Raw genomic sequence first — 57,671 nt, 5'->3', positions numbered from 1 at the left:
TCTTATGCGATGAACTGCCACTGCTCAGATTGCCGCCGCACCACCGGCGCCGCCTTCAAGCCGTTCGCCGGTATCGAGCAGGGCAAGCTCCGCATCGTCAGCGGCGAGAACCAGCGCACCATCTACGGCGACGACACCACCCATGACGCCCACTGCGCCCGCTGCGGCTCGCTGCTTTATTCCCGGGTGCGCGAGGGAAAATGGGTCCATGTCGCCATGGGAACCCTGGTCGATGCCCCCTCGATCCGACCGAGCGCCCACATTTTCGTGGGCTCGAAGGCGCCTTGGCACGAGATTACGGATAATCTGCCGCAATATCGGGGCCACGTGGGAGATGCCTGAGGGAACCTGCTGTGCACTCGTGTCTCGGCGAACCGCGGCCGGACTGGCGCGACAAACAAAAGGGGCCTTTCGGCCTGCCGCTGGCACCACCTTCGTGACCTCCGTCACAAGCGTCCGCGACGGACCCTGCTAAAGCCGTCCCAAAGGGGCTCGAACGGCCCTGAACTCGGAAGTCGTGTCATGCGCAAATTGCTCAGACTTTGCCCCCTTCTCCTCGCCGTCGCGCTGCTATTCGGCACCGGGCCCGCTTTCGCCGGAAAGCGCGTCGCGCTGGTGATCGCCAACTCCGCCTACCAGCATGCGCCGTCGCTGACGAACCCCGTCAATGACGGTTCGGTGATGGCCCGGACGCTGAAGGAGGCCGGCTTCGACATCGTCGATTCCCGGCACGACCTGACGGCGCAGGAAACCCGACGCGTGCTGCGCGAATTTGCCGACGGGACCCGCGATGCCGATATCGCCGTGGTCTATTATGCCGGCCACGGCATCGAGGTCGAAGGCTCGAACTATCTGATCCCTGTCGACGCCAAGCTGGAGCGTGACACCGACGTCTTTGACGAGGCGCTCTCCCTCGACCGCGTCCTGGTTGCGGTCGAACCGGCCAAGCAGCTTCGCCTGGTGATCCTGGATGCCTGCCGTGACAATCCGTTCGGCAAGACCATGAAGCGCACGGTCGCGTCGCGCGGCATCGGCCGCGGCCTCGCCCAGGTCGAGCCGACCAGCCCCAACACGCTGATCGCCTATTCGGCCAAGGCCGGCTTCACGGCGCAGGATGGCGACGGTGCGAACAGCCCCTTCACCGTGGCGCTGTCCAAGCATCTGACGACGCCGGGCCTCGACGTCCGCCGCGCCTTCGGCTTCGTGCGCGACGACGTGCTCAAGTCGACAGGTAACAAGCAGGAGCCGTTCGTCTATGGCTCGCTCGGCGGCGAGGACGTGCCGCTGGTGCCGGTCAAGGTGACGGCTGCGGCTCCCGCCGCGCCCGCGCCGAACCCGCAAGCCGACATCCGCCGCGATTACGAACTCGCGCTCCAGGTCGGCAACAGGCCGGCATGGGAGGCGTTCCTTGCCCAGCATTCCGACGGCTTCTATGCGAGCCTTGCCAAGCTTCAGCTCGAAAAAATCGGCGCCGAGCAGGCTCATGCGGCGGCCACCGAGAAGGCGAAGCAGGCCGAGGCCGAGCGCGATCGTCTTGCCGCACTTGGCGCGCAGAAGGATACGCAGGCCAAGGCAGTCGCCGATGCGAAGGCCGCCGAGCAGGTACAGCTTGCGGCGCAAAAGGCCAAGGAGCAGGCGCAGCAGCAGGCGGCCGCCGCCGAGCAGCAGCGCGTCAATCTCGCCGCCGCGGCGCCGAGTGCGGCGCCAGCCACCACGGCGAGCCCCGCCGGCACAAACGTCGCGTCGCTGACGCCGCCCTCCGCGCCGGCCGATCTCAGCCGCTCGGTGCAGACCGAGCTCGGCCGGGTCGGTTGCTTCTCCGGCGCCGCCGACGGCAACTGGACGACGTCCGCGCAGCGCTCGTTGTCGCAGTTCAACCGTTATGCCGGCACCAAGCTCGACGTGAAGGTGGCGAGCACCGACGCGCTCGACACGCTCAAGTCGAAACAGTCGCGCGTCTGTCCGCTGGTTTGCGAGCACGGCTTCAAGGCCGACGGCGACAAGTGCACCAAGATCGTCTGCCGTGATGGCTATGCGCTCAACGACGACAACGAGTGCGAGAAGCAGCGTGCCGCCAAGCCTGCGACCGCCAAGCCTGCGACCGCCAAGCGTGACGATGGCGACGAGCGTCCCGCGCGGCAGCGTCGTCAAGCCGGCGGTGAGGCTGCCGGAGCGGCCGGCGGCTTTGGTGGCGCTGCGGGCATCGCTGCTGCCGCTGGCGCCAGCCGCCGCTCGAGCGGCGGACAGCTATTCTGCAATAGCGCCGGCTGCCGTCCGGTCAACCGCGGCTGCCATCTCGAATATCGCGGCGGCGGCGGCCCCGGCAACGATGCCAATGCCGAGGTGTGTAATTAACTCCCAATGTCGTCCTGGCGAAAGCCAGGACCCATTACCCCAGGGAGAAGTTGCGGCGCCGAGGAGCCAACCACCAGTCTTCGCAAAACCACGGCCGGTGGCAATGGGTCCTGGCTTTCGCCAGGACGACGACTACGTCGAGATCGCGCTCGCCGCGATGTTGACCGTCAGCGCCAGCAAGGCCGTATTGTAGATGAATGAGACGATGCCGTGCGCGGTCGCGGTGCGGCGGATGGTCTTGTCGGAGATGCCGACGTCGGAGACCTGCGCGGTCATGCCGATCACGAACGAGAAATAGACGAAGTCCCAATAATCCGCGTGGTCTTCCTTGTCGCCGCTGGGAAACTGAAGGCCGCCCGGCGTGGCGTGCCGGTAATAATCATGCGCGTAATGCAGGGCGAAGATCGTGTGCACGGCGGCCCACGACAACACGATGGTGGTGATTGCGATGCTCAGCTCCAGGACGCCGCGATGCGGCGTTCCAAGCTCGGAGACGATCGCGGCGATGCTGGCGAAGGCGCCGATCGCCGTCACCAGCAGGATCACGAAGCGGCCATCGTCCTGCATCGCTGCGGCGCGGCGGATGTGCTGGTGGTCGTTGCATAGCATCATCGCGTAGACCAGCACCAGATAAACGGCGATCAACGCATCCCAGCCGAACAGAAGCCGCGTGACCAGCCGGTGCGAACCCGGGATGAGCAGGCAGACGAGAATACCAACAGCAAGCGACATGAACGTCCGCGGACGCGCATAAATCAGCCGCATCGGCCGCGACATCTTGCGAAAGCGGGCGAGGGCGGGGTCTTCCTTGCTGCCGCCCGCCATCGCGCTATCAGCTCTTCCGTTCGGCCACGAACCGCGCAGCCGCTTGCAGCACGGCGGCCCGTTCGCCGAAGATCGACACGGCGCTGTCGGCGCGCGCGAGCAGGTCGCGCACGCGCTGCTTGGCGCCTTCGATGCCGAGCTGGGTGACGAAGGTGGTCTTGCCGAGCGCTGCATCAGCGCCGGCAGGCTTGCCGAGCGCGGCGGCATCGCCTTCGACGTCGAGCAGGTCGTCGGCGATCTGGAAGGCTTCGCCGAGCGCGCGGCCGTAATCGTCGAGCGCCCGATATTCCTTTTGTGAGGCCTGGCCGAGGATCGCGCCGGCGATGCAGCCGTAGCGCAGCAGCGCGCCGGTCTTCATCTGCTGAATGCGGGCGACGTCGATCGGCTCGTTGCCGCCAAAGCGGCCTTCGCCGGCGAGGTCGAGAATCTGGCCGCCGACCATGCCGCCGATGCCGGCGCAGCGCGCCAGTGCGCGCGTCAGCAGGAGCCGCACATTGGCGTCGCGATGGATCTCGTCGCGGGTGATGATGTCGAAGGCGAGCGTCAACAGGCCGTCGCCCGCGAGGATCGCGGTCGCGTCGTCGGTCTTTTTGTGCAGGGTCGCGCGGCCGCGGCGCAGGTCCGAATTGTCCATCGCCGGCAGATCGTCGTGGATCAGCGAATAGCAGTGGATGCATTCGAGCGCCGCACCGGCGAGCAGTGCGGCTTCGCGCGACACGCCGAACACGGCCGCGCTTTCGACCACCAGGAACGGCCGCAAGCGCTTGCCGCCATTGAGGCTCGAATAGCGCATTGCGTCCATCAGTCGCTTGGGACGGGCGATCTCATCGTGCAGGATGTCGTCCGACAGCAGGCGCCCGAGCAGGGCCTCGGTGTCATCAGCGGTCTTGTCCAGACGTTTGGCGAAATCGGACGGGGACGTGCCGGTCATCAAGAAGGGCTCCAGAACTAAAATTCGGCGGGACAATCCTTTATGCGCCCGCCTCAGTCAATCGTTTGGAAGGCCTAAAAAGTGCTGGAAAAGGCCCGAATTATCACAGACTTAATGCCGGGCTCGTGGCCGCGTTTCGTTCTGCGCCGGAAAGGTTGATTTGCGCGTCGTCAAAACCCTTCTCCTGGTGCTCGTGGTCGCGGCTCTCGCGCCCTATGTCATCGCGCCGTTCTACCGTGCCGGCCATCCCGTTTCGGCGCTGATGGTCTGGCGCTCGCTTCGGGGTGCGCCGATGCAGCGGGAATGGATCGATCTGGCGGCGATGTCGCCCTCGCTGCCACGCTCGGTGGTGGCAGCCGAGGACGCCCATTTCTGCAAGCATCACGGCATCGACTGGGGTGCGCTGCGTGAGGCGATCGACGATGCGAAGGAGGACGGCACCCCGTTCCGGGGCGCTTCCACCATCACCCAGCAGGTGGCGAAAAACTTGTTCCTCTGGCAGGGGCGGGACTTCGTCCGCAAGGCGCTGGAATTCCCGTTGGCGCTGTGGATCGATCTCGTCCTGCCGAAGGCACGGATCCTGGAGATTTACCTCAACATCGCCGAACTGGGACCACAGGGCCAGTTTGGGGCCGAGGCGGCCAGCGCCTATGCTTTCGGCAAGTCGGCGGCGAACCTCTCCCCCCGGGATGCGGCGCTTCTGGCCTCGATCCTGCCGAATCCGGTCAAACGCAGCGCCAGGACGCCGGGACCGGGTGTCCGGCGGCTGGCCGGGACCTATGTGGCGAGGGCGCAGGCCAGCTCGCTTTCGACCTGCTGGCGGGAGAATCGCTGATTTCGGGTCCTTTTCGGGCGCATTTTCCGGCCCCAGAGCCCTAGATTTAAGGCAGGCCTTCCTCTATAAGCCCGGCCTTGACCGGCATTCAGCTCGCCTCGGTTTGCGGGTGCTGAGCCGTCCCTCCGCGGACGATGCCCTGATGACACCAATCCCTAGAGGATACTGAAATGGCCGTTCCGAGAAGAAAAACCTCGCCGTCGCGCCGTGGCATGCGCCGCTCGGCTGACGCCATCAAGAAGCCGACCTATGTGGAAGACAAGGATTCCGGCGAGCTCCGTCGTCCGCACCATCTCGACCTCAAGACCGGCATGTACAAGGGCCGTCAGGTCCTGAAGAAGAAAGAGTCCTGAGTTCGGGACCTTTCTTTGGGCAGGACGATCGGGCCTGCCTGATTTCGGCCAACCCATGAGATATGACAGTGACGGCGGCGGAGCTAATGCTTCGCCGCCGCATTGTCCTGTCTGGATATCTTGATCGAGAAGGCATTTCGCCGATGGTCGGTTTCCCGCTGCTCCTGATCCCGCTCGCGGTCTACAACATCATCGCTTTCCTGATGCCGAGCGTGTCCTTTACGGACGTGCTGTTCAAGGTGCCGATGATCACGGGCGAGGCCTGGCCGGTCACGCTCGCCGACGTGATGCTCGCGCTAGGTGTCGTGCTGCTGCTGCTCGAAGTGGTCAAGGGCGCGCGGCCCGGCTCGAAATTCCTGATGGATCATTTGCTGTCGCTGATCGTGTTCGGCGCGGCTGCGGCCGAATTCGTGATGTGGCCGAAATTCGGCAACTCCACCTATTTCCTTCTGGTGCTGCTCGCGATGGCCGATTTCCTCGGCGGCATCGCCCAGCGTACCCGCCGCCGCGTGGCTTATGTCGCCGAGACCGCACCAGCGCCGCGCAAGGCCAGGCGCCAGGCCGAGACGCCGGCAGATGAAGGGACGTTCGAGCCCAAGTTCGAGCCAGTGCCCGCTCCGCAACCAGCTCCGGCGGAGCCGCCCGCGCCTACGGCACAATCGGTCGCCGAATCCGTGCTGATGGATCACCCGGCGCCGAAGCCTGTGAGTACGCCTTCGCCGGAAATTCCCTCGCCGCATTTGCAGCCGGGCAACGGCACCCAGCCGTCTCCCGACGCGCCGCGCTGATTCAAGCCACCTGCCGCGTGCGCGCGGTGACGCTCGGAAGCGGGCGCTTGCTGCCATAGGCGACCTGCGCATCCTCGGAAGACACGCGGCGGAGTCGGCTCGCCTGGGGCAGATGCTCGGCATTGGCGATGAGCTGGGCGACGAAGCTGGGATCGGGGCGCGGCAGCGGTGCCTTGTGGACCCACTGCAGAATCGGCATCAGCGGCACCAGAGCCGAGCCCGTGCTGTTGTCCGAGGCGTTCGATCGATCGGTACTCAACATCGCAATCACCGTTGACCCGGCGAAGATCGTCTCGTTTCGAGACGCTGGCGCCGGTGCGTGTCATGTACTCGCAAGGCCTATGCCGGGCGGGCCGGTTTGGTTCCTGCGCGTGAGGAAACGTGGTTTCCAAATTGTTTATCAACTTTGCCTAGGGTCAATGGCGAATCTGGCTTTATCCTGTGCCGACTCAGGACTCCCCGCTGTCCCGAAACGAGGCGATTTTGACCCCCGCATTGCCGCAAGCCTCCGACATCCTGGCTGCCCTCGGCCAGGCCGTGTTCGCCTGGGACATCGCCAGCGATGCCATCGTCTGGGGTGAGCAGGTCGGCGCCATCTTTCCCGGGATTCCCGCCGAACGGCTGGCCACCGGCGCCGAATTCGCCCGGCTGATCGAGCCCGCGCAATCGCTGCGGACCGCCGCGCTGGCGCAGACCTCAGCCGTGCATGGCGCCGACGGCACGCCCTACCGGGTCGAGTACGGCGTACGCATGAGCGCCGCCGATCCCGTGGTCTGGATCGAGGAGACCGGCCGCTGGTTCGCCGGCCCCGACGGCCGCCCGGTGCGTGCGATCGGCTCCGTCCGCATCAACAATGAACGCCATGCCCGCGACGAGGAACTGACTAAGCTGGCCCGGCTCGATCCGCTGACCGGCGAGCTCAATCGCTCGCATCTGATCGCCGCGCTGGCCGAGGCTATCGAGGAGGCGACCCGTTTCCGCTCGACCGCGGCCTTCATGCTGGTCGGCATCGATCATCTCGCGCGTGTGAACGAGGCCTTCGGCTTCGACGTTGCCGACGCCGTGATCCTCGACGTCGCCACGCGCATTCGCGCGCGCTTGCGCGGTGGCGACGTGCTCGGCCGCTTCTCCGGCAACAAGTTCGGCCTGATCCTGAAGAATTGCACCGTCGACGACATGAACGTCGCCGCCGAGCGCTTCCTCGCCGGCATCCGCGACGAGGTGGTGCCGACCAAATCCGGGCCGGTGTCGGTCACCGCCTCGATCGGTGCGGTCAGCGTGCCGCGCTATGCCCGCAACACCGATGAAGCCGTCAATCGCGCCCACGAGACCCTGGACACGGCGAAACAACGCCGCGTTGGCTCGTTCGCAACCTGGCGCCCGGATGCCGCGCGCGACGCCCAGCGCCGCGTCAACATCCGCGTCACCGACGAGATTGTCACCGCACTGAATGAGCGCCGCATCAAGCTCGCTTATGAGCCGGTGGTCGCTGCCCTCTCGCGCGAGTGCGCCTTTCACGAATGCCTCGTGCGAATGGACCAGGGCGACGGCCAGGTGCTGCTTGCGCCCGACATCGTGCCGGTCGCGGAACGGCTCGGCCTGATCCGCCTGGTCGATCACCGCGTGCTCGAGCTCGTGGTCGCCGAGCTCGCGGCCGCGCCCGACATCTGCCTCAGCCTCAACATCTCCCCGGACACCACCATGGATCCGGATTGGTGGGCCGGAATCGAATCGCTCATGCGTGCCCATCCCGGCGTCGCCGAGCGGCTGATCGTCGAGATCACCGAAACCGTCGCGATCCAGGACATCGACGACGTGCGCGGCTTCGTCACCCGGCTGAAGAATTTCGGCAGTCGCATCGCCATCGATGATTTCGGCGCCGGCTACACCTCGTTCCGCAATCTGCGCAAGCTCGGCGTCGACATCGTGAAGATCGACGGCGCGTTCGTGCAGAACATCACTCGTTCGGCCGACGACCGCGCCTTCGTGCAGACCCTGATCGACCTCGCCCGCCGCCTCGACATCAAGACGGTGGCCGAATGGGTGCAGGACGAAGAAGCTGCGAACATGCTGCGCGACTGGGGCTGCGACTACATCCAGGGCCGCCTGATCGGGCTCGCCTCAGCCGATCGCCCCTGGGGCGCGCCGCCGGACAGCGTGCTGCCCGCGGCAGGATAGGAGTCTGAGCCGGATCCCTACGCCACGCGCCGAACGGTGTTCAGGCGCTCGATGACTCGCACGACCGCCGCGGCCGGTGAGGGCTTGCCGAAATAATATCCCTGAACGGCGGTGCAGCCGCATTCGCGGACGAAGTCGAGTTGTTCAATCGTCTCGACACCCTCCGCCGTGGTCTCGACGTTGAGCACCGAGCCGAGGCTGGCGATGGTGCGGACGATCGCCATACTCTCAGGGCTTTCACTGAGCGTGCCGACGAAGGAGCGGTCGATCTTGATGCGATCGAACGGAAACTTGCGCAAATAGCTCAGCGAAGAATAGCCGATGCCGAAATCGTCCAGGCTGACGCGCACGCCCAACGCGCGCAGCTGGTGCAGGATCTCGATCGTCGCCTCGCTGTCGTCGAGCAGTGCCGTCTCGGTGACCTCGAGCTCGAGCCGATGCGGCGGCAGGCCGGCCTCCGCAAGCGCGCTCGTCACCATCGTCACCAGCCCGCGCGAGCGGAATTGCACCGGCGACAAATTCACCGCGACGGCGAGATCGGGCCAGGTCGCTGCGGTCGCGCAGGCCGTGCGCAGCACCCATTCGCCGATCGGAACGATCAGCCCGGTCTCTTCCGCGATCGGAATGAATTCGGCCGGCGAGACGAGGCCGCGCGAAGGATGTTTCCAGCGCAGCAGCGCCTCGAAGCCGGTAAGTTCGGTGGTGTCGAGCCGCACCTGCGGCTGGAATGCGAGGTGGAATTCACGGGCCTCCAGCGCGCCGCGCAGATCGTGCTCGAGCGCGTGCCGGCTGCGAGCCTCTTTCTCCATTTCGGGCTCGAACAGCTGATAGGCGCCGCGCCCCTTGGCCTTGGCCTGGTACAGCGCGAGGTCGGCGCATTTCATCAGCTCGTCGGCGTCGAGCCCATGATCGGGCGCGATTGCGATGCCGACCGAGACGCCGACATGCATCGACTGGTGCTCCAGCGGCGGCGGGTGACCGATGATCTCCACCAGGCGGCGTGCGAGCCTTTCCGCCGATTGCGGCTGCGGTCCGCGCTGGAGAACCGCGAACTCGTCGCCACCGAGCCGCGCGACGGTGTCGTGCTCGCCGACATTCTCCTGCAGCTGCGCCGCGACCCAGCGCAACAGCCGGTCGCCGGCCGCGTGGCCGAGGCGGTCGTTGACGGTCTTGAAATTGTCGAGGTCGAAGCACAGCACGGCCATCGCGCCGCCGGCGATCGCGACCTGGTTCAGCCCCTCGCCCATCTTCTCGCGGAATAGCGTGCGATTGGGCAGGTCGGTGAGCGAATCGTGCCGCGCCATGTGTGCCACGCGGGCCTGGGCCTTGTGGCGCTCGGTGACGTCCTCATAGGTAACGACCCAGCCGCCATGCTCCATTCGCTTGTGATTGAGCTTGATGATGCGGCCGTCGCCCAAATAGCGGTGCAGCGTGTGCTCGCCCTCGCGCAGCCTCTCGACATAGTCGGCATAGAGCCGCGCGGCGGTGGTCTTTGGATGGATGCCGAGCTCGCAGCTGTGCTCCATGATCTCGCGCATCGACACACCCGGCTTCACCAATTCGGGTGACAGTCCGTACATCTCGATGTAGCGCCGATTGCAGACGATGACGCGCAAGCTCGAATCGAGCATGCACAGGCCCTGGCTCATGTTGTTCAGGGCCGCGTCGAAGCGTCGATACTGTTCGCTCAACTCCTCGACTGCGTGCTCGCGTTCGGTGATGTCCTCGTAGGTGGCCACAAAACCACCTTCGGCCAGGGCGCAATAGCGCACCGAGATCGTAGTGTCGTTCGACATCCGCCGGCGTATCGGCGAGGAGTTGCGGTCTGCAATCCTTGCGCTGGCGGCTTCCAGGAGTTGTTGCGGACTATACTCGGACGAGAACGCGCCGTTTGCCATCGAGCGTTCGATCAGTTCGCCGAGATGCGTGCCTGGCTTGGCTTCCTCCGGCGACAGCCGATAGATCTTTCGGTAGGTGGTGTTGCAGACGCGCAGGCGCATGTCGCTGTCGTAGAAGGCGAGCCCGTGCGCCATGTTCTCCAGCGCCGCATCGAGCATGAAGTTCTGCTGCCTCAGCATCTCCTCGTATTGCAGCCGCTCGGTGACGTCTTCGTGCACCGTCACCCAGCCGCCGTCGGGCAGAAAACGGGAAACCACCTGCACCATCCGTCCGTCATAGCGCATCACCAGCAGGGTTTTCGTCGTCCTGGTGCGCACGTCCTCCAGCCTGGTGTCGTGGAATTCGTCGGCCGACATCCCCGGCAGGTTGCCGCGCGAAAGCCAATGATCGATGGTCGCGCCGTGCGTGACGCCCGGCTTCACGATGTCCGCGTCGAGATTGTAGAGCTTCAGGAAACGTTCGTTGCAGACGACGACACGGCTGTCGGCGTCGTACATGATCAGCCCGTGCGACATGTTGGCGAGCGCGTGCTGGCTGCGCTCAGTCTGCACGCGCAGCTCCGCCTCGACCCGGGCGAGGCGGCTGACGTCGTCGCATATCGTCATCCAGCCGCCGCCGGGAAACGGCTTCAGCTCGAGCGCCATGACGAGGCCGCTTGCAAGCGTCTGTTCAGTCCGGAACGGCTGGCCGGTTGCGATCCGCGCCATGCGCGCGGCATAAAGTGTGTCGACTTCGTCTGCGGGGATATTGCCAAGGGCCACGCTGTGGGCGAGCACGTCGCGGTAGGTCGTGCCGACCCGCACGATGTCGGCCGACATGTTGAACAGCGCAAGGTAGCGCTGATTGACCAGCACGATCCGGTTGCTGGCATCGTAGACGCAGACGCCTTGCTCCATGTGGTCGAGCGCAAGCTGGCTCAGCCCGACCAGGGCCTTCGGGCCTTGCTCGCGGCGTGCATCAAGCTCGTTGTCGCGCATCGACGTCATGGGGCGGCGGGGTCTCGGCGGGCAATAGACCTAACGCAAGGTAATTCGGTCGCCGAGGCTAGCGAAGAGGCGGGAAAATTCCCTTAAGCGCCGTAGTTTACGGAGGGTGACCAGCATCGCAGTGATGCGTGCGAATGTGGAGGGGCGTGCAGGCACGCGTCGCGCCGGTCGACCTGCGCAATTGCGCGTTAGGCCCGAATGACATCGAATGTCTGGCCCAAACGGCGCCTACGGCCCGTACAGCACGAGTTCCGTATCCGTGAGATCGGCGAGCTGCGGCCGGTGTGGGCCTTTGAAATATTTGCGGCCGCGACGCTCGGTATAGATGCCGACGAGGCCGGGAACCGGGCCGTTGGAATCGACGGCGACCGCGATCTTGCCGAGCCGCAGCAGCAGCCGGCCGATGCGGCCCGCGCATTCGGTGTATTCGGCCGCGTTGCGGCAGTAGATCACCTTCATCGCGGGTGGCGCAATGATGCCACGGCGGATGCGCACCGGTTGCAGGATGAAGGGGAACGCTCCTTTCGGCGTGCGGCAGACGAGGCTGAGGCAATTGTAGCGCGCATGCCGCGTCAAGAGATCGGTCTCGGCATCGGAAAGCCCGTCGATCGTCTTGGCGTGCTGCGAGATGACCTCGATCTTGCTCCAGCGTGGGACGCGCGCCAGCGCAGGGACGGAAAAGAATATGCCGCGGCAATAGGCGCGAAAGCCCTGCGTCTCGATGATCGGCCAGGTCCAGGGCGCCGGGCTGATGTTGAGATAGGTGACGTCCTTGTGACGTTGCGCGATCTTGGTCAGGAGCGGGGCGTAATTGCGGTAGGCCGGGTCGACGTACCAGCTCGACAAATTGCACTGGATGGCGGTCTCGTCGCCGTCCCTTCGCGCCGTATAGATCAGCAACAGCACGCCGACCGGCGTACCATCATTGTCGAGCATGTAGCCGAAGCGCGGGTAGCCGTCCGGTACGGGTCGGAAGGCTTGCCGGCGCAGGCCCTGGATCCAGTAGCTGCGCGAGCGGCCGACGAAGCCGCGCGTCAGCAAGTCCGCGACCGCATCGACGTCGGGCTCGGTGATCTCGCGGCATCGGACCTTGGTATGGATCACGCTCGTCTTTCCCGTGGAAATGACCGGCCTCGTTCCGTTAGCGCCAGCCTTCGCCGTGGGCATCGGCCGCGATCTGCGGCTGCAGGCCCATGATCTCCCGTACCTTGGCGGGCCAGGCGGAAGGGTCGGTGCCGTGGGTGTGGAACATGGCCACGGCCAGGCGGTCCATGCCGAAAGCGACGCAGCCGGTGTGGGCCGGCTCGCCATTGGCGTCCTGGATGTCCCAGGTCGTGCCGAAATGCTCGCGGTGATAATTGAAGCTCATGCAGGCGGTCGGCTGCTCTTCCGAGCGCAGCGGGATCAGCAGTTCGAACTTGAGCTGCTGCTGCTTCTGGCTCACCGCCTTCATCTGACCGACGCGGCCGAAGAACGGATCGCTCGCGTAATCGACGCGGAAGGTGAGACCGAGATCGGTCGCAATCGCCTGCGCCCGCACCATCCAGCGCTCGCGGAAATCGGCGACGTCATCGGGGCTGCCGATGCAGACATATTCCCGCATCCGGAACGATTGCAGCCGGTCGAGATGTTTTGACGGTTCACGGCGGAAGCAGTCGGCGGCGACGTCGAAGCGCAGGCCACCCTTCGGCAACTGGCCGCGGCTCGCCGCGATCGGATAGACGGGATAGCAGGCCGCCGGCGACAGCACGAGGTCTGCCGGCGAGAGCGAGCTGGTCCAGTCGCCGCCGGCATCGAAGCGGCTGACCGCGGCGTTGATCTCGCGCTCGGTGCCGTGCAGGCCGCAGACGCAACCGAGCAGGTTCGGAAAGCTCTTGAGGTAGCCGGATCTTTCCAGCTGAGACCGGCTCATCACCGGCGGGAAGCGCATCACCTCAGTGCCGGCCTCGCGATGGCTCGTGATCAGCGCGGCGAGCTTTTCGACGATGCCTTCATAAAGCGCGGTCCGGGCATAGACGCCGTCAGAGCCCATGGGGTGGAACAGCTTCTCGGCGAGATGGTCCAGCGGATCCGCGATCTGCGGCGCGGTCTCAGGCGAGTTGGGGAGAACAGCAATGTTCATGTTCGGCTTTCTGCTATCTGAAATTATTCTTATTGAACGAAGGCACGTCGGTCTCGAAAGCTCGTCAGTCCCGAAGGCTTGTCGGCACGCCGCTCATCAGGGTCGACGTCGCGGCATTGGCCAGAATGCGGTCGTTGTTGATCATGATCGGCGACGACAGCACGTCGCGCAGGTGGCGGCCCATGGTGAACTCACCGTCGTTGCGGTAGCCGGAAAGGCCTGCGGTGCGCATCGCATGCATCACGGTCTCGACCGCGAGCTCCGAGGCCTGCACCTTCAGAAGCGTAATCGAAGACTGGAAGTCGAGCGAGCCGAGCGCGCGTTCGTCGTGCTCGGCGCGAGCAAAGGCGTCGATATTGGCTGATATCAGCGCCCGCAGCTTGGCCAGCGACATCTTGGCGGCGGTGAAATGCGCGGCTGCCGGAGGCATCTGTCCGCCTGAGCTGCGGGCGGCCTTGCGAACGAAGGTCTGCGCACGGGTGACGGCGGCTGCACCGATACCAGCCCAGGCCGAGGACCAGCACAGATGTGCGAACGGCGTCATGGTCTGGGCGTGGATCTTGTCGTAGGATTCCGGGAAGACGCGGTCGGTCGGGCAGTCGACCTTCAGCTCGAAGCCGGTCGAGCAGGTGCCGCGCATGCCGAGCGTTTCCCAGCCCAGCGTCCGCTTCAGCGAATAATCGTCCCTGGCGAGCGCCAGCAGTACCTGGTCAGACGCAGAAGCGTCTGTGGCGCGGCGGGCGATGGTCACGAGGCCGTCGGCCTCGGCGCCGTAGGAGATCACGGTGGCGTCGCGCAGCAGCGAGACAGTGTCGCCGGCGACGTCGACGGCGGCGGCGCTAGCGCGGATGTTGCCGCCGTTCTGGCCTTCGGTGGTGGAGGAGGCGAGCAGCCACTGGTCGCGCGCGACCCGGCGCATCATGGTTTCCATCCAGGGAATGCCGTGACCGTGCCTGACGACGCAGGCGACCTTTGTCGTGTGCATCGCGTAGATCATCGCCGTGGAGGCGCAGGCGCGTCCGAGCGTGTAGCAGACGTCGGTGAGGTCGTGGATCGAGGCACCGAAGCCGCCGAACTCGACCGGGATCATGACGCCGAGCAGCTTCTGCTCACGCGCAACCTCGAAAGCCTTGTGGGGGAAGCGGGCATCGCGATCGACCCCGTCTGCGTCGGCAGCCGCCACGGTGGCGGTCCGGGCGGCGCGCTCAATGAGGGAGGGACCCTGCTCGAGAAAGCTCGTCTGCGTCTCGTCGACAGTGAGGACTGCTTCACGCACGTTCATACTCGTCCGCCTCCGGTTTGCCGTTCAGGATCGCCGGCATCATTCGCGATGCCGCAAGCGATCCTCCGACCATCTTTGCTTATGAGATGAGGCTACGGATTTAATTCAAATTCGTCGATGAAATAGAGGGTAAACAAAGGCCAATTCCGAACGAACAGTTAAGTTCGGGTTGTTTGCATCGCCCGGATTTCCGCGGTCGCGTTAGGGATCTGTAAGAAGCCGGAATTCCAGACAATCTGAGTCATCGTTTACTAAGAAACGCGAAGTAATGGTGGCGTCCATTGCGGGATCGGCCCGCCGTGCCCATCGTAGCCGGCAACCGGTCCGACCTTTGTCGACAAATGGGAATTTACCGATGCAGGCTTTCGATACCGAATTGCGCAATCGCATCATCAAGCTGGTGAAGGGCATCCTCGCCCAGAACTCGCTCTCCGCTGAGGTCGCGCCGCAGGCCAAGCTCGTCGACGTCGGCCTGACCTCGATGGACATGGTCAATCTGATGCTCGGCGTCGAAGCCGAGTTCGACTTCACGATTCCGCAGTCCGAGATCACACCGGAGAACTTCCAGTCCGTCGAGACGCTGGAGCGCATGGTCGCGACCCAGCTGCAGTCGGCGGCCGCGGCATAATCAGGAGTGCTGGCGCGCATCCTCCTGACGGCACTTCCTGATCCCATCCCCCGTTCCAAAACCGATGTAAAACTGGCATAGCTTCCTCTCGGGATTGCGATGGCGCAAACGGGGTGGAGCAGGCATGGCGCAGGCGGTATTGGGCATCATCGGCGGCTCCGGCATCTACGATCTGCCGGGGCTGGAGGACGCTCGCGAAGAGGTGATCAGGAGCCCCTGGGGCGAGCCGTCGGCGCCCCTGCGGCGCGGCTCCATTGCCGGCCTGCCGATCGTGTTCCTGCCGCGCCACGACAAGGGCCACCGGCTGTCGCCCTCCGATATCAATTATCGCGCCAATATCGACATCCTCAAGCGCGCCGGCGTCACCGACCTGATCTCGCTGTCGGCCTGCGGCTCGTTCAGGGAGGAGCTGCCGCCGGGAACCTTCGTTCTCGTCGACCAGTTCGTCGATCGTACCCACAAGCGCGAGAGCTCGTTCTTCGGGAGGGGATGCGTCGCGCATGTGTCGATGGCGCACCCGGTCTCGCCGCGGCTGCGCATCCATCTTGCCACGGCGGCCGAAGCCGAGGGCATCGCGTTTGCGCGAGGCGGCACCTATGTCTGCATGGAGGGGCCGCAATTCTCGACCTATGCGGAAAGCATGACCTACAAGACGCTGGGCTATTCCGTGATCGGCATGACCAACATGCCCGAGGCGAAACTCGCGCGTGAGGCCGAGCTTTGCTACGCCACCGTTGCGATGGTGACGGATTTCGATTGCTGGCATCCCGATCACGACGCCGTCACCGTGCAGGACATCATCCGCGTTCTGAGCTCGAACGCCGACAAGGCAAAAGCGCTGGTGGCGCGGCTGGCGAAAGACTTCCCGCGCGAGCATGAGCCGTGCCCGATCGGCTCGGACCGCGCGCTCGATACCGCGCTGATCACCGCGCCCGAGGCGCGCGATCCCGAGCTCCTGAAGAAGCTCGATGCGGTGGCCGGGCGCATCCTGCGAACGTGATACGAAAGGCAGAATGCCATGAAGGTCGACGGCAAGCATTTCCGCAGCATCTGGCGTGAGCGCGACGGCTGGTCGGTCGGCGCGATCGACCAGCGCCGGCTGCCGCATGAGTTCATCGTTGCGAAGCTGACCTCATGCGAGGACGCGGCCGTCGCCATCCGCGACATGCTGGTGCGCGGTGCGCCACTGATCGGCGCGACCGCAGCTTACGGCATGGCGCTGGCGATGCGCGAGGATGCTTCCGACGCCGGGCTGAAGCGCGCCTACGACACGCTCGTGGTGGCGCGGCCGACGGCGATCAATCTTAAATGGGCCCTGGACGAGATGCGCGCGAGCCTCGCGCCGATCGATCCGCTGGAGCGCGCCGAAGCTGCCTATGCGCGCGCCGACGAGATCGCCGAGCAGGACGTCGAGATCAACCGCGGCATCGCCGGCAATGGCCTGAAACTCATCGAGGCGATCGTCGCAAAAAAGAAGTCGGGCGAGACCGTCAATGTGCTGACCCATTGCAACGCCGGCTGGCTTGCGACCGTCGACTGGGGCACGGCGACAGCGCCGATCTATCTGGCGCATGAGCGCGGCATCAAGGTCCATGTCTGGGTCGACGAGACGCGTCCGCGCAACCAGGGCGCCTCGCTCACGGCCTGGGAGCTCGGCCATCACGGCGTGGCGCATACGGTGATTCCGGACAACACCGGCGGGCATCTGATGCAGCACGGCATGGTCGATCTCGCCATCGTCGGCACCGATCGCGTTGCTGCCAATGGCGACGTCTGCAACAAGATCGGCACATATTTGAAGGCGCTCGCCGCGCACGACAATAACGTGCCGTTCTATGTCGCGCTGCCGTCGCCGACGATCGACTTCGCCGTCGATGACGGCATCCGCGACATCCCGATCGAGCAGCGCAGCGGCACGGAAGTCACCGACATGACCGGCCGCACTGCAGACGGAAGACTTGAGACGGTGCGCATCGTGCCGGAGGGCTCGCCGGTCGCGAATTATGCCTTCGACGTCACCCCGGCGCGGCTCGTCACCGGCCTCATCACCGAGCGAGGCGTGTTGAAAGCCGATCGTGCGTCACTTGCCGCGGCGTTTCCGGAGCGGATCGCAGCCACGGCGGAGTAGCTTTCGTAGGGTGGGCAAAGGCGCATCGCGCCGTGCCCACCATATTCATTCCGGGCCACGCGAGCTTTGGTGGGCACGCTTCGCTTTGCCCACCCTACGGTTCACCGCCTAGCTCAGCTTCAATCCCGTCGCGGCCTCGAGCTCGGCGATCGCCTGGGCGCCGCTGGTCACCTTGATCGTCGTCATGCCCATCTCGCGTGCCGGCTTCAGATTGACGCCGAGATCGTCGAGATAGACGCAATTCTTCGGATCGACCTTCAGCATTTCGACCATCAGCTGATAGATGCGCGGGTCAGGCTTGCGCAGGCCGATCTTGGCGGACTCGATCACATGATCAAACAGCACCATCACCTCGGCGACATAGAGTGAGCGCCCGGTCATGCTGCCGATCGCATTGGCCGGCAGATTGTTGGTAATGCAGCCGGTCTTGAATTGCGCCTTGATGCGCTTCAGCGCTTCGACCATCTCGGGGCGCAGATCCCCCTGAAGCAGCGGGAGCACATCGCGGCCGCGCACCTCTGCGCCGAGCGCCAGTGATTCCGTCGCGAACAAATGATCGAACGTGTCGATGTCGACCTCGGCGCGCTCGAACTTGGCCCATGCGTTTTCCAGATGATTGGCGGCGTTGGTGCGCCGGATGATGTCGATGGGCAGGCCACGCTCTGTCTCGAACCGCGTGAACGCCTCAAACGGCGAACTCGTCAGCACGCCGCCAAAATCAAAGATCACAGCCTCGATCGTCAAGATCCCGCCCTCGTCAATTCCTTTCCAAGAGCGCTAGCATGCGCTATCGGCAAGGGCCAGTCCGAAGCCATCCCACCGCCGTCAGCGATGCCGATACCAAAGCGTGTTCCCATGAAAAAGCTTGTAACCATCATCGCAACCGCGCTGCTGCTCGCCACGCCCGCCTATGCCATCGTTGGCGGCGGCACGCCGCAGGCCGATGGCGTCGCGCGCGCCGTCGTCACGATCGTCGGCTCGCGCGGTAATTTCTGTACCGGCACCCTGGTTGCGCCAAAGCTGGTGCTCACCGTTGCCCACTGCGTGCAGCCCGGCGCGGACTACAAGATCGTCGATCGCGGCACCGACGGGCAGCCGCAGCTGCTGAATGTCCGCACCGTCGCGATCCATCCGAATTTCAACATGCAGGCGATGCAAGCGCATCGCGCTACCGCCGACCTGGCGCTTCTGCAATTGGAAATTCCACTCAAGGGAAAATCGACGGTGCCGGTCGGTGCGCCGAATATTCCGATCCAGGTCGGCAGCCGCTTCGTCATCGCCGGTATTGGCGTCACCGTGCGTGGCGACGGCAAGAGTGGCGGCGCGACGCGTGTTGCCGGCCTCGTCGCGACGGGGCAGCCCGGCACGCTCCAGATCAGGCTGGTCGACCCCGTAACCAACGGTGTTCGCGACGGAATTGGGGCTTGCACCGGTGATTCCGGCGGTCCCGTGTTCGAGGACAAGCCGACCGGAGCCGTGCTCGTCGGCGTCATCAGTTGGTCCACGGGGCCGAACGGAGCCGCCGGCTGCGGCGGGCTGACCGGCGTCACGCCGCTCACGCTCTATCGCGACTGGATCTTGCAGACCGCGCGGATCTGGGGTGCGGCGCTGTGATTTGACCGCGCCCTGATCTATGTCATCTTGAAGCGGAAGCGCGATGGGCAACCACGTCCGTCGCGGAGGAAACGCGCCGCCCAATCAAGGGCGGGCACAAAAACAAGCAAGGCATAGAAGCAACAATGAATGTCGCTGTTCGCAGTCACGCCACGGCCAAACAAGCTTCTGAACATTTCGACGTGCTGATCGTCGGTGCCGGTATCTCGGGTATCGGTAGCGCCTATCACATGACCAAGCAGCTTCCGGGTGCGAGCTTCGTCATCCTGGAAACGCAGGCGACGTTCGGCGGCACATGGACCACGCACCGCTATCCCGGAATTCGTTCGGACAGCGACCTCCACACCTTCGGTTATAGCTTCAAGCCCTGGGTCGGGCCGCCGATCGCGACCGCCGACGAAATCCTCGCCTACATGAAGGAGGTGATCGACGAAAACGATATCGCGCGGCATATCCGCTACAAGCACAAGATCAATTCGGCGAGCTGGTCGAGCGAACAGAACCTCTGGACCATCGAGGCGGTGACGATCGACACCGGCGAGCCGAAAACTTTCACGGCGAACTTCCTCTGGATGTGCCAAGGCTATTACCGCCATTCGGAAGGCTATACGCCGGAATGGAAGGGCACGGATCGCTTCAAGGGCCGAATCGTTCATCCGCAGACCTGGCCGATGATATCGACCTCGCGAACAAGAAGGTCGTCGTGATCGGCTCCGGCGCGACGGCGGCGACGCTGGTGCCGAATATCGCCGACAAATGCGCGCATGTCACAATGCTGCAGCGGTCGCCCACCTATTTCCGTCTCGGGCGCAACGCCATCGAGATCGCGGAGGAGCTGCGCCGGCTTCAGATCGACGAGGCCTGGATCCACGAGATCGTCCGCCGCAAGATCCTGTTCGAGCAGGACGCGTTCACCAAGCTTTGCTTGTCAAAACCCGAGCAGGTGAAGCAAGAGCTGATCGGGCAGATCAGCGCGGTGCTCGGTCCGGAGTACGATGTCGACACACATTTCACGCCGAGCTACCGGCCCTGGCGGCAGCGCATCGCCTTCGTGCCCGATGCCGATCTGTTCAAGGGCATCGCCAGCGGCAAGGCGTCTGTCGTCACCGACGAGATCGAATGTTTCGTCGAGAACGGTATCCAGCTCAAATCCGGCAAGCTGCTGGAAGCTGACATCATCGTCACCGCGACCGGCTTCAATCTCGCGGCGCTCGGCGACATCGCCTTCGAGATCGACGGCAAGCCGCTCGCTTTCGGCGACACCGTCACCTATCGCGGCATGATGTTCACGGGCGTGCCGAACATGGTCTGGGTGTTCGGCTATTTCCGCGCCAGCTGGACGCTGCGCGTCGACCTCGTCGCCGACTTCGTCTGCCGCCTGCTCGGTCACATGAAGTCCAAAGGCAAGAAGAAGGTCGAGGTCAAGTTGCGCGCCGAAGACCACAACATGCCGATCCTGCCCTGGATCGATCCGGAAAACTTCAACCCCGGCTACATGATGCGCAACATGGACCTGCTGCCCAAGCGCGGCGACAAACCGGAATGGCAGCACAGCCAGGATTACTGGACCGAAAAGGACGAGATCCCGAAGACGGATCTGGATGGCGGGGAGTTCGTGTACGGGTGAGGCGCGGCAGGCGACGCTACAAACTTCTCCGTCGTCCTGGCGAAAGCCAGGACCATCACCCCAGGGAGAAGTTGCGGCGCGAGCTTGTCATCAAGAGTCTTCGCCATACGACGTACCGTGGTAATGGGTCCTGGATCGGCGCTCCGCTTCGCTGCGCTTGTCCAGGACGACGGCGGTGGGGGGTCAGGAATTCCTTCTTGTTGCATTCGTTGCAATCGCCGCAGCCGCAGTCCGGTTCTCGACCCCAAGCTTGGAGTAGATCTGCTCGAGATGCTTGTCGACCGTGCGCGGGCTCAAGCCCAAGATCTGCGCGATGTCGCGGTTGGTCTTGCCCTTGCTGAGCCAGGCCAGCACCTCGCCTTCGCGGGTGGTGAGGCCAAGCTCGCTGGTGAATTCGGGTGGCGGCGCGGTGCCGGACTCCCTGGACAGCCGCAGCAGGAACTCGTTCGGCGCGGTCTCGCCCATGTAGTACAACCGGAGTTGAGGATTGTCGGGCAGGGACGCGGCCTGAGACTTCGAGCTGCCCTTGCCCTTGGCCTGCTCCAGCCATTGCAGCAATGATACCGGCAGGACGAAATCGTCGTCGGCCTGCGCGCCGTGGTGGTCCGCCAGCAGCTTCTGCGCCTGCGGGGTCGCCCACAATAATTTGCCCTGGCGGTTGACCGCGAACAGGAATCGGCCCGAGACGTCGAGCGCAGCGCGTGCGCTTTGCGTCAGCCGCGCATTGCCGAGATGAACGCGGATGCGCGCCAGCATCTCCTCGATCACGATCGGCTTCGTCACGTAGTCGACGCCGCCGGCCTCCAGCCCGCGCACGATGTGCTCGGTCTCGGCGAGCCCCGTCATGAAGATCACCGGGACATTGGCAAGGCCCGCATCACGCTTGAGGCGGCGGCAGGTCTCGAACCCGTCCATGCCCGGCATCACCGCGTCGAGCAGCACGATGTCAGGCGTGATCTGGTCGACGATGCGCATTGCGGCCGCGCCGTCGAGCGCCACCATCACCGTCATCCCGGCGCTGTCGAGCGCGTCGGTGAGCAGCCGCAGCGTCTCCGGGGAGTCGTCGACAACGAGCGCGACGTCGCGCTTTTTCGACTCAGTGCTCATACGCATGCAACGTCTTCAATGTGGCCATGTACTGGTCGAGATCGAAGCGGTCGATCAGCGACCGCATTTCCGCGACGAAGTCGGCATGTTCAGGGTGCTCGCTGCCGATCTCGTCCAGCTTCAACTGGATAGCCTTGACGTAGCCGATCTGACCAAGCCCGATCAGCGCCTCGATGTGTTGGACAGGCGGCCGCGAGCCGCTTTCGGGCCGCCACAGCGGCACGGCGATCTCCTCCGAGCCGTATTGCCATTCGATCTTCAGAAGCTGGCGGATGCTTTCCAAAAGCCTGGGAATGTCGATCGGCTTCATCAGATAACCATCGTGGAAAGGCTGTGCCAGCGGTGTGCCGTGGGCCTCGAGCGCGCTGGCAGACACCATCAGGATCCGCGCCTGATGGTGGCCGCTGGCGCGTAGCGTCTCCGCGACCGTCCAGCCATCCATGCCAGGCATGGAGATGTCGAGCAGGAACAGATCGGGCCGGCAGTGCTGGGCCAGTGCCAGGCAACCAGGTCCGTCGGGCGCGCTGAGCAGGATGAAGCCGAGTGGTGTCAATACCTCACGCAGGAGGTCGCGATGCACGGGATCGTCGTCGGTAATGAGGATGGTCTTGCGCGTGCCGTGATAGCCGGAGATCGGGGCCTCCACCGGCGCAATGCGCTGCGGATTGGTGACTTCCGAGAGCAGCATCTTGACCTTGAACGTGCTGCCGCTGCCGACCGTGCTCAAGACCTTGATGTCGCCGCCCATGACGCCGGCGAGCAGCCGGCTGATGGTCAAGCCCAGTCCGGTGCCGGTCTGTGGCTGCGAGACACCGAGCGCGCCGCGCTCGAACGGTGCGAAAATGCGTTCGAGATCGTCGCCCTGGATGCCGGGGCCGGTGTCGATCACCTCGAACTCCGCGACCGGGCTGCGATAGTGCACCACGAACTGCACACTGCCGGTCTGGGTGAATTTGATCGCGTTGGACAGCAGATTGATCAGCACTTGGCGCAGCCGCTTTTCGTCGGCATAGACCACGATCGGTAAATGCGCCGGACGCCTGAACACGAAGTCGATGCTCTTGGCGGCGGCCTGAAGGCGGAACATGCCGACGAGCTGGTCGAGGAATTCGGTCAAGCGCACCTCGTCGCGCGACAGGTACAGCCGCCCCGCCTCGATCTTGGAGATGTCCAGAATGCCGTCGATCAGGCCGGAGAGGTGATCGGCGCTGCGGCGGACGACGCGGACCTGGTCGCGCGGCTTGGTGTTGAGCGTGGTGTCCTGCTCCAGGAGTTGGGCATAGCCGCTGATCGCGTTGAGCGGCGAGCGCAGCTCGTGGCTCAGGCCGACCACGTAGCGGCTCTTGGCGAGGTTGGCGGATTCGGCGATTTCCTTGGCGCGCTGGAGCTCTGCGTCGGTGCGCTTGTGGGCATCGATCTCCTGGATCAGCAGCGTGGTCTGGCGCCGGGTCTCGGCCTCGGCGGCCCGTCGGCTCTGCTGCGCCAGCACGAACAGCCAAGCCACGACCCCGATGATGATGCTGAGCGAGAAGAACACCTTCCAGAGCACGTGGGAGACGAGCATGTTCTCGCCTGGCACGCTGACCGAGGTCTGGAGGTAGATCAGCCCCAGCACCAGCGCGACGAGGCCCGCGGAGACCACGAACACACCGATGTAGTGGCCGAACTGCGAATTGATCCGCTGATAGATCGACTGCGGCAGGATCCTGGCGAGCGCGTCGGCGAACTGCACCTGCGCCCGCGCATGCGGTTTGCACAAATCATGGCAGCGCGCGTCGAGCGAGCAGCATAGCGAGCAGATCGGGCCGGCATAGGCAGGACAGGAGGTCATGTCCTCCGGCTCGAAATGGTGCTCGCAGATGCAGCACTGGATCGATTCGATATTGGCCCAGCTCCGCTTCGGCTTGCGCGCGATGTAGTATTTACCGTCGGTGAGCCAGGCGATGACGGGCGCAGTGACGAAGGCGACCGTCAGCGCGACGAAGGCCGCGAGCGCTTTCATGGTCGAGCCGAACAGGCCGTAGAATGCCGCGATCGAGACGATGGTCGCGATCGTCATCGCGCCGACGCCGACCGGGTTGATGTCGTAGAGATGGGCGCGCTTGAACTCCATCTGCGGTGGGCGCAGGCCGAGCGGCTTGTTGACCACGAGATCGGACACCAGCGCGCCGACCCAGGCGATCGCGACATTGGAATAGAGCGCGAGCGTCTGCTCCAAGGCCTTGTAGACGCCGATCTCCATCAGCAGCAGCGCCACCATCACGTTGAACACCAGCCAGACGACCCGGCCGGGATGGCTATGTGTCAGACGCGAGAAGAAGTTCGACCAGGCGATCGAGCCTGCATAGGCGTTGGTGACGTTGATCTTGAGCTGCGACAGGATCACGAACGCGCCGGTGAGTGCCAGGGCCATGTCCGGCTGCGACAGCACGTAGCGAAACGCTTCGAGATACATGTGCGCCGGCTCGGCCGCCAGCTCGCTGGAGAGACCGTGGCTCAGCGCGAAGAAGGCGAGAAACGAGCCCAGCAGCAATTTCAGCGCGCCGAAGATGATCCAGCCGGGGCCCGCGATCAGCAGGGCGGCCCACCACGACGTTCGCGAGGTGCGGCGGTCGCGCGGCAGGAACCTGAGGAAGTCGACCTGCTCGCCGATCTGGGCCACCAGCGAAAACACCACGGAAGATGCGACACCGAACAGCAGCAGATCGAAATGTCCGCTGGGGTCGCCGTGCTCGCCGGCGAATTTGCGCCACTCCGTGAACGAGTAAGGATTGGCCCAGGCGATCGCCGCGAAGGGCAGGATGTGCAGGATGATCCAGATCGGTTGCGTCCAGAGCTGGAAGCGGCTGATCAGCGTGATGCCGTAGGTGACAAGCGGGATGATCGCGACGGCGCTGATGAGATAGCCGATCGGGCGCGGAATGCCGAAGCACATCTCGAGCGCCGTGGCCAGGATCACCGCTTCGATCGCGAAGAAGATGAAGGTGAAGGAGGCGTAGATGAGCGAGGTGACGGTCGAGCCGATATAACCAAAGCCGGCGCCGCGGGTGAGCAGGTCAATGTCGATGCCGCATTTGGCGGCATAATAGGCAATCGGAACGCCGCAGCAGAAGATGATGGCGGAGACGACGAGGATCGCGGCGGTGGCGTTGGTCACGCCGTAGTTCAGGGTGATGGTGCCGCCGATCGCCTCCAGAGCGAGAAAGGAGATGGCGCCCAGTGCGGTGTTGGCGACGCGGGCGGCGGACCACCGGCGCGCGCTCTTGGCGGTGAAGCGCAGCGCGTAGTCTTCCAGCGTCTGGTTGGCGACCCATTGGTTGTACTGGCGCCTGACGCGATCTATCCGCTGCCGCCCTGCCACTTAACCCCCACTCCCGAATTCCCGCATCCCTCGCAAAACCTGTACCAAAAGCCTACGTCGTCATTTTGCGGTGCAGTATACGCGATCTTGCGTATGCTTGCAGTGCACAAATTCGAGCCATCCTCACGGCACCAATCGCGTGTCCTCGAACAACAGTGGGGTGCTCATGTCAGACGAAGCGAACAAGGGCCTGTTATCGCCGCTCCGGCGCAAATTATTGATGGGAATGGCGGCCGTGCCGGCCATCACCATGCTACCGCGAGCATCTTTTGCGCAGGCCCCGGCGACCTCGGCGGTCAATACCACGGGTCTCGCGGTCACCGACACCGAGGTGACGGTCGGCATCCTGCATTCGGCGACCGGCACCATGGCGATCTCCGAGACCGGCTCGATCGAAGCCGAAAAGCTCGCCATCGAGCAGATCAATGCCATGGGCGGCGTGCTCGGGCGCAAGATCAAGTTCATCCAGGAAGACGGCGCCAGCGATTGGCCGACCTTTGCCGAAAAGGCCAAGAAATTGCTGGTCAACGACAAGGTCGCGGCGATCATGGGCTGCTGGACCTCGGCGTCCCGCAAGGCCGTGCTGCCGGTCATGGAGCAGTACAACGGCATGCTCTATTACCCGACCTTCTATGAAGGTCTCGAGCAGTCCAAGAACGTGATCTACACCGGCCAGGAAGCCACTCAGCAGATCCTCGCCGGCCTGAATTGGATCGCCAAGGAGAAGGGTGCGAAGTCGTTCTTCTTCATCGGCTCCGACTACATCTGGCCGCGCACCTCGAACAAGATCGCGCGCAAGCATGTCGAGAACGTGCTGAAGGGCAAGGTCGTCGGCGAAGAGTATTATCCGCTCGGCAATACCCAATTCAATTCGGTCATCAACAAGATCAAGCTGACCAAGCCCGACGTGATCTTCACCGACGTCGTCGGCGGTTCGAACGTTGCGTTCTACAAGCAGCTCAAGGCCGCGGGCATCGATCTCTCCAAGCAGGCGCTGCTGACGATCTCGGTGACTGAAGACGAGATCGACGGCATCGGCGGCGAGAACATTGCGGGCGCCTATGCCTGCATGAAGTACTTCCAGTCGCTCGACAATCCCAACAACAAGACCTTCGTGCCCGCGTTCAAGAAGATGTGGGGCGAGAAGACCGTGATCGGAGACGTCACCCAGGCTGCCTATCTCGGCCCGTGGCTGTGGAAGTTGACAGTGGAGAAGGCGGGCTCCTTCGACATCGACAAGATCGCGGCGGCATCGCCAGGCATCGAGTTCAAGGGCGCTCCGGAAGGCTATGTGCGCATCCACGAAAATCATCACCTCTGGTCGAAGACCCGGGTGGGGCGCGCCAAGCTCGATGGCCAGTTCGAGCTGATCTACGAGACCGCCGATCTGGTCGAGCCGGATCCGTTCCCCAAGGGTTACCAGTAAGACCAGAGCTACCAGTCAGTCACGGCGTTCGCCGCCGTTTCCCTCTCAGGCAAACCCTCTCCCTGGCGTGGACCGCAAATCCACGCCCAAGACCCCCCCGGGGGGCCCCCGCCCCCCGCCCCCAGAGCAGCATCCCGTCCGCGTAGTCGCCGCTCAGCTCGATGATCTCACCGTTAATTCTCAGTTGCATGACTCAAACCTCTCGATCAGCTCGCGCTTCCGGGATGGAACGTTCAGATGCGCCGGCGCTGTTCGCCGGATTTCTCTCGAATAGCAGATGCATCGGGTTTTCGAGTACATAGGGGAAAGGCGGCCGCGTTGCACATCAATCAAAGTGCCTGCGTATGCAATGGTAGGGCCGGCCAGACCTCACAGTTCGCTCTCATATCGCTGTCGACGGCTGCGGAGGATACATGGTAGAAACAAAAAAGGACGATCGCCCGGCGCAGCGTTACGGAAGCCGCAGGTTACGGCGACTGTCTTGCTCTGGGCGGGCCAAATCTCCTTCGATAGGCCGTGCCGGTGCCGCGCGGAATCGACTACTACCTCCACTCGCGGAGTTGATGGAGTGAGAGCTCACTCTAGTGAAGGTACGGTTACAGAATGGTGGCGCCATGATCGCCTGATCATTCCATTTTTCGCTAGCTGCGTCTGGTAGGCTATTCACGGATACACCTTCCGACACGAAGGTCCGGCTTGTTCGCGCGCGTGCCATGCCTTGAATTGCCAATCTGCCCCGAGATAGATGTGAAAAAGGTTTTGTACCATTCAAACACGCAGGCCAGCGTCCTGCTTCCATTAGGTGCGCGATGCGGCCGATTGACATCACATACGCGCGCCCCGTCAGGCTGAAGGCGATACTATATTCTGTTCGATGAGTACGAGGCTCATACCTTCAGTACAAAGTAGAGGTGCGCAAATGCAATTTAGGGCGGGATGGCACCGGCCCTTGCTTGCTTTCACTACGTTTGCTCACCCTTCAGGCACGATGCTGACACGCTTTCAGGAAGAACTTAAGCCCGGTCTCGATTTCCTGCTCGATCTCTTGCTCGGTGATATCGTTGAGGCCCAACACAACTCGCAGCGGCAGTTCGCCGCGCACCAATGACAGAAACTGTCTGGCTGCCTCCACCGGATCGTCAAAATTTACCAGTTTCTTGGCCCTGGCTTCGTCGAGAAATATGGAAAGCCGCTGGGTGGTCGCTTCGGGTCCGCTCTCGTAAAAAAGCCGGGCGAGCAAGGGAAACCGTCCACTCTCGTTGGCGATGATGCGGACGAAAGCGACGTCCTTTCGATGGATGAAGCTGTTGAGGTATTGCCTGGCAAACTCCCGCAGCGCCTCGGATAGGCCCGCGGACAATTTCGGCACCGGCAAGTCGCCTTGCAGGCTCTCGCACTCCGCGACGATCAAGGACGCAAACAACGCCTCCTTACTCGGGAAATAGGCATAGAGCGTGGCCTTGGAAACGCCGGCGGCTTTCGCAATGGCGTCCATGCTGGTTGCGGAAAACCCTTGATCGAGGAAGAGCTCCCACGCCGCGCGGCTGACGAGGTCGACCTTGCGGCCGGCGTGTGAACCCTCTTTTTCGTGAGCTGGGTGTTCGGTGGTTTCGATCAAAGCGGATCTCCTTGCCTCGCAGCGCGCTTCCCAGGGGGAAACCCGCAACATCTCGAACTGTCATCAACTGAGACAAAAGAACAGATGGCAGCGATCAGAATTGTCCCTGCTTCGATAACGAAAAACTGAACGGTCTAGTACCGTTGACAATCCTGTCGTCCGCAGTCAAGTACTGAACTGTACAGTTCTGAGCGGGCCTCAATGACTTACCGAAGATGGTTAAAGAGTGGTGTTTTAATACCCCTTGCGCATGCCCTCGCCCTGGGAGGTTGCGCGGTGGGTCCTGATTTCGTTTCGCCAGCGCCGGCGGTGGGCGGGTATACGGCCGGCCGATTGTCCGCAGCAGCTGGCGCGGATGGGCCCGGCGGAACGGCGCAAGGGTTCGTCGGAGGCGCCGACGTGCCGGGGATCTGGTGGAAGGTGTTTCGCTCGCGACGGATCGAAGCCTTCGTCAGGGAAGCGATCGACAATCATCCAGATATCACGGCAGCGCAGGCGGCGCTGCGCCAGGCACGCGAGGTCGCCGCGGCCGACATGAGCGCGCTGCTGCCGTCCATCACCGGAAGCGATAGCGTAACCCGCAGTCAGACGCCCTTGGCTGAATCCGGACGGACCGGACCGTCGTCCTTGTTCACTCTCTACAAAACGTCCGTTCCCATTTCTTTCACGCCCGACATCTTCGGCGGCAAGGCGCGCGGAATCGAGGCTGATCTTGCCTATGCCGACTATCAGCGCTTTCAGCTCGAGGCGACCTATCTGACCTTGACGGCCAACGTCGTCACGACCGCGATCAGTGACGCCTCGTACGCGGATCAGATTCGCGTCACCGAAGAACAGATCGATGGACAGCGCCAGTTGGTGGCATTGCTCGAACAGCAGTTCGCGCTAGGTGCCGTTTCAAATGCCGACGTCCTGACCCAGAAGGCCCAGCTTGCGCAGACGGTCGCGACCCTGCCGCCCTTGCAGAAATTGCGCGCGCAGAATCGCAACCAGTTGATGGCTTATCTCGGCCGTCTGCCGAGCCAGGACAGGGGGGAAGCGGTCCCACTGTCGAACTTGCGCCTGCCGCGCGACCTGCCGGTCAGCGTCCCTTCCTTGCTGGTGCGTCAGCGGCCGGATATCCAGGCCGCCGAAAGCCAGGTGCATCAGGCCAGCGCAAACGTCGGCGTGGCCGTCGCCAACATGCTTCCGAACGTCACGTTGTCGGCCTCCGGCGGAAGCTCAGCACTCGCATTGTCGGGTCTTTACGGCCCGCAATCCGCCGCCTGGAGCGTGGCGGCCGGTGTCACCGGACCGATTTTCGACGCCGGAAATCTGTTTCACACCAAGGAATCCAAAGTCGCGGCGTTGGAGCAGTTCGGCGCGAAATATCGCTCGACCGTCATCACCGCATTCCAGAATGTCGCCGACGCGCTCCGCGCGATTCAATCGGATGCCGACCTCCTGAAGGCCCAGGTCGAGGCGGAAAAAACCGCCGCCGAAAGCCTCAAGATGTCCCAGGCTCAATTCAAGGCCGGTTCGACGACGTTCATCTCCGTCATCAACGCCGAACAGACGCTGCTGAACGCGCGGATCAATCGCGTCAAGGCCCAAGCTTCGCGCTATGCGGACACCGTTGCGCTGTACCAGGCGCTCGGTGGCGGCTGGTGGAACCGGATCGATGAATCACCCGCCGCCGAGGTGAGGCCCGCCGGCGTTGCCGCGATATTCGTACCCGCGGGCGCATTGCCGCCGCAGCCGGCTCCGTCAGCCAACTAAAGCGAAAGTCCCGACGCCATGTTCAAACGCATGATCATCATGTTGTGTGTCATCGGAGCGGTATTTGCCGCCCTTGCCTGGTTCGTCAATTTCCGCGCCGGCATGATCAAGCAGGCCATGGCCTCGCTGGCGGATCCTCCGCAGACGGTCTCGACGACCACGGTCAAGTCCAGCGACTGGCAATCCACGCTGACGGCAATCGGCACGTTCCGCGCGGTCAACGGCGCAGATCTCTCCCTGCAGCAGCCCGGCATCGTCGACAGCATTCATTTCGAGTCCGGCAAGGACGTCGACGTCGGCGACGCTCTGCTCGAGCTGCGCAAGGAGGACGACGTCGCCAAGCTGCAATCGCTGCAGGCCACGGCCGACGGCTACGGCATCACGTTGCGGCGCGATCAGGGGCAGCTGAAGATCAATGCAGTCAGTCAGGCAACGGTCGACGGCGACGCCGTCAACGAGCGCAACGCGCTCGCATTGGTGGCCCAGCAGCGGGCGCTGGTGGATCAAAAGACGCTGCGGGCGCCGTTTGCGGGACGTCTCGGTGTACGTCAGGTCGATGTCGGCCAATATCTGACGGCCGGCACCACCATCGTCACGCTGCAAGCCCTCGACCGCCTCTTCGTCGACTTCACGTTGCCGCAGCAGGCGATCGATCAGGTCACGGTCGGGCAAGAGGTTCTGGCGCGCGTCGACGCGTTTCCGGACCGGAGTTTCAGGGGCATCGTGCAGGCCTTCAACTCCAAGGTCGATCAAACCAGCCGCAACGTTCAGGTCCGCGCGCTTTTCGACAATGCGGACCGCAAGCTCCTGCCCGGCATGTTCGCGCGGATCGACGTGCGGGTCGGGCGTCCCACCAGCTACCTCACGCTGCCGCAGACCGCGATCGTCTACAACACGTACGGCGAGTCCGTCTTTCTCGCGGTCAAGAGCGACGCGTCAGGCAAGCAGGGATTGGTCGCTCGCCAGACCTTCGTCAAGACCGGCGCCAGCCGCGGCGATCAGGTGGCGGTGGTCTCGGGACTCGATCAGGACGCGACCGTGGTCACGGCCGGCCAGATCAAGCTGCGGAACGGCACCCTGCTGAAGATCGATAATTCTGTCACCCTGCCGAACGATCCAAATCCGTCACCCGTCGATCAGTGAGATAAAAACGTGTCCTTTACCGACATCTTCATTCGTCGGCCGGTGCTTGCGATCGTCGTTAGCCTGATGATCCTTGTGCTGGGCCTGAAGTCGATGACGTCGCTGCCGATCCTGCAATATCCGCGCACACAGAACGCGATCGTCACGGTGACGACGACGTACTACGGCGCGGATTCTGCGATCGTTGCCGGCTTCATCACCACGCCGCTGGAAAACGCCATCGCTCAGGCCAACGGCATCGACTACATGGCGTCGACCAGCCAGTCCGGCACCTCGACCATCACGGTCAACCTGCGGCTGAACTTCGATTCCGGCAAGGCGCTCACCGAGATCAACACCAAGGTCAATTCGGTCCTCAACCAGCTTCCGAGCGGCGTCCAGCAGCCAGTTCTGACCGTCAAGGTCGGCCAGACCATCGACGCCATGTATCTCGGCTTCAGCAGCGACGCGCTGGCGCCGAACCAGGTCACCGACTATCTGATCCGCGTGGTGCAGCCCAAGCTGCAGGCCGTGACGGGCGTGCAGACCGCGGAGCTGCTCGGCAACAAGACCTTCGCGCTGCGTGCCTGGCTCGATCCGATCAAGCTTGCGGCCTACGGGCTGACCGCATCCGACGTATCGACCGCGCTGTCGAGCAACGACTACATCGCCGGGCTCGGCACCACCAAAGGCCAGATGGTGCAGGTCAACCTGACCGCGGCCACGAACCTGAAATCTCTTCAGGAATTTCGCGACCTCGTCGTCAAGCAGGCGGGCTCCTCCAATGTCAAATTGTCCGACGTGGCGAACGTCACCCTGGGCTCGGAAGATTACGACTCCTCGGTCGGCTTCAACGGAAAGCGCGCGGTCTACATCGGCATCCAGGTTGCGCCAAACGCCAACCTGCTCGACGTCATCAAAGGCGTCCGGGCCGTCTATCCCGACATCAAGGCGCAGCAGCCCGAGGGAATGAATTCCGAGATCATCTACGACTCCACCGACTTCGTGAACAGCTCGATCGACGAGGTGATCCATACCCTGGTCGAGGCGCTTCTGATCGTCACCGTGGTGGTCTTCCTGTTCCTCGGCTCGTGGCGGTCGGTGCTGATTCCCGTGATCGCAATTCCGCTGTCGCTGATCGGTACCTTCACCCTGCTGCTGACGCTCGGCTTCTCGATCAACCTCCTGACGCTGCTGGCCTTGGTACTGGCGATCGGCCTCGTGGTCGATGACGCCATCATCGTCGTCGAGAACGTCAACCGGCATCTGGCCGAGGGCACGAAGCCGTTGCAGGCGGCGATCATGGCCGCGCGGGAACTGTCGGGCCCGATCCTGGCCATGACGGTCGTGCTGATCGCGGTCTACGTGCCGATCGGATTCCAGGGCGGCTTGACCGGCGCGCTCTTCACCGAGTTCGCCTTTACACTCGCCGGCGCAGTCGCGGTGTCGGCCATCATCGCGCTGACGCTCACACCGATGTGCTGCGCGTTCATTCTCAAGCCGCCGAACACCGGGAAGCCGACGCTGAACGATCGGATCGTCGGGTTCATCGACGCCCGCATGGAGTGGTTGCAACACCGCTACCGGCGGTTGCTCGAATCGAGCCTGACGACGATCCCGGTCACGGTGGTCTTTGCCGCCTTGATCTTGAGCAGCATCTATTGGCTCTACACCAATTCCAAGAATGAACTGGCGCCGGAAGAGGATCAGGGCGCCATCCTGATGCAATCCACGCTCGCTCCGAACGCCACACTTCAGCAGAAGCTGCTGTATTCCGCCGAAGTCTACCGGCGCATTTCAGCCCACGCCGAAACCGCTGCGGTGTTCCAGCTCGATCTGGTCGGGAGCTCGATCGCAGGCTGGGTGCTCAAGCCCTGGGACAAGCGCGACAAGACCGCAGCCGAGTTGCAGCCAGTGCTCCAGCAGGAGATGGCGGAGGTTGCCGGAGCCAAGATTGTCGCGTTCCAACTACCGCCACTGCCGGGAGCGAGCGGGCTTCCGATCCAATTCGTGATCCAGACCACCGACCCGTTCGACCGCCTCGATGGAATAGCGAAAGCATTCACTGCGGAGGCGTTGAAGAGCGGCAAGTTCATCTTCCTCGACAATGACCTGAAGGTGGACCAGCCGCAGACTTCGGTGCTGATCGACCGCGAAAAGACCGCGCAGCTCGGGCTGAAGCTCAGCGATGTCGGCGGTGCGCTCGGCGCCATGCTGGGCGGCGGGTATGTCAACTATTTCGGCCTGGACGGCCGCTCCTACAAGGTCATCCCCCAGGTCGAACAGCGCCAGCGGCTGAATGCGGATCAGGTGCTCGACTATTACATCAAGACCTCCGACGGCACGGCCGTTCCGCTGTCGACGGTGGCGTCGCTGAAAACGACCACGGTCCCGCAATCGCTGAATCACTTCCAGCAGGTCAATGCCGCCACCATTTCTGGCGTGGCCATGCCGGGTGTGATCACCGGAGAAGCGCTCGCGACGCTGAAGGAGATCGCAGACCGGACCCTCCCCAAGGGCTACACCATCGATTATGGCGGTCAGTCACGGCAGTTCATCCAGGAATCGTCCGGTTTCGCCACGACCTTCGCTTTTGCCCTGATCATCATCTTCCTGGCGCTGTCGGCGCAGTTCGAGAGCTTCCGCGATCCCCTGATCATCCTGGTCTCGGTGCCGATGTCGATCGCGGGAGCACTGGTCTTCATCATGCTCGGCATCAAGGGCGCCAGCCTGAACATCTACACCGAGGTCGGCCTCGTGACGCTGATGGGACTGATCAGCAAGCACGGCATTCTCATCGTCGAGTTCGCCAACGAGCTGCAACATGCCGGCCGCTCCAAGCGCGATGCGGTGATCGAAGCGACCGCGATCCGGCTGCGCCCGATCCTGATGACGACGGCGGCCATGGTGATCGGCGTGATGCCGCTGCTCACCGCATCCGGCGCAGGCGCAGCGTCGCGCTTCAACATGGGGCTGGTGATTGCCTCCGGACTTTCGATTGGAACGTTGTTCACCCTGTTCGTGGTGCCGGCGTTCTACATTTTGCTTGCGGCCGACCATTCCGCGGCAACAGGCGATGACGCGGTAAAGCTCGATCCGACCGGAGTCGGCATCAACGGGCCGTGAAATTGCCTTGGGCTGAATCGGAAACTGTTTGGTTCTTCGCTTTATTGCCAACCTTCAAGCTGCTCTGTGCAATTATCAAGAAAATGCGCGTAAGATAGCAGAGGGCTAACGTATCGTGGCTGTTGGTGCATCCTCGATCCTTGTGGTCAGGAGAACCATCAAGAAGGATCAGTAGTAGATATTGATCCGGTAAGCCGCGCCCGAACCTGATATGCTCGCGCACCAAATGGGCTCGCATCGGGTGGCTTTCCGAGATAATGCAATGATCCGACATCTTGTCGGGCCATTATTCCATCACCCGCCGAACTCGAGAAGATGCTGGCCTGCCCCATCATCGGCCCATGTCCCGCGCATGTCTCGACAAGTTGTTGAGGGCAAGAATCTTGCTTGACTAAGCGGGTGTTCTAAAGGCCGGTTCGCAGTGTCTTTGCGAGCTGATTGACGCCGGTTGTGATATCGAGGAGGTCGCGGTCCAGGCTCTCTCAAGGGGCGCGGCTTGATCGTTGAATGGGTTGCCTTCTAGTCCAAGAAGAATGAACCCGCACGGCCATACAGGCAGAAAACGTTTCTCTTCGACCTCAGGCCCAATTGTGAAGCGGCGGCGTCTTGTCGTTCAAGACATAGTTGCCGATCAAATGATATTTCCATCGGACGGGGTCATGTAGCGTATGCGTACGGGCGTTGCGCCAATGACGATCAAGATTGAGGCTCGCGCGCGCGCTGCTTGCGCCACCAAACTCAAATAGCTTGGATGAGGCAAACAGCGCCACATCGTTCGCAAGCACCTTTCCTTCTGCGACCGCGACAGAGGCACGTGCAACGTCGGCCTCGTCAGGGCGATCCCGCACCACGTCTAGGATCCGGGCCGCCCGCTCGACCATCGCATTAGCGGAATTGACGCGGATCTGGAGGTCACCGAGGATTGCTATCGTATGGGGATCATCCTGCGCACGCTCGAGGCCGCTGTCGATCCATGGACGGGACGCCGCACGAGCAAGCCGCACCGCCTCAGCAAACGATGCCCGCGCGATACCCAGATCGATCGCAGCATGCAGGAGCTGCGCGAACGGACCGCTCAAATTCGGCTTCGAGAACGTTTTGTGGCGCTCGATGACGTAGGCAGGATTGACCTCCACATCGGCGGCAATGATCGAGCCGCTTGCCGAGGTCCGTTGGCCAAGTCCGTTCCAGTCATCGACAACCGATAGGCCCGCGGCGTCGCGCTCGACATAGACGTAGACGATGTTACCGTCGTCATCGACGCCCGAGATGGGAATCCAATCAGCGAAGAGCGCATTAGTACAGTAGACTTTACGAGCGTCGAGCCTCAAGCCGTTCGTGGTCCGACGTATACGGCTACGGACGTCCAGCACATCCTTGCCGCCGGCTTCTGCGAAGCCATTTCCGATCACCTTGCCACGTAACACTTCGCCAAAGAAAAACCGCTTCTGCTCCTCTGTGCCGATTCGGTACAGGTTCTCGAGCAGCAAATAGTTGTTTTGCGGAAGCTGGCCGATCGACGGGTCGGCCGCCGAAATCGTCGCCACGACCTCGATGATCGTTTCGATCGAAGCGCCGGCGCCGCCGAATTCAGGCCGGATGCCGATGCCCCACAACCCGCTCTGCGCGAATGTCCTGAGCTCTTCGTGCGGCAGGCGACGCTGGCTATCGCGCTCGGACGCGCCGACAGCAAACGTGGTGGCGAGCTCTCGCGCAATCGCAAGCGCCTCCTGCGAGGAGCGAATCACACGAGCGGCACCCGCAGAGGGCTCCTGCTCCGAGCGTTGCGTGTTTTGAGGCACTGCATTCATGACGATTACGACCTTTCAGATGAGCGCTGCGATTCGGCCAAGCCAACGAGAAACTCGAAAACGATACGGGCGCAGAGGAACGCGGCGACACCCGCGGCATCGTGCGGCGGGCTGATGCAATTGATGTCGATGGCCACGATGTTGAGGCTGCGGAGCAACCTAGCCACCTGCAAGCCCTCGCGCGCCGTGACCCCTTCCCAACTGGGGGTAATGACCCCGGGTGCGACGGAAGGATCGAAGAAGTCCATATCCCAGCAAACATAAACAGGACGGTCGGCGATGCGATGGCTCACTTGGTCGAATACCGAGACAAAGCCTCTCTCCAGCAGCTCCGAGATCGTCACGAGATGATAGCCGAGCCCGCGAGCATGCGCATAGAGCCCAGTCGAGGCCACAGGACCGCGCAATCCGACGTGAAACGATGCCGTCGGATCCAACAGACGTTGCTCGGCCGCCCGGTGGAACGCAGCCGGGCCGACATTCCCGGCTAGCGGATAGGCATCGGTATGCGCATCCAGATGCACTACCGCGAGATCCGGATAACGGCGCGACACCGCCTGGAGCAGCGGCAGCGTGACACTACCATCGCCGCCGATCATTACCGGGACCGCATCGGTTTCGACCAGCGCTCCCGCGAAACGGGCCACGTTGCGCTGCGAAGTGTCCAGATCGCCATGCTGCACGCGGACATCACCGACATCGACGAGCCCAAGCGTCTTGAGGACGTCGCGATCGGTGTCGGGATCCACCGCGCGCAACTGGATCGATTGCTCACGCACACTGCGCGGGCCGAGACGAGAACCAAAACGCGTGGCGTGCTGGCCGCCATCGAACGGAATTCCGCCGATGACAGCCCGAGATCCTCGGGGCAGATGCGTCACGAGAGGCACCCCCATGAAGGTGAGCGGCGCCGCTGCATCGATCGGAGCGTTCTCGGCCGTCATGTTGCCAGCGCGTCGAGGTATCTGTTCTGGACCTCGAAGTAATTGCGCGCATACCATTCGGCATCGACCGCGGTCTGGCGTGCGATATTCTCGGGTGATCCGGGGTTTTGTGCCTGCAACTCGGCGGGAACCAACTTGTTCGCAGCTGGATTGATCGGGCCCCAGCCCAGCTTGGCGAGCAGCGCCACCTGCAACGCAGGATCTTGCGACAGTGCGACCCAGCGCCAGGCGTCCTTGCTGTTCTTGGCCCCTTTCAAGACGTTCCAGGCTGCGATCAGCAGGATGCCTTCATTGAAATGGTAGTCGATGCGTCCCTTCGTGTCTTCCTTGACGCCTTGCGCACGCGTATTCCAAAGACTGCCGATCGAGACTTCCCCGGACCGCAGCAACTGCTGGGCTTCCGATGCGTTGCTATAGAAAATCGTGTCCTTCTTGATCGCGTGCACCTTCTCCAGGGCGCGATTGACGTCCAGCGGGTAGAGCTTGTCGCGTTCAACGCCGTCAGCCAGCAAAGCCGATTCGAGTACGCCCTCGACGTTATTGCGCAGTGCCCGCCTCCCGTTGAAATTCTGCGTATCCCAGAAATCCTTCCAGGTGCGCGGAGGCGTCGAACCGAAGCGCGCGCTATCGTAAGTGATGACGAAGGAGAAGAAGTACGAGCCTACGCCCCACGGGGTGCGAAACTGGCTCGGCACCGCGTTGACGTCGACGATGGAGTCATCGACCTTCTCGAGCAGGCCCTGACGGCCGAGCTCCAGGGCCGACAGAAGATTCCGGTCGGCCACGTCCCAGGCGACGCTGCCCGACTCGACCATTGCCCTGATTTTTCCGGGCGTCGGACCTGTGGTGTCAAATCCGACACGGCTGCCAGGGCATCGTTTGACGAACTCCGCCGCGAGAATGTCACGCTGCGCAGGCAGCGCGTCGCCGCCCCAATTGGCCACCACGAGCTCGGTTTGCTGTGCGCTCGCAGAGCGTACGAAGCTCAGCGAGCCCGTACCGACACCCAGCGCCGACAGGAGCTGAAGGAAGTGGCGGCGGTGAACGGTCTTCCCCTGCGTCTCGCGCCGGAGCGATCGCTCGAGGTGCTGCATGTAGTCGGATTCTTGCGAAAAGTCGGACATGATATCTCCTTTCAACTCATTCGATCTTCCTGGAAGCCGGTAGACGAGCGCGGGCGGGCACTGCCCAACAACAGCGCAAGAAGCACCAGCAACGTTGCCAGCAGCACCAGAGTGCCCAGCGCCGCGACGACGGGGTCGAGATTCAGGAAAAGGCTCTGCCAGATCTGCTTTGGCAACGTGTTCACGTTCCGGCCGGTGATGAACAGCGTCACGACGATCTCGTCCCACGAGGTAACCAGCGCCAGCACGAAACCGGCCCCGATACCCCATCGAATCTGCGGCAGCAGCGTCTTCACGAGCGCCTGTGTTGGCGAGGCGCCCAGGCTGCGCGCCAGTTGCAAGGTCGCCGGATGCACCGAGGCCAAGGAGGCCGAGATCGAGAGCACGGCAAAGGGCAGCCCCTTGATCGCGTGGACGAGGATCGTGCCCGTAAAGCTGTCGAACAGGCCCAGCCACGATAGCGTACGGTGGTAGGCAACGGCGTGAATGATACCCGGCACAATCAGTGGCCCCAGCATCAGAACCTGCAGGAGCAGGACAGCGCGGCCCTGTCGCTGCCATGCGCCGAGGCAGAACGAGAGACCGAGCAGGACCGCAAGAGATGCGGCCGGCAACGCGACGCCGATACTGTGCAGCAAGCTGTCGCGCCAGGCCGGATCACCAACCAGGCGATGATAGTGCAGCGCGGACAGTCCGTTCTGGGGCATCGACAGATATCGGGTGTCGCTGAACGACATCGGAACGATGGCGATCAACGGCAGCACCAGGAACGCAACGACCAAAAGCGCAACGGAGCCGGCAGGCCCGAACGGAAATACGGCCAATGGCGGTCGTGCGCTCATGTCTTCGGCTTGGCCGTAGCCAGCTCAAGCAGATGGCTGAACTGCCATACCAGCGCGCCTGTCACCAGAAGCAACATCGTGCTCAGGGTCGTGGCGATGTCCCATCGCAGCGTTTCCGTGACCTGCACAGATATGAACTCCGCCACCATCACGGTCTTGCCGCCCCCCAGAATAACCGGCGTCAAATAGAAGCCGAGCGACATGATTGACGTTAGAAATGCCGCGGCAGCCAGGCCGGGCCGGGATAGCGGCAGGAACACGCGAACGAACGCCCGACGTCGGTTGGCGCCGAGCGACCTCGCCACTTGGGGCAACGTTCCTTCGATACGGACCATCTGGGCGTAGATCGGCAGGATCGCGTAGGGCAACATGTAGTGGACCATGCCCAGCACGACGCCAAACGTATTGCGCACCAGTGACAGCGGGTGATCGACCCAGCCCCAATGCAGCAGAAAGCCGTTCGCGATTCCGCCCGGGGAGAGCAAGGCTATCCATGCGTAGTTGCGGACCAATACGGATATCCATAACGGCAGCAGCACGCAGGCAAGCATCCATTTCCGCGCCTCAGGACGGGCCTGCACCAAGCCGTAGGCGGTCACATATGCCAGCAGCAACGTGATGCCGACGGTCAACGCGCTGATCCAGAGCGTATTGCCGACGACCGCGCGAACCGTCGGATTTTGAAGCAGCGCCCAATAGTTTCCAAGGCCCGGCGTCGGCACCAGGAAGCTCAGCCCCACCACCCCGGCAAGCGGAAAGACGTAGGACACCAGGAGTACAAAGGCCGAGCCGGCAAGCAGGCGATCCTGCAAGGACCAGCCGCGAAGCGCCGCCGGCGAAAAGTAAGCGCGCTTCGGCCCCGTTTGCACCGGCAACGCAGGGTTCATGCGGCGAACTCCGACCAAACCGCGGATGGTTCAGGCACGACCAGATCGCTGTTCGGCAGGCACCACAGCCGTTCGGCGTCAAAGTCAAGCCAAACGTCCGAGCCGGGCACAGCCGGCGATGCAGTGCCGGCCACCGTCACTGTCAAGGTGTCGTCGTCGACCGCGACAAGTATGTCGACCGAGGCCCCCAGAAACGTCTGACTCACAACCTTGCCACGGATCCGATGGTCTGCGGGCGCCGGCCCGCTTCCGGCCTCGGCAATGGTGATGCTTTCGGGCCGAACGGCAAGTACGCAGGGGCCAGCGTCAAGCGGCGCAGCTCCAGACGCCGCCCCAAGCTTGGCGCCGTTCCACTGAATTTGCGGCCGGCCGTCGGCTCCGCCGAGCACCACGGCCTTCAGAAGGTTGTTCTTGCCAACGAAGCTCGCGACGAAACGGCTGGCCGGGTGATCGTAAATTACGCGGGGCGAACCGACCTGTTCGGTTCCTCCGCGGTTCATAACGACGACGCGGTCCGAAAGAGCCAGCGCCTCCTGCTGGTCATGCGTGACATAGATGAACGTCGTCCCAACCTGCCGATGAAGCCGGGCAAGCTCGGCCTGCAAGTCACGCCGGAGGGATGCATCCAGTGCGCTCATCGGCTCGTCGAGCAACAACAGGTCCGGCTCGAAGGAGAGCGCACGCGCCAGCGCGACTCGTTGCTGCTGCCCTCCCGACAGATTTTTCGGAGGACGGCCGCCCAAGCTACCGATCTGAAGAAGCTCCATGACTTCGTTGACCCGGCTGTCGAGTCGCCTTCTATCCGTCTGGCGCACGCGCAAAGGAAAGGCGATATTTTCGTAGACCGTTAGATGAGGAAAAAGGCCGTAGCCCTGCGGCACGACGCCGAAGCGGCGTGCCTCTGGGGGCAGATGAGTGATGTCGTCTCCGTCCAGATAGATCGAGCCCCGGTCCGGCACGATGAAGCCCGCCAAAACCGAAAGCAGCGTCGACTTGCCCGACCCGGAGGGTCCCAGCAAGGTCAGGAATTCGCCCCGGGCAACACCGAGTGAGATCGAGTCCAGCGCGTGCAGCTCATCATAGCGCTTGCAGATGTCGGCGACCTTCAGAAAGCTCGCCGACATCAGGATGCAGTCGCGTTCGCGAGCTTGATTCGCCAAAAGGATGACCGGAGCGTCATTCGCGCTGTCTCAAACTCAATTCCTAGACCTATCGACAATTTACGCGATGATGTTGCCGACCGCGCCTGATGTCGAGTGGCGCCGGCAAAAAGCGATAAACGCACCACGCAATCGTGGCGGGCGCGCCGACCGTTTCCCGCCGAGGGCGGTTCTTGGAAATAGCATTGCGCAGCTTCCGCGTAGTGCGACGCCGTTTACGCGGCAGCCGACTTGAAGAGAAACGGACATCGATCCGCCCTCTCTCTGTTTTCGTCGATCACACCGTACTGCCACCATTCGATCTCGCCGGCGTTGTAGCTTCCCAATTGTGGGCTATGACTGAGCCCGTCATACCGTTCGATGCGGTCGCGGATCCTCTGCCGAACGCGACGCCCCTCCGGGGTTTCACCGGCCACGATGTCAAATCGTTCTCGCGGATTGACGATGAAGAGCAGATTGTCGCCGAGATTTCGGCTGCGACGGTGCACATGAGCGGGGTTGCTCATGTTTACGAAGAGTTGCATGCCGTTGTAGCACATGGTCCAGTATGGCGAGTGGGGATCCGTCGCAACATCCTCTGGCCAAGGGGCGCTGTCGAGCTCATGCCAGCTCTGCAATGCTCTCCATCCGATGTCGTGGTAGCCGGCGACATCGTTCGCCGAAGCGGCCTTTTGGGAAAAGGCAACGACCAAGGGGCGCGCCGTACTGACCTTTCCGTCCCAGCGTCGCGACAATTCCACGTATGCAGAAAGATCTCCCGCCGCCTGCTGGAGGGTTTCCTGCGATCCGTCCTCGACGAACGAGAACAGCAACAGTCCGCGGCCGAATGCATTCTGCGAGAAGATGCATGGAAATTCGGACGGCGGTGTCAGGCGCTCCGCCAATTGTCTGAAGCAGGTCCGCTGCCAACTCCCGCTTTCAAATCGTTCCTGGACTTGGCTCTGCTCGATCAGACTCATGAGTTGAACCTCTCGCGTTAGGCGATATACCGCCGTTCTGGGGCGATACGCTTACGAGAGCAGCCGAACATTCAGAAGGTGCATGTGTCGTCGATCATACGAGGTCATAGCAGGCCATAAGACTCGGGAAAGATAGGGCCGCCATGCTCGATGCGAATGATCGCATCGTAAAACCACGCGGCGCGACAATAAAGTTCTTTTCACGCCTGCAGGCGATGTGCGACAGCTATTGCACGGGTCTCACGGCATCGCCGACTTTGATGCTGCCACGATTATCGGGAATGAGATATTGACCGAAGATCGTTTCCCCGCCCGCGTTTCGCCTGAACCTCGAGAGAGTTCGTAGCGGCTCATGGTCGTCCGACTTCAGCCCCCGCTCCTGATCAATCGTTATGACGGCGCACCTCGAGCAGGTCTTAGCGGCACGAAGCCTGACGCCCCCCAGCTCCAATTGTTGCCAATGGTCCTCCGCCCACGCATGCGTATGCTCGACAACGATGTTGGCTCTGAACCTTGTGAAGTCAACCGGATGCGCCAGACGCGTATTCAGATCATCCAGCGAAGACGTGTTGATCAGCAACAAAGGAAAGTCGTCTGCAAAGGAGACCCGGTCGGCGGCCGCTCCAAATTCCCGATCGACCGGCCGCGCGCTGTAGGGCATGTCCATGTAGACGAACCGATAATCTCCACCGAGAATGTCGCGCAGCCAGGCATTTGCTTCGCGGCATGCAACGACCGCCGGTGCTCGATCACTCCATATGACAACGTCGACGCGCTCGGCTGTCGGTTCTGGCGTTGGCAGCACTAGCGAGGAACCGTCAAGTGCGGACAATTTGACCCCACCAGCCCATACGCACGCACTTATGGTTGCCAGCAGTGGAAGTGTTCGTTGTGTAACGAAGCTCCCCTTCGCATCAACGATCATCCATCGCCTGTCGCCGGCGAGTCCCCATGGCTCAACATCGGCCTTAACAACTGATTGTCCCCGAAGCCCCTTTACCGGATAGAGCCAAATGTCACGAATCTGCATCTGTCGATCAGCCATCTCGTGAGAGCCAGCCCACGGTTTGATCGGCACCCTAGGAACGAGTTGGCGGATTCAAAGGGGCATCTACGACTGATTGAGTAGGGCCATGACACGACGCGATTCTCAGATCGGGCACATTACTCGTTGCGGACATGAGCATGTCTTTACCCCCCCGGTCAAACCAGCAGCGCTTCCAAGAAAACAATCTGAGGCGTCGCGCAGTCGAGGAGGAAACAACCACCATCAACAGCGCACACGGCAAATGAAAAATTCTTCTTTAAGTTGCGCACTCATTTTCTCTCGCCATCTAAGCATCGATGATGTACCCAGCCGGCCTGCGAACTTCAAAGGAAGCGACCATGAAGCAGTTCAGCAAGGCAGACGGAACCGTGGCGCGCACGCACCAGCATGGCTCTTATAAACTGGATGTCTTTCGCTCGGCCATTGAAGTTCCCGAGCATTGCCGGACAGGCATCATCGATCTGCTCAACGAGATCATCTCAACCAACTGGCGGCTCGACAGTCCCTGGTGGTCGGCGTCCGACACGCCCTTTCAGGATGGATACGGCATCGGACTTGTTCGGCTCGCCGATCAGATCGTCGGATTTTCGATCTGGCGACGTCTCTCGATCGACGGCCGGTCCGCCATCTGCCGTTCCGGGATTGAGCTCAGGCCCGAGCACCAGCGCAAGGGGCTGTTCGGGCTGCTGCTGAAGGGGATCCTGGATGCCGAACTCGCCACCGTGCCCGCGGGAGCGGAAATCTACTACACGTGGCGCACGAGGAATCCGGTGGCCTGGAGCGCACATGCACGGACGTGCAAACGACTGCTACCCTCGCTGTCCGACGGCAAGGGAGACGAGTCCTTGAAGGACGCCGCCATACAAATCGCCAAAATTCTCTATCCAGGCCGGGAGCTCGAGTTTCCCAACCTGATCGTCCGCAACTCCTATCCGAACATCACCTACTACGATCAACCGACTTACGAATCGGATAGCGCGCTTACCGAAACGTTCCGCCGTATCGTCCCTGATACAAGGGATGCGATCTTCACGGTGGGGACTGTCGCGCGGCCATCGATCTAGTTGAAACTACCATGCTGATGAAACCCGCCGACTCCGCGTCCTCGCTTTCGTGGCGGGATCTCGTTGGATGGGGATGCGTTTCCGGTGCTTATGCGGTTGCTTTCCTGCAGCGTGTTTGCCCGCAAACAATCGTCGGCGAGCTGGCCCGCGACTTCGGTGTTGGCGCGGACGGACTTGGAATCATCGCGTCTTCGTACTTCGTCGGTTACATGCTGATGCAGTTTCCCGCCGGCATACTCGTTGATGTCTTCGGCGTGAAGGCTCTGGTGATCTGGAGTCTCGCAGCCTCTTCCGTTGGCACGGTACTGTTCGCCGCCTCAACGAGCGTTCCATCCGCATTTCTGGCTCGTCTCATCGTGGCATGCGGCGACGCCCTGATCTTCACAGCTCTGATCAAGCTGGTCGCGCAGCAATTCGGGGAACGGCAGTTTGGAATCATGTCGGGGTTCTCACAACTGTCCGGCTATGCGGGCGGCGCGCTGGCAGCTACACCGCTCGCTTTTTCTGTATCGTGGGTAGGCTGGCGTGCGAGCTTTGCGAGCATCGGCATCTTCTGCGCGGTCAATCTCCTTCTCGCAGCCTATGTTCTGCGTCCGCGCAGCCCGACCGCTCAGCGGTTCACCCTCAAAACTGTTCTGTCTTCTGCCATCGCCGAACTGAAACAGAGGGAGAGCTGGGGCTGCTTGCTGACGTTTGCATCCCACTTTGCAAGCGTGACAACAATCTCAGGCGTCTGGGGCATACCGTTATTGACGGACGCCTTTGCTATGCAGCGTCATAACGCGACCGCGACACTATTGGTGTTCATGGCGAGTTGCATGGCGGGCTCCGTGATCTTCGGCTACATCGCAGATCGAGTGCGATCGGTAGGACGGGCTCATGTCGCGATGTGTCTGCTCCGGACAGGCAGTCTCGCCTTACTAGCTCCCGAGGTAGGACGACTGACTGGCCTGGGCGCCGTCGTCGCGGGCTTCATCGTCCTGGGTTTTATTGCCGGTGGCATGACGCCGATGATCCTCAAGGCGGTCAGGAGCATCTACTCTGTCGCACGCCTTGGCACCGGCGCAGCAATCAACACGACGTCTGCGGGGCTGCTGACCGGCGCATTACAGCCCGTTCTTGGATATCTACTCCACGAAACGTGGGAGGGCGCGACGCGCGATGGCGTCAACGTCTATTCTGATAGCGGTTACAACGCGCTCGTTCTGATCTTGGTAGGCATGTCCCTACTGGGGCTCGTTGGCGTTCTGCTGATGCGGCGCCGGCTCTGATACGTACGAGGCAAGTCCGCCGCGATATTTTGCGTGGCCAGTTGGGTGTGGAGCGCGCGGCCGCCCGAAGCGATCCGACCCGGATCCCACCCGCTCAAGCGATCCCCCACTTCAGGCACGCTTCCAAGTGAAAGTCGAAATGGAGTTTCCGTGCAACATTCCTCTCGGCTCCAGTTTACGGGTTATCAGCCGCGCTACCGCGAAGTGTATCAGCGCCTGAGAGACGCAGTCCTGCAAGGGGCATATCCCCATGGCGCACGGGTTCCGTCGATTCGAACGCTCGCTTCCGAGCTCGGTCTTTCACGCGCCACCATCGAGAGGGCCTACGACCTGCTCATTGGAGAAGGGCTTCTCGTCAGTCGCGGGCAATCCGGAACAAGGGTCTCGTATGTTCGGCCCCGCATGCCAGTCGCACGGATACCATCCACTTCGGACCAATCGCCCGCAGATTCCCCGCCACCTGGAGATGCTTCACCGGATCTCGGCGAGAACGCGCGGTCTGGAACACAGGCAGGAAGTACGGGTGTTAGCCCCTTCCAGATTTCCGTGCCCGCAATCGACGCGTTTCCGCGGACAGCCTGGCTGAAGATCACGCAGCGCATCTTGCGAGATCGTACGGAGATAAGCCAACTCGTTGACGACATCCAAGGCTATCATGCCCTACGAACAGCCATCTGCGGCTATCTGAACGTGGCGCGTGGCATTCGGTGTGGGCCGCATCAGATCTTCATTACGGGCGGGTACCGCCAATCATTGAGCTTGGTGCTCAGCGCGCTCGTCCCTTCCGAAAGCGCGATTTGGATCGAAGACCCCGGGTATCCGCCGACAGCTGCCGTACTCGGACGCTTCGGGATGCGTCCCGTGCCCGTTTCGGTGGATTCCGAGGGACTTGACGTCCACGAAGGCCGCCAGCGGGCCGCTCATGCTCGCTTGGCAATTACGACACCGACCAAACAAAGTCCTCTTGGCGTGAGCATGTCGCTGCGGCGCAGGACCGAACTCACCGATTGGGCTGCCGACACCGGCGCCTGGATCGTGGAAGACGACTACGACAACGAGTTTTGCTTCGACGGAAAGCACCTACCGACATTGCAGAATCTGGATGCTTACGGCCGCACATTCTATTTCGGCACCTTCAGCAAGAACCTGCATCCAAATCTGCGTATCGCCTATGTCGTGTGCCCCGATGCTACCCTCGCCCCTCTCCGAATGGCCGCTAATAACATGCTGGACGGGGTTTCAATACTGCAGCAAAAGGTGCTGGCTGCGTTCATCGCCGAAGGTCATTTCGCGCTTCACCTAAAGAAATCGCGCGGCATCTGTGCGGCAAGACGAAAAATGGTGATTGACGCGCTGACCACGCGGTTTGGCCCACGCCTATCCATCTGCCAAAAGAGCTGCGGCCTTCATCTCTTCGCGACCATAAATGACTCTCCAAGCGACGTCGCAATTTGCCAGCTTGCCAACCAGAGGGGATTGGGCCTCTCGAACCTATCTTCGAGATACATCAAGGCCGAGCCAAAACAGGGCCTGCTTTTAGGCTATGCGAACTTCTCAAACGAGACTCAGCTATCGCGCCCGGTCGACCTGCTCGAAGAATGCCTAAGCCATTTCGACCGTGCGGGTGTCAGATTGTAACAGGTAGTCGCTTCAATTGCGGAAGGGTAATCCGAATGGTCCGTCTCCATGGTCGAGGGGCCTCGCAGCCGTCGTAGCTTGAGAATTCCGGCAACTCCAGCAGCAACTGCTACGGGGCTGTCGCCGCTTGCGGGAGGCGCAAGCGCCGATACTGCCAGTCGCAATTGCGATCTGATCGAGGCCATCCCAGCGTCCCTAGCGCAGTGATGATCTTCTAAGTTGTTGGTTGTTCTTGTCATGCCAGGTGTTTCCGCCGCGTTGTGTTCACGGTCGCTTCATCCAATTCGTTACGATTTCGTTGCGGGGCTCCGAGAGAGAACGGCCGTCACTGTTGCATGCCACGTCTCGTGGAGGCTGGCGTTCTCTCGATACCGGCCGATCAACGGCAAACATGGATAAGTGGCGTTCGAAACCTGTCCGACGACGCATTAGCGAAGGCGCGTTCGGCGCAATGGTCTGAGGCCCACTAGGAGGGCGAGAGAGTGCTACGTGGTCCGCCGGTGCTCGACGGCTACACTGATCACAGTGTGGAGAGCTCCCGCTCGCCCGCTTTGAAAAACACCGTTTGAAAAACCGTTTTAGTCGGCCTGTCTCAAACGGTGAAGTTCCTTGAAAGGACTGGTGGGCGCACTAGGGCTCGACCTGGGACCCGCTGATTAAGAGGCGTGTGATTTCATAATAGTATCAACCGGCATTCCGATAAACGAGCCGACAAATCTGCATTGAAGCCACAGCAGCCTTACCTTTGTTGGAGTGACCCGGCTCGATCTAGGCACCGAGGATCGTCCGCGTCCAAACGATCCGCACGATGGCCGCCCTGCCTATCCGCGGCCGAAACGCATCTTCATCGACCCACGATCTCCAGGGGGCGCAGGGCATGCATCCAATGGCCTGCGCCAGCGGATCCACGCAGGAACTGAAGCGGTCCGCGAAGACGGATGCAGAGCACCTCGTAGAACGCGTCGCTTTTTGAAAGCGAATAGCAGTTGCGCTCATCCGCACTCGGCCAGCGCATTTGTTGCCCGTCTCAAGCAAAATTTGGAATGGCAAAGCCGCTCCGTTTCGCTTCTCCTGCGCACCGTCCCAGATCCACTTGACGGAAGAAGCCTGGCACGTCCAGAACCCACAGGAGCTATTCGTGACCGAACGGTTTTCCTTGCTCTCGCCGTCGAGGCGACACCTGCTGGTCACGACTTTTGCCCTGGGTGCCGCCGCGGTGGCGGCTATGACAGACATCACGTCCGCTCAAAGTGCAGGCGCTCCGCCGAACGGCGGTGAGATCACCTTCCTGATCGACTCGCTCGGCGGCACCTGGATTCCGAACAACAGCTCGATTTCCAGCTTCCAGGGCCACATCTGGGGCCACGTGACCGACAAGCTCGTCTATGTCGATGCCGATGGCAAGGTCAGTCCCTGGATCGCCGAGAGTTGGGAACAGAGCAGCGATGCCACCCAGTTCATCCTGCACCTCAAGAAAGGTGTGACGTTCTCCGATGGCACCGCACTCGATGCCTCGGCCGTCGTCGCCAATCTCGACATCTGGTACGCCGGGCGGAAGAGCGAGGGCATCAACCCGGTTGGCCTGTTCCCGAAGACCTACGACCGCGCCGAGGCCGTCGACGCATCCACCGTGAAAGTCGTCTTCAAGGCGCCGACCCTCGGCTTCATTCCGACGCTCGGCTATCACGGCTCGATTCTCATCTCCCCGAAGACGCTCGCGCAGCCCGCAGCCCAGCAGGCCGACCTTGGCAAGACATCCGGCAGCGGGCCGTATGTGGTCGCATCCTGGAAAGAGGGCGACTTCGTCAAGCTGGTCAAGCGCAAGGATTATAATTGGGGTCCGGCCGCGGTCGGCCATACCGGCCCGGCCTATCTTGACTCGATCACATACAAGATCGTGTCCGAACCGTCGTTGCGGGTCGCCGCCGTCCAGTCCGGCCAGGCCGACGTCGCCTACAGCCCCTCACCGCAGGAACTCAAATCGCTCAAGGATGCCGGCTTCACTATCGCAACCCCACGCTATCTCGGCTTCGTCAACGGCCTTGCGGTCAACACCAGGCTGGAGCCGTATAACGACGTGAAGGTGCGACAAGCGCTCCAGGCCGGGATCGACCGGAAGGAGATCATCGACACCATCTATACGCCCGACTGGAAGCTGGCGACGTCCTTCATCCAAAGCAACGTGCCCGGTGCGACCGACCACAGCGACCTCCTGGCCTACAACCCAGGCAAGGCCGAGAAGCTGCTCGACGAAGCTGGCTGGGTCAAAGGGGCCAATGGCATCCGCACCAAGGACGGCAAGCAGCTGTCGCTCACGCTTCACTCCAATCCCTACCTCGCGACGGCGAAGTCGATCGACGAGCTCATCGCCCAGCAGCTCGGCAGGATCGGCTGGAAAGTCACCATCCGCGCCTATGACGTCGTGACTTTCGGCGAGAAGGTGCGGTTCGGCGGCCCTGCGGTGCCGGCCTATGAGGTGACCCGCAGTTTCATCGATGCCGGCACGGTCGCCAGCATCCTCACCGACGCCAACAACGGCGAGAACTGGTTCAATCTCGGCGACAGCGACAAGAAGCTCAACGAGCTCCGCGACAAGATTGCCGGCGCCGCCTCGCTCGAGCTCCGCAATCCGCTGCTCGACGAGTTGCAGACCTACGTCCTGGAGCAGGGCTACTTCATCCCGCGCACGCAGATCGTCCAGCGGATCTATGTGCAGTCCCCGAGGCTCAAGGGCGAGGTCTACAACGGCATCGCCTACGCCAGCTATTACACGGCGACGAAGGGCGAGTGAGGCGCCATGCGAGCGAATAAAGTGACGAGGGTGCCAGCATGAGCAATGCTTACCTTGCCGGTGCCGCAAAGCGCATTGCACAGGCCCTCGTGGTGATCCTGCTCGCCTACGTCCTTACGTTCGTCGTCGTCAGCATTTTGCCGGGCGATCCCATCACGAACGTCCTGCGTGATCCCCAAAACGGGTTCAGCGAGGACGAGATCAAGGCGATCATTGCCGCCCAGGGCCTGGACCAGCCGATTCCGGTTCAGCTCTGGACATCGCTGTCGCATTTCGTCGTCGGCGACCTTGGTCTGTCGATGCGGTCCAGCCGCCCCGTCGCGACCCTGATCGCCGAGGTTCTTCCTTCAACGCTGATCCTCGCATCCGCCGCCTTCGCGATCGCGCTGCTGCTGGCGGTGACGATCGGCTACGGTACGCAATTTATTCCGAAACGATTGGGCCAGGGTCTGCTGCGCGGCTTCCCGTCGTTTTTCTTGTCGGTGCCCAATTTCGTCGTCGGCCTCGTGCTGATCCACCTGTTCGGCTTCCAGCTCGGCCTGTTCCGCGTGATCGCACCCAACAGCTTCTGGGCGACCTGCTTCGCCGCGGTCGCGCTGGGCATCCCCGTCTCCGCGCGGATCGCCGAGGTGCTGATCGCAAATCTCGACAAGGAGTCCGAGCAGGAATACGCCGCCCTCGCGCGCGGCCGCGGTCTGACGCAGATGCGCCTCTTTGCGAAACACCTGCTCAAGCCGTCTTCGCTCCCGGTCGTGACCGTCATCGCACTCGCCATTGGCGAGCTTCTCGGCGGATCACTTATCACCGAGACGGTGTTCGGGCGCACCGGCATCGGCAGCCTGGTGCAGCGCTCGGTGAGCACACAGGACTTGCCAGTCCTCCAGGCGGTCGTCTCACTCGCGGCGGTGGTGTTCGTGCTCGTCAATTTGATCGCCGATCTCGTCTATCCGCTGCTCGACCCGCGCGTGAAGCTGGTCGGCGGCCACGGGGCGCGTCGGACCACTGCTGGCGACAGCCCGACAGCCGCATCCGCGACGGTGACATCATGACGCTCGCCTCCTTCTTCTCTGCCCCGCGCGCCACGTCGATCGGCCGGCTGACAGCTCTGCGGGTACCACCGACGGTCGCGCTTTCCTTTGCGGTCATCGCGATTGTGATCGCCTGGTCTGTGGCACCAAGCTTGTTCACGGGCCATAGCCCGATCGTCGGCGTCCCCGCTGACAAGCTGCTCAGCCCCAGCGGCGCGCACTGGTTCGGCACCGATCACGTCGGCCGAGATCTCTATACGCGCGTCGTCTATGGCACTGCCTCGTCGGTGACGAGCGCGCTCATCGCCGTCGTCATTGCCGCCGTAGCAGGCGGACTCATAGGCCTCCTGGCGGGCTTCCTTGGCGGTTGGGTGGATATCGTGCTCGCCCGCCTGGTCGACGTGCTGCTGGCGATCCCGAACTTCCTGCTGGCAGTCATCGTCGTCACCGCGATCGGTTTCGACACGACGAACGCCGCCGTTGCGACCGGCGTCTCCGCGGTGGCCGTGTTCGCCCGGGTGATGCGTTCGGAAGTCATCAAGACCCGGCAGGGGGTTTTCGTAGAAGCGGCGTTCCTGATGGGCGGCTCGCGCTGGCACATCCTGTTGCGACATGTGTTGCCGAATGCGTCGCGCTCGGTGCTCCCGCTGGCCGTGCTGCAGTTCGGCCTGTCGATTCTGGTGATCGCGAGCCTCGCCTTCCTCGGTTATGGCGATCCGCCGCCCGCATCCGACTGGGGCCTGCTGATCTCGATCGGCAAGGACTACCTCAAATGGCCGTGGCTGGTGTACGCGCCCGCCTTCGTCACGATCGCGACCGTCCTCTCCGTCAACAGGATCAGCCGATGGCTGCGCAAGACAGACTGACCACCAGCATATTCACACGCGCCGAGCTCGCCGCGCCGGTGCCGCTGCGCCCGATTCCGCTACTCCGGGTCGACGGCCTGTCGGTTTCCTACGGGCCGCACGAAGTCGTGACCAATGTGGGGTTCGAGCTCGGCCGCGGCGAGAGCCTTGCCCTCATCGGAGAGTCGGGCTCGGGCAAGTCGACGATCGCCCGCGCGGTGCTGCGGCTGCTTCCCAGCGGCGGGCGTGCCACCGGCCGCGTCGCCTTCGATGGCCAGGAGGTGCTGGGGATGTCCGAGCGCGGCTTCCGGCCGCTGCGGGGACGAGCCATCGGTTTCGTGCCGCAGGATCCCGGCAACGCACTCAACCCGGTGCGTACGATCGGCGCCCAGGCGCAGGAGGCGGCCGCGCTGCTCGACGAGCCCGACAAGGCGATCCGTAAGCAGCTCATCCTGGAGACGTTCGCCGAGGTCGGTCTCGACAATCCCCGGCGGGTCTACGATTCCTACCCGCACCAGCTCTCCGGCGGCATGCTCCAGCGCGTGCTGATCGGCCTTGCGATCCTGCCACGGCCGGCATTACTGGTCGCGGACGAGCCGACCTCCGCGCTCGACGTCACGATCCAGAAGCGGATTCTCGACCTGCTCACGCGGCTGCAGCACGACCTCAAGATCAGCTTGCTCCTCATCACCCACGATCTGGCGATCGCGGCCGAGCGCGCGAACTCGCTCGTGGTGCTCAAGGACGGCGTCATTCAGGAAGCCGGCCGGACTGCTTCCGTCTTCTCCTCGCCTGCCTCGGCCTATGCCAGGAAGCTGCGCGCGGATGTTCCGGCGCTCAACCCTGACCGTTATGCAGCGCTGCGCGACACGGGTTTTCGTGCCCTCAAGACCGGCGGCGGCGACACGCCGAAGATTGGCGTCAGCGCCGTCACCAAGACTTTCACCGTCGACGGCAAGACGCTGACGGCGGTCGACGACATCTCATTCACGGTCCCGGCCGGCACCACGCACGCGCTGGTCGGCGAGTCCGGCTCGGGCAAGACGACGGCGGTACGGCTGTTGCTGGGCCTCGAGCAACCCGACACCGGGACCATCGCGGTGGCCGGCGAACAGATCACCGGTCGCTCGCCGGAGGCGCTGCGAGCGGCGTGGCGCCACCTTCAGCTCGTCTATCAGAATCCGTTCACCTCGCTCGATCCGACCTGGACCATCGAGCGGCTCGTGCGCGAGCCGCTCGACCGTTTCAATATCGGAACTAGCAAGGAGCGGGTCGCGCGCGTTCGCGAGGCGCTGGCCGATGTCGGGCTCGGTGAGCACCTGCTTTCGCGCAAGCCTGGAGCCCTGTCAGGCGGCCAGCGACAGCGCGTGGCCATCGCCCGAGCGCTGGTCCTCAAGCCTGATGTGATCATTCTCGACGAGCCCACCTCCGCCCTCGATGTCAGCGTCCAGGCCTACATCGTTGAAGTCCTGCTCTCGCTGCAGGCCAATTTGGGCCTGACCTATGTGTTCGTCTCTCACGACCTGGCGCTGATGCGCCAGCTCGCTCACACCGTTTCGGTGATGCACCGCGGACGGATCGTCGAACATGGGACCGTCGCCGCTATCTTCGATAATCCGCAGCAGCCCTATACGAGGTCGCTGCTGGCGTCGATCCCGTCAGGTGTCGCCGATCCCACGCAACTACCGCACGCGCGCCCTCGGCTGATGGCGACGGCGGATTGAGTGACCGCAGCAAGCTTCTGCTGGCCTACATCTCATCATCCAGCGCGAGAACGGCGAAGCTCGCGAGCCAGTGTTCGCCCACGTAATGCTCGGCGATATGCGGAAGGCCTGCGGCGAGATGTTCTTGTGCCGCCTTGTGAGCAATGGCGCGCCGCTCGTCGTCTGCCGGCAAGGCGTCGCCGAGAGAGCGCCAGCACCAGGCTCTGCTGAGATTAAGGCCGTCGAGGTGCGCGATCTTGCCGTCGGTGCGATCCGCGACCGTGGCAGGCCGGAACAGCGTCGCCGGCTGCCTCTCGGCCAATCGCGGCAGAAACCGGTCAAACCAGGGCAGGAACGTGTCTGGCGGCAACAGGCGCCGCATGCACTCGGCCTGGACGAGAGCCGAGGACTGGAAATCGTCACCACTCGGCTCACCCCAGGCCGGGCAGTCGCTGTCATCACCATACCAGCGCAGGCCGGTCTCGCGCAGCAGCTTCGCCAGTTCGTCATCCTTCCTGATATCGGCATAGTCGGCCGCCATCCGCAAACCGAATGCCGTGTTGAAATGCGTGCCGACGCGCACCGGATAAGTCGCCCGCGGCAGAAAGTCACGAAAGCGCTGGCCGATGATTTCGGCCAACGGCGCGAGATTGCTGCTCCATCGCGCATCGGGATGAAGGCTCAGCTCGGTGGCGAGCTTCAGGAGCCACGCCCAGCCATACGGCCGCTTGAAGCCGCGGGCGGTCGGCCGGGCAAAGTAGGCGCACTCGGCAGCAACCTTCTCGGACACGAACTGCGTGTCGAACAGCGCGCGGATGTCGGACGCTGAGGAAAGGTCGGGAAACCGACGCAGCAGCCGCGCCAGCATCCAGTAACTGTGGACGCAGGAGTGCCAGTCGTAGCTGCCATAGAAGATCGGGTGCAGCTCGCTGGGCGTGCGGGCGTCCGCAGATTCGGCGAGCGCGTGGTCCACATTGTTCGGATATTCGCGCCTGACATGGCCGAGCGCGATGCGGGCGAAATGCTGGGCGTGATCGAGGGAAAGACGGGGCGTGGTCACGGCTTGGCCTTTCGAGTGTGCCGGCTGATCAAAGTCTCGATCAGACGCGGCAGGAGGTAGATCGGAAATTGCGTCGCGGCGAAGTATAGGGCCATGCGCGGCGAGGCGGCAGCGCCCAGCGCCGACCAGACCAGGCCGACATTGCGATTGCCGAGAATGAGCCCGACCGTCAGGCGCTGGGCAAAAGTCCCTGGCAGCAAAGCGGCGCCCGCAACCTGAAGGGCGATATTGCAGACGAAGGCAAGCACGAGACAGAGCGTTGCGGCCTGCAGATCGCCGGCGATCTGCGCACGGATACCGGACATGGTCGCCACAGCAAAGACGAGAAGCGCCGCGACGATGATCCCGTCGACCACGCCGCCATGGGCAGCCAGAACTGGCGCCGCATGCCGACGGAGCAGAAAGGCGATGCCCTCCGCGCTGCCGATCAACAGCGCCAGCCGCATCGCAAGCTCGGACGCGCTGATCTCGAGTCCGCCGAACCAGCCTGCGAGAAGCGGCACGGTGATCGGCGCCAGCACCATCGACAACACCGTGACGACGAGCGGCACCGCGCCGTCGAGCCCGAGCATGCGCGCCACCGCCGCCGTTCCGCTCGATGGCGGCGCCGACACGGCGAGCACGACCGCAAGCGCGAGTTCCGGAGCAAGACCGAGAGAGTGACCGGCAACACCGATCGCCAACGGGCAGGCAACCATGACTACGGCCGGCAAGAGCACGGACAGCGACGGCCGACGCAGCACGGCGACGACGGCCTCGCCATCGATCCGCAGCAGCGTCCCCAGCACGATCACGAAGATCGTTGCCGGCATCAACGGGCGAGCCAGATCCGTGAACGCCGGACATACAAGCCCGAGCAGCACGCCAAGCGCCAGCAATGTCGGTCCACGCGGGATGAGGCGCAGGAGTGCGGGTCGCATACGCCCGGTCCAATCATGTCGTCTTCAGCAGAAGAGCACTCCCCGCATCATTCTTGAAATCGATTATTGCTATGACTATCATCGGCTAAATGAATTTAGCTTCCATCGACCTTAACCTCTTGGTCGCCTTCGAGGCGCTGATGGAGGAGCGCCATGTGACCCGCGCCGGCGAGCGCGTTGGCCTGGCACAGCCGTCGATGAGCAGCGCGTTGACGCGGCTGCGCACGCTGTTTGGCGACGAGCTGTTCGTGCGCTCGGCCTCCGGAATGCAACCGACGGCCAAGGCGCTGTCGCTGGCGCGGGCGATCAGCGACGCACTAGGGCAGATCAGGGGCGTGCTCGAGCCCAAATCGGCGTTTGATCCCGCAACAACCCGCCGTCGGCTGTCGATTGGCGCGACCGACTATGGCGACCTCGTCGTTGTGCCTCCCCTGGTCGAGGCGCTACGGCGGGAGGCTCCGGGGATCGATCTCGCGGTGCGCCCCATCATCGACCCGGCGTTGAGCGTCGCGAGTCTCGAACGCGGCGATGTCGACGTGCTGATCGGCGGCCACCTTCCCGCCTCCCCGCGCATCACAAGATGCCCCCTGTTCAAGGAGAATTTCGTCTGCATTCGCGATGCCAAACGTGCCGGACGGAAAGCCCGGCTCACCAGGGACGAGTATGCACGCCTTCCGCATGTCCTGTTCTCGTCCGCCGGCGGCGACGGGCTTCCCGGCGCCATCGATACGATGCTGAGCCGGCACGGGCACAAGCGCCGGATCGCGATCACGCTCGCCCATGTCGTCGCGGTGCCGTTTGCTGTCGCCGGAACCGATCTCGTCGCCACCATGGCCGAGCGGATCGCGCGCCGCTTTGCTCTCGTCGCGGGCGTATCCGTCGTTCCGGTCCCCTACGATGGGGAGGCCTTCACCATCGACCTCCTCCACACGCGCCGCGCCATGGCCGACCCGGCGTTGTGCTGGTTGATCGAACTGGTCAATCGAGTCTGCAGACAAATCTGACACGATATTTCAACAAATGGCAGCTCGGCAGAAAATGGCTGCCCTTGGTGGTCGAGGAAGAGAATATTGCACTTGTCTGACTATCAACGCATTTGAACGGTAGAACCAACTCCAGTCCTGCGACGTTGATCGACCAATCAAAACGGGGGCGGCACGATGGGTCCGGAGGGGCGGCATGCGATCGTCATCGGCGGGGGCGCCAGCGGCGTCCTGCTGGCCTTTCAACTCCTCAAGACCAACGCACGTGATCTCCGCGTCACGCTGATCGAGAAGCGGCCCGAGATCGGACGGGGACTTGCCTATCATGCAGGCAATCCCGAACATCTCCTCAATGTGCGGGTGACGAATATGAGCGCGCTGCCCGACGATCCCGATCATTTCTGGAACTGGCTGTGTGCACGGCCTGGCGGGCCGCTGTGCCCGGACCCCTACTGCTTCGTGCCACGGCAGACCTATGGGGACTATCTCGCCGATCTGATCGCGCCGCTCATGTCGCGCGACGGGACCCGGGGCCTGACCATTGTGCGCGGCGAGTGCGCGGCCGTCCGCGAAAATCCGTCCGAGGTCGCGGTTACACTCGCGGACGGAACGTGCATCACCGGTACGACTGCCATTTTCGCGACCGGCCATGACGCCGCTGCCCCGCTGCTGGCCGGCCATGCCGAACCCTGGGCGTCGCCCGCCGACGCCGGCATCGACACGAACGCCATCGTGCTGATTTTGGGCACTGGCCTGTCGATGGTCGACTACGTGCTGTCGCTGCTTCGACACGGACATCAGGGACAGATCGTCGCCATGTCGCGGCGCGGCCTGCTGCCGAGAGCTCATAGACGCGTCCATCCAATGCGCTTCGCCGAGCACGAGATACCGTTCGGCGCGGAGATCGGGCCACTGCTGCGCTGGTTTCGCCGCCGTATCGAGCTGCACGTTGCCGAGGGCGGCGACTGGCGCGGTGCCATCGATGCAATCAGACCTTTCACTCAGCGGCTTTGGCTCGAGCTGCCATTGAGCTCCCGGCACCGTTTCCTGGAACACGCTCGCGCCTGGTGGGATGTCCATCGCCATCGGACGGCGCCGGAGGTAGAGACTCGCGTCGCGGAAGCTCTGGCGGCAAAGCGGCTGACGGTCATCGCTGGCAAGCTCGCCGCCATCACTCCAAACCCCGACGGTGCCCTCGTTCGCTACCGCAGACGCGGCCAAAGCGAGACGTCCGAGCTGCAAGTCGGAGCCATCATCGACTGTACCGGAATCGTCCGCGACCCCGGCGCCAGCACCAACCCGGCCGTCCGCAGTCTGCTCGACCAAGGCCTTGCCCGGATCGATCCGCTGCGCATCGGGATCGACGTCACACCCGACTGCGCGATCGTCAATCGTGACGGATCCCCCTCGCGTCGTCTTTACGCCGTGGGGGGGGGGGGGGGGGGGGGGGGGGGGGGGGGGGGGGGGCGGGGGCGCGGGCGCGGGGGGGGGCGGCGCGGGGCGGGGGCCGCCGCCCCGCGCCGG

The 57,671-nt window shown here is 63.0% G+C and carries 44 protein-coding genes and 1 pseudogene (1 of these 45 running past the window's edge); 24 read left to right on the top strand and 21 right to left on the bottom strand.

The genetic code is table 11. The features are described 5' to 3' along the window. Together AC0L3K_RS00585 and AC0L3K_RS00580 are read left to right on the top strand one after the other, a co-directional pair. Nucleotides 1-342, top strand: the 3' portion of a protein-coding gene (locus AC0L3K_RS00585; RefSeq protein ID WP_007598114.1) for a GFA family protein. 87 nt of this gene lie to the left of the window's left edge; only the last 342 of its 429 coding nucleotides appear in the window; its start codon lies off the left edge, out of view; it ends in the stop codon at nt 340-342. Nucleotides 343-522: 180 nt separating this feature from the next. Next, nucleotides 523-2,355 carry a caspase family protein gene (locus AC0L3K_RS00580; RefSeq protein WP_473365368.1) on the top strand — a complete coding sequence of 611 codons (1,833 nt, stop codon included), beginning with the start codon at nt 523-525 and terminating at the stop codon, nt 2,353-2,355. 132 nt (nt 2,356-2,487) lie between these two features. Here the strand turns inward: AC0L3K_RS00580 and AC0L3K_RS00575 are convergent, their stop codons facing one another. Together AC0L3K_RS00575 and AC0L3K_RS00570 are read right to left on the bottom strand one after the other, a co-directional pair. Then, nucleotides 2,488-3,180 carry a DUF1345 domain-containing protein gene (locus AC0L3K_RS00575; RefSeq protein WP_007598111.1) on the bottom strand — a complete coding sequence of 231 codons (693 nt, stop codon included), beginning with the start codon at nt 3,178-3,180 and terminating at the stop codon, nt 2,488-2,490. Between the two features lie 7 nt (nt 3,181-3,187). Further along, nucleotides 3,188-4,111: a polyprenyl synthetase family protein gene (locus AC0L3K_RS00570; protein WP_473365367.1), complete on the bottom strand. Its 924-nt coding sequence runs from the start codon at nt 4,109-4,111 to the stop codon at nt 3,188-3,190. Nucleotides 4,112-4,271: 160 nt separating this feature from the next. On the opposite strand from AC0L3K_RS00570, the gene mtgA reads away from it, so the two are divergent. The 3 genes from mtgA (at nt 4,272) to AC0L3K_RS00555 (ending at nt 6,087) form a co-directional block, all read left to right on the top strand. Next, complete coding sequence (mtgA, locus tag AC0L3K_RS00565) at nt 4,272-4,946, top strand: monofunctional biosynthetic peptidoglycan transglycosylase (RefSeq protein ID WP_354166565.1); 675 nt, start codon at nt 4,272-4,274, stop codon at nt 4,944-4,946. Nucleotides 4,947-5,116: 170 nt separating this feature from the next. Then, nucleotides 5,117-5,299, top strand: a complete 183-nt coding sequence (rpmF, locus tag AC0L3K_RS00560) for a 50S ribosomal protein L32 (RefSeq protein WP_007598106.1) — start codon at nt 5,117-5,119, stop codon at nt 5,297-5,299. Nucleotides 5,300-5,442: 143 nt separating this feature from the next. Continuing rightward, entirely contained in the window at nt 5,443-6,087 is a 645-nt protein-coding gene (locus tag AC0L3K_RS00555; protein WP_007598105.1) for a hypothetical protein, read from the top strand. A gap of 1 nt (nt 6,088) precedes the next feature. Here AC0L3K_RS00555 and AC0L3K_RS00550 read toward each other — a convergent pair whose 3' ends face one another. Then, nucleotides 6,089-6,349: a hypothetical protein gene (locus tag AC0L3K_RS00550; protein ID WP_219679742.1), complete on the bottom strand. Its 261-nt coding sequence runs from the start codon at nt 6,347-6,349 to the stop codon at nt 6,089-6,091. A gap of 221 nt (nt 6,350-6,570) precedes the next feature. Between AC0L3K_RS00550 and AC0L3K_RS00545 the strand changes: the two genes are divergently transcribed. Further along, the gene (locus AC0L3K_RS00545; RefSeq protein ID WP_219679739.1) at nt 6,571-8,265 is read left to right on the top strand and encodes a bifunctional diguanylate cyclase/phosphodiesterase; all 1,695 of its coding nucleotides are present in this window, start codon (nt 6,571-6,573) and stop codon (nt 8,263-8,265) included. 17 nt (nt 8,266-8,282) lie between these two features. Here AC0L3K_RS00545 and AC0L3K_RS00540 read toward each other — a convergent pair whose 3' ends face one another. From AC0L3K_RS00540 to AC0L3K_RS00525, 4 genes are all read right to left on the bottom strand, one after another. Then, a complete protein-coding gene (locus tag AC0L3K_RS00540) occupies nt 8,283-11,150 on the bottom strand; it encodes a PAS-domain containing protein (RefSeq protein ID WP_473365366.1) in 2,868 nt (955 codons plus the stop codon). A gap of 228 nt (nt 11,151-11,378) precedes the next feature. Continuing rightward, nucleotides 11,379-12,254: an acyl-CoA acyltransferase gene (locus AC0L3K_RS00535; protein ID WP_473365365.1), complete on the bottom strand. Its 876-nt coding sequence runs from the start codon at nt 12,252-12,254 to the stop codon at nt 11,379-11,381. 37 nt (nt 12,255-12,291) lie between these two features. Beyond that, nucleotides 12,292-13,272, bottom strand: a complete 981-nt coding sequence (locus AC0L3K_RS00530) for an amino acid--[acyl-carrier-protein] ligase (RefSeq protein WP_007598089.1) — start codon at nt 13,270-13,272, stop codon at nt 12,292-12,294. Between the two features lie 64 nt (nt 13,273-13,336). Beyond that, nucleotides 13,337-14,554: an acyl-CoA dehydrogenase family protein gene (locus tag AC0L3K_RS00525; protein ID WP_354200204.1), complete on the bottom strand. Its 1,218-nt coding sequence runs from the start codon at nt 14,552-14,554 to the stop codon at nt 13,337-13,339. 355 nt (nt 14,555-14,909) lie between these two features. Between AC0L3K_RS00525 and AC0L3K_RS00520 the strand changes: the two genes are divergently transcribed. The 3 genes from AC0L3K_RS00520 to mtnA all read left to right on the top strand — a co-directional run bounded on the left by AC0L3K_RS00520 (nt 14,910) and on the right by mtnA (nt 17,310). Continuing rightward, nucleotides 14,910-15,182, top strand: coding sequence for a phosphopantetheine-binding protein (locus AC0L3K_RS00520; RefSeq protein ID WP_007598087.1), 273 nt, complete (start codon nt 14,910-14,912; stop codon nt 15,180-15,182). 124 nt (nt 15,183-15,306) lie between these two features. After that, nucleotides 15,307-16,182: an S-methyl-5'-thioadenosine phosphorylase gene (locus AC0L3K_RS00515; RefSeq protein WP_007598086.1), complete on the top strand. Its 876-nt coding sequence runs from the start codon at nt 15,307-15,309 to the stop codon at nt 16,180-16,182. A gap of 18 nt (nt 16,183-16,200) precedes the next feature. Further along, nucleotides 16,201-17,310, top strand: a complete 1,110-nt coding sequence (gene mtnA / locus AC0L3K_RS00510) for an S-methyl-5-thioribose-1-phosphate isomerase (RefSeq protein WP_354200203.1) — start codon at nt 16,201-16,203, stop codon at nt 17,308-17,310. A 108-nt stretch (nt 17,311-17,418) separates the two neighbouring features. On the opposite strand, the gene AC0L3K_RS00505 is transcribed toward mtnA, so the two are convergent. Next, a complete protein-coding gene (locus AC0L3K_RS00505) occupies nt 17,419-18,054 on the bottom strand; it encodes an HAD-IA family hydrolase (RefSeq protein ID WP_354200202.1) in 636 nt (211 codons plus the stop codon). Between the two features lie 111 nt (nt 18,055-18,165). Here AC0L3K_RS00505 and AC0L3K_RS00500 point away from each other — a divergent pair, with 111 nt between their 5' ends. Both AC0L3K_RS00500 and AC0L3K_RS00495 read left to right on the top strand, forming a co-directional pair. Further along, entirely contained in the window at nt 18,166-18,924 is a 759-nt protein-coding gene (locus AC0L3K_RS00500) for a S1 family peptidase (protein ID WP_007598083.1), read from the top strand. A 125-nt stretch (nt 18,925-19,049) separates the two neighbouring features. Beyond that, nucleotides 19,050-20,551, top strand: a pseudogene (locus tag AC0L3K_RS00495) (flavin-containing monooxygenase). A gap of 183 nt (nt 20,552-20,734) precedes the next feature. On the opposite strand, the gene AC0L3K_RS00490 reads toward AC0L3K_RS00495, so the two are convergent. Both AC0L3K_RS00490 and AC0L3K_RS00485 read right to left on the bottom strand, forming a co-directional pair. Beyond that, a complete protein-coding gene (locus AC0L3K_RS00490; protein ID WP_007598081.1) occupies nt 20,735-21,664 on the bottom strand; it encodes a response regulator in 930 nt (309 codons plus the stop codon). Then, a complete protein-coding gene (locus AC0L3K_RS00485) occupies nt 21,648-25,019 on the bottom strand; it encodes a hybrid sensor histidine kinase/response regulator (RefSeq protein ID WP_473365364.1) in 3,372 nt (1,123 codons plus the stop codon). Before AC0L3K_RS00485 ends, AC0L3K_RS00490 begins: the two co-directional genes overlap by 17 nt. A gap of 166 nt (nt 25,020-25,185) precedes the next feature. Between AC0L3K_RS00485 and urtA the strand changes: the two genes are divergently transcribed. Continuing rightward, on the top strand, nt 25,186-26,445 hold the full coding sequence (urtA, locus tag AC0L3K_RS00480; RefSeq protein ID WP_018455941.1) for an urea ABC transporter substrate-binding protein: 1,260 nt from the start codon (nt 25,186-25,188) through the stop codon (nt 26,443-26,445). A gap of 979 nt (nt 26,446-27,424) precedes the next feature. Here urtA and AC0L3K_RS00475 read toward each other — a convergent pair. Then, a complete protein-coding gene (locus tag AC0L3K_RS00475; protein ID WP_473365363.1) occupies nt 27,425-28,063 on the bottom strand; it encodes a TetR/AcrR family transcriptional regulator in 639 nt (212 codons plus the stop codon). Between the two features lie 201 nt (nt 28,064-28,264). Here AC0L3K_RS00475 and AC0L3K_RS00470 point away from each other — a divergent pair, with 201 nt between their 5' ends. Genes AC0L3K_RS00470 through AC0L3K_RS00460 form a run of 3 tightly spaced genes read left to right on the top strand, consistent with a single transcriptional unit; the run spans nt 28,265 to nt 34,069 of the window. Next, nucleotides 28,265-29,821 carry an efflux transporter outer membrane subunit gene (locus AC0L3K_RS00470; RefSeq protein ID WP_473365362.1) on the top strand — a complete coding sequence of 519 codons (1,557 nt, stop codon included), beginning with the start codon at nt 28,265-28,267 and terminating at the stop codon, nt 29,819-29,821. Between the two features lie 18 nt (nt 29,822-29,839). Then, a complete protein-coding gene (locus AC0L3K_RS00465) occupies nt 29,840-30,964 on the top strand; it encodes an efflux RND transporter periplasmic adaptor subunit (RefSeq protein ID WP_473365361.1) in 1,125 nt (374 codons plus the stop codon). Nucleotides 30,965-30,973: 9 nt separating this feature from the next. Further along, nucleotides 30,974-34,069, top strand: coding sequence for an efflux RND transporter permease subunit (locus tag AC0L3K_RS00460; protein WP_473365360.1), 3,096 nt, complete (start codon nt 30,974-30,976; stop codon nt 34,067-34,069). 578 nt (nt 34,070-34,647) lie between these two features. Here AC0L3K_RS00460 and AC0L3K_RS00455 read toward each other — a convergent pair. From AC0L3K_RS00455 to AC0L3K_RS00420, 8 genes are all read right to left on the bottom strand, one after another. After that, the gene (locus AC0L3K_RS00455; RefSeq protein ID WP_473365359.1) at nt 34,648-35,817 is read right to left on the bottom strand and encodes an SfnB family sulfur acquisition oxidoreductase; all 1,170 of its coding nucleotides are present in this window, start codon (nt 35,815-35,817) and stop codon (nt 34,648-34,650) included. Between the two features lie 68 nt (nt 35,818-35,885). Next, nucleotides 35,886-36,824: an arginase family protein gene (locus tag AC0L3K_RS00450; protein WP_473365358.1), complete on the bottom strand. Its 939-nt coding sequence runs from the start codon at nt 36,822-36,824 to the stop codon at nt 35,886-35,888. Then, a complete protein-coding gene (locus AC0L3K_RS00445; RefSeq protein WP_473365357.1) occupies nt 36,821-37,948 on the bottom strand; it encodes an ABC transporter substrate-binding protein in 1,128 nt (375 codons plus the stop codon). The genes AC0L3K_RS00450 and AC0L3K_RS00445 overlap by 4 nt, the downstream gene beginning before the upstream one ends. 11 nt (nt 37,949-37,959) lie before the next feature. Next, nucleotides 37,960-38,772: an ABC transporter permease gene (locus AC0L3K_RS00440; protein ID WP_473365356.1), complete on the bottom strand. Its 813-nt coding sequence runs from the start codon at nt 38,770-38,772 to the stop codon at nt 37,960-37,962. 14 nt (nt 38,773-38,786) lie between these two features. Continuing rightward, nucleotides 38,787-39,677: an ABC transporter permease gene (locus AC0L3K_RS00435; RefSeq protein WP_473365355.1), complete on the bottom strand. Its 891-nt coding sequence runs from the start codon at nt 39,675-39,677 to the stop codon at nt 38,787-38,789. Next, nucleotides 39,674-40,837 (bottom strand): ABC transporter ATP-binding protein, encoded by a 1,164-nt coding sequence (locus AC0L3K_RS00430; protein WP_473365354.1) that lies wholly within the window; start codon nt 40,835-40,837, stop codon nt 39,674-39,676. The genes AC0L3K_RS00435 and AC0L3K_RS00430 overlap by 4 nt, the downstream gene beginning before the upstream one ends. Before the next feature lie 215 nt (nt 40,838-41,052). Then, complete coding sequence (locus AC0L3K_RS00425) at nt 41,053-41,796, bottom strand: YqcI/YcgG family protein (RefSeq protein ID WP_473365353.1); 744 nt, start codon at nt 41,794-41,796, stop codon at nt 41,053-41,055. 226 nt (nt 41,797-42,022) lie between these two features. Beyond that, entirely contained in the window at nt 42,023-42,841 is an 819-nt protein-coding gene (locus AC0L3K_RS00420; RefSeq protein ID WP_473365352.1) for an MOSC domain-containing protein, read from the bottom strand. Nucleotides 42,842-43,182: 341 nt separating this feature from the next. On the opposite strand from AC0L3K_RS00420, the gene AC0L3K_RS00415 reads away from it, so the two are divergent. The 7 genes from AC0L3K_RS00415 to AC0L3K_RS00385 all read left to right on the top strand — a co-directional run bounded on the left by AC0L3K_RS00415 (nt 43,183) and on the right by AC0L3K_RS00385 (nt 53,205). Then, nucleotides 43,183-43,908: a hypothetical protein gene (locus tag AC0L3K_RS00415; protein ID WP_473365351.1), complete on the top strand. Its 726-nt coding sequence runs from the start codon at nt 43,183-43,185 to the stop codon at nt 43,906-43,908. An 11-nt stretch (nt 43,909-43,919) separates the two neighbouring features. Further along, the gene (locus AC0L3K_RS00410) at nt 43,920-45,179 is read left to right on the top strand and encodes an MFS transporter (RefSeq protein ID WP_473365350.1); all 1,260 of its coding nucleotides are present in this window, start codon (nt 43,920-43,922) and stop codon (nt 45,177-45,179) included. A 33-nt stretch (nt 45,180-45,212) separates the two neighbouring features. Then, a complete protein-coding gene (pdxR, locus tag AC0L3K_RS00405; protein WP_473365349.1) occupies nt 45,213-46,817 on the top strand; it encodes a MocR-like pyridoxine biosynthesis transcription factor PdxR in 1,605 nt (534 codons plus the stop codon). A gap of 1,138 nt (nt 46,818-47,955) precedes the next feature. Continuing rightward, nucleotides 47,956-49,608, top strand: coding sequence for an ABC transporter substrate-binding protein (locus tag AC0L3K_RS00400; protein ID WP_473365348.1), 1,653 nt, complete (start codon nt 47,956-47,958; stop codon nt 49,606-49,608). Between the two features lie 38 nt (nt 49,609-49,646). After that, nucleotides 49,647-50,657, top strand: a complete 1,011-nt coding sequence (locus tag AC0L3K_RS00395; protein ID WP_473365347.1) for an ABC transporter permease — start codon at nt 49,647-49,649, stop codon at nt 50,655-50,657. After that, on the top strand, nt 50,654-51,502 hold the full coding sequence (locus tag AC0L3K_RS00390; RefSeq protein WP_473365346.1) for an ABC transporter permease: 849 nt from the start codon (nt 50,654-50,656) through the stop codon (nt 51,500-51,502). Before AC0L3K_RS00395 ends, AC0L3K_RS00390 begins: the two co-directional genes overlap by 4 nt. Beyond that, complete coding sequence (locus AC0L3K_RS00385) at nt 51,481-53,205, top strand: ABC transporter ATP-binding protein (protein WP_473365345.1); 1,725 nt, start codon at nt 51,481-51,483, stop codon at nt 53,203-53,205. The genes AC0L3K_RS00390 and AC0L3K_RS00385 overlap by 22 nt, the downstream gene beginning before the upstream one ends. A 25-nt stretch (nt 53,206-53,230) precedes the next feature. On the opposite strand, the gene AC0L3K_RS00380 is transcribed toward AC0L3K_RS00385, so the two are convergent. Continuing rightward, nucleotides 53,231-54,244: a DUF2891 domain-containing protein gene (locus AC0L3K_RS00380; RefSeq protein WP_473365344.1), complete on the bottom strand. Its 1,014-nt coding sequence runs from the start codon at nt 54,242-54,244 to the stop codon at nt 53,231-53,233. Continuing rightward, on the bottom strand, nt 54,241-55,164 hold the full coding sequence (locus tag AC0L3K_RS00375; protein ID WP_473365343.1) for a hypothetical protein: 924 nt from the start codon (nt 55,162-55,164) through the stop codon (nt 54,241-54,243). Before AC0L3K_RS00375 ends, AC0L3K_RS00380 begins: the two co-directional genes overlap by 4 nt. A gap of 89 nt (nt 55,165-55,253) precedes the next feature. Here AC0L3K_RS00375 and AC0L3K_RS00370 point away from each other — a divergent pair, with 89 nt between their 5' ends. Both AC0L3K_RS00370 and AC0L3K_RS00365 read left to right on the top strand, forming a co-directional pair. Next, on the top strand, nt 55,254-56,168 hold the full coding sequence (locus AC0L3K_RS00370) for a LysR family transcriptional regulator (protein WP_473365342.1): 915 nt from the start codon (nt 55,254-55,256) through the stop codon (nt 56,166-56,168). Nucleotides 56,169-56,324: 156 nt separating this feature from the next. Continuing rightward, the coding region (locus AC0L3K_RS00365; protein WP_473365341.1) for an FAD/NAD(P)-binding protein at nt 56,325-57,671 on the top strand (1,347 nt) is incomplete at its 3' end.

The sequence above is a fragment of the Bradyrhizobium sp. MI1.10 genome (assembly GCF_055811035.1).
Note: the sequence above shows the minus strand (reverse complement) of the source record. Positions and strands in the feature narration are given on the sequence as shown.

Excerpts from the sequence above, each read along its gene's own strand:
- AC0L3K_RS00580 (WP_473365368.1), top strand. The coding sequence starts at position 523 with ATGCGCAAATTGCTCAGACTTTGCCCCCTTCTCCTCGCCGTCGCGCTG.
- AC0L3K_RS00575 (WP_007598111.1), bottom strand. The coding sequence starts at position 3,180 with ATGGCGGGCGGCAGCAAGGAAGACCCCGCCCTCGCCCGCTTTCGCAAG.
- AC0L3K_RS00570 (WP_473365367.1), bottom strand. The coding sequence starts at position 4,111 with ATGACCGGCACGTCCCCGTCCGATTTCGCCAAACGTCTGGACAAGACC.
- rpmF (WP_007598106.1), top strand. The coding sequence starts at position 5,117 with ATGGCCGTTCCGAGAAGAAAAACCTCGCCGTCGCGCCGTGGCATGCGC.
- AC0L3K_RS00555 (WP_007598105.1), top strand. The coding sequence starts at position 5,443 with ATGGTCGGTTTCCCGCTGCTCCTGATCCCGCTCGCGGTCTACAACATC.
- AC0L3K_RS00550 (WP_219679742.1), bottom strand. The coding sequence starts at position 6,349 with ATGTTGAGTACCGATCGATCGAACGCCTCGGACAACAGCACGGGCTCG.
- AC0L3K_RS00540 (WP_473365366.1), bottom strand. The coding sequence starts at position 11,150 with ATGACGTCGATGCGCGACAACGAGCTTGATGCACGCCGCGAGCAAGGC.
- AC0L3K_RS00530 (WP_007598089.1), bottom strand. The coding sequence starts at position 13,272 with ATGAACATTGCTGTTCTCCCCAACTCGCCTGAGACCGCGCCGCAGATC.
- AC0L3K_RS00525 (WP_354200204.1), bottom strand. The coding sequence starts at position 14,554 with ATGAACGTGCGTGAAGCAGTCCTCACTGTCGACGAGACGCAGACGAGC.
- AC0L3K_RS00520 (WP_007598087.1), top strand. The coding sequence starts at position 14,910 with ATGCAGGCTTTCGATACCGAATTGCGCAATCGCATCATCAAGCTGGTG.
- AC0L3K_RS00515 (WP_007598086.1), top strand. The coding sequence starts at position 15,307 with ATGGCGCAGGCGGTATTGGGCATCATCGGCGGCTCCGGCATCTACGAT.
- mtnA (WP_354200203.1), top strand. The coding sequence starts at position 16,201 with ATGAAGGTCGACGGCAAGCATTTCCGCAGCATCTGGCGTGAGCGCGAC.
- AC0L3K_RS00500 (WP_007598083.1), top strand. The coding sequence starts at position 18,166 with ATGAAAAAGCTTGTAACCATCATCGCAACCGCGCTGCTGCTCGCCACG.
- AC0L3K_RS00490 (WP_007598081.1), bottom strand. The coding sequence starts at position 21,664 with ATGCGTATGAGCACTGAGTCGAAAAAGCGCGACGTCGCGCTCGTTGTC.
- urtA (WP_018455941.1), top strand. The coding sequence starts at position 25,186 with ATGTCAGACGAAGCGAACAAGGGCCTGTTATCGCCGCTCCGGCGCAAA.
- AC0L3K_RS00470 (WP_473365362.1), top strand. The coding sequence starts at position 28,265 with ATGACTTACCGAAGATGGTTAAAGAGTGGTGTTTTAATACCCCTTGCG.
- AC0L3K_RS00465 (WP_473365361.1), top strand. The coding sequence starts at position 29,840 with ATGTTCAAACGCATGATCATCATGTTGTGTGTCATCGGAGCGGTATTT.
- AC0L3K_RS00450 (WP_473365358.1), bottom strand. The coding sequence starts at position 36,824 with ATGACGGCCGAGAACGCTCCGATCGATGCAGCGGCGCCGCTCACCTTC.
- AC0L3K_RS00445 (WP_473365357.1), bottom strand. The coding sequence starts at position 37,948 with ATGTCCGACTTTTCGCAAGAATCCGACTACATGCAGCACCTCGAGCGA.
- AC0L3K_RS00435 (WP_473365355.1), bottom strand. The coding sequence starts at position 39,677 with ATGAACCCTGCGTTGCCGGTGCAAACGGGGCCGAAGCGCGCTTACTTT.
- AC0L3K_RS00425 (WP_473365353.1), bottom strand. The coding sequence starts at position 41,796 with ATGAGTCTGATCGAGCAGAGCCAAGTCCAGGAACGATTTGAAAGCGGG.
- AC0L3K_RS00420 (WP_473365352.1), bottom strand. The coding sequence starts at position 42,841 with ATGGCTGATCGACAGATGCAGATTCGTGACATTTGGCTCTATCCGGTA.
- AC0L3K_RS00415 (WP_473365351.1), top strand. The coding sequence starts at position 43,183 with ATGAAGCAGTTCAGCAAGGCAGACGGAACCGTGGCGCGCACGCACCAG.
- AC0L3K_RS00410 (WP_473365350.1), top strand. The coding sequence starts at position 43,920 with ATGCTGATGAAACCCGCCGACTCCGCGTCCTCGCTTTCGTGGCGGGAT.
- AC0L3K_RS00395 (WP_473365347.1), top strand. The coding sequence starts at position 49,647 with ATGAGCAATGCTTACCTTGCCGGTGCCGCAAAGCGCATTGCACAGGCC.
- AC0L3K_RS00390 (WP_473365346.1), top strand. The coding sequence starts at position 50,654 with ATGACGCTCGCCTCCTTCTTCTCTGCCCCGCGCGCCACGTCGATCGGC.
- AC0L3K_RS00385 (WP_473365345.1), top strand. The coding sequence starts at position 51,481 with ATGGCTGCGCAAGACAGACTGACCACCAGCATATTCACACGCGCCGAG.
- AC0L3K_RS00375 (WP_473365343.1), bottom strand. The coding sequence starts at position 55,164 with ATGCGACCCGCACTCCTGCGCCTCATCCCGCGTGGACCGACATTGCTG.
- AC0L3K_RS00370 (WP_473365342.1), top strand. The coding sequence starts at position 55,254 with ATGAATTTAGCTTCCATCGACCTTAACCTCTTGGTCGCCTTCGAGGCG.